Source organism: Brevibacillus sp. RS1.1, from assembly GCF_013284365.1.
Taxonomy (GTDB): Bacteria; Bacillota; Bacilli; order Brevibacillales; family Brevibacillaceae; genus Brevibacillus; species Brevibacillus brevis_D.
Genome location: NZ_JABSVA010000001.1, coordinates 1,210,285 through 1,267,955, shown reverse-complemented (window position 1 = coordinate 1,267,955; position 57,671 = coordinate 1,210,285). Strand labels below are relative to the sequence as shown.

General features: G+C 52.6%; 14 protein-coding genes and 1 pseudogene (2 of these 15 only partly in view). 14 read left to right on the top strand and 1 reads right to left on the bottom strand.

What is annotated here, in order from left to right; all coding sequences use genetic code 11:
• From HP570_RS05435 to HP570_RS05415, 5 genes are all read left to right on the top strand, one after another.
• Positions 1 to 118 carry the final stretch of a hypothetical protein gene (locus HP570_RS05435; protein ID WP_173625104.1) on the top strand. 416 nt of this gene lie to the left of the window's left edge, so only the last 118 of its 534 coding nucleotides appear in the window; its start codon lies beyond the left edge, outside the window; its stop codon occupies positions 116 to 118.
• A gap of 89 nt (positions 119 to 207) precedes the next feature.
• Complete coding sequence (gene tpx, locus HP570_RS05430; protein WP_015892342.1) at positions 208 to 729, top strand: thiol peroxidase; 522 nt, start codon at positions 208 to 210, stop codon at positions 727 to 729.
• 176 nt (positions 730 to 905) lie between these two features.
• A complete protein-coding gene (locus HP570_RS05425) occupies positions 906 to 1,535 on the top strand; it encodes a TetR/AcrR family transcriptional regulator (RefSeq protein ID WP_173625103.1) in 630 nt (209 codons plus the stop codon).
• A 7-nt stretch (positions 1,536 to 1,542) separates the two neighbouring features.
• Entirely contained in the window at positions 1,543 to 2,247 is a 705-nt protein-coding gene (locus HP570_RS05420) for an MBL fold metallo-hydrolase (protein WP_173625102.1), read from the top strand.
• A gap of 73 nt (positions 2,248 to 2,320) precedes the next feature.
• The gene (locus HP570_RS05415) at positions 2,321 to 2,803 is read left to right on the top strand and encodes a hypothetical protein (RefSeq protein ID WP_173625101.1); all 483 of its coding nucleotides are present in this window, start codon (positions 2,321 to 2,323) and stop codon (positions 2,801 to 2,803) included.
• Between the two features lie 130 nt (positions 2,804 to 2,933).
• On the opposite strand, the gene loaP is transcribed toward HP570_RS05415, so the two are convergent.
• A complete protein-coding gene (loaP, locus tag HP570_RS05410) occupies positions 2,934 to 3,464 on the bottom strand; it encodes an antiterminator LoaP (RefSeq protein ID WP_173604473.1) in 531 nt (176 codons plus the stop codon).
• A gap of 235 nt (positions 3,465 to 3,699) precedes the next feature.
• Here loaP and HP570_RS05405 point away from each other — a divergent pair, with 235 nt between their 5' ends.
• From HP570_RS05405 to HP570_RS05310, 9 genes and pseudogenes are all read left to right on the top strand, one after another.
• Complete coding sequence (locus HP570_RS05405) at positions 3,700 to 4,479, top strand: 4'-phosphopantetheinyl transferase family protein (protein WP_173625100.1); 780 nt, start codon at positions 3,700 to 3,702, stop codon at positions 4,477 to 4,479.
• A gap of 99 nt (positions 4,480 to 4,578) precedes the next feature.
• Complete coding sequence (locus HP570_RS05400; RefSeq protein ID WP_142497698.1) at positions 4,579 to 5,271, top strand: MBL fold metallo-hydrolase; 693 nt, start codon at positions 4,579 to 4,581, stop codon at positions 5,269 to 5,271.
• Between the two features lie 14 nt (positions 5,272 to 5,285).
• Complete coding sequence (fabD, locus tag HP570_RS05395; protein ID WP_173625099.1) at positions 5,286 to 8,567, top strand: ACP S-malonyltransferase; 3,282 nt, start codon at positions 5,286 to 5,288, stop codon at positions 8,565 to 8,567.
• 17 nt (positions 8,568 to 8,584) lie between these two features.
• The gene (locus tag HP570_RS05390) at positions 8,585 to 13,150 is read left to right on the top strand and encodes a type I polyketide synthase (RefSeq protein ID WP_173625098.1); all 4,566 of its coding nucleotides are present in this window, start codon (positions 8,585 to 8,587) and stop codon (positions 13,148 to 13,150) included.
• 22 nt (positions 13,151 to 13,172) lie between these two features.
• A pseudogene (locus HP570_RS05385) lies at positions 13,173 to 22,880 on the top strand (SDR family NAD(P)-dependent oxidoreductase); the annotation flags it as partial.
• 70 nt (positions 22,881 to 22,950) lie between these two features.
• Complete coding sequence (locus HP570_RS05380; protein WP_173625096.1) at positions 22,951 to 30,858, top strand: SDR family NAD(P)-dependent oxidoreductase; 7,908 nt, start codon at positions 22,951 to 22,953, stop codon at positions 30,856 to 30,858.
• Positions 30,859 to 30,866: 8 nt separating this feature from the next.
• Positions 30,867 to 46,604, top strand: a complete 15,738-nt coding sequence (locus HP570_RS29345; protein ID WP_217364495.1) for an SDR family NAD(P)-dependent oxidoreductase — start codon at positions 30,867 to 30,869, stop codon at positions 46,602 to 46,604.
• Positions 46,605 to 46,628: 24 nt separating this feature from the next.
• Positions 46,629 to 52,154 (top strand): SDR family NAD(P)-dependent oxidoreductase, encoded by a 5,526-nt coding sequence (locus HP570_RS05315; protein WP_173625095.1) that lies wholly within the window; start codon positions 46,629 to 46,631, stop codon positions 52,152 to 52,154.
• 18 nt (positions 52,155 to 52,172) lie between these two features.
• A protein-coding gene (locus HP570_RS05310; protein WP_173625094.1) for an SDR family NAD(P)-dependent oxidoreductase crosses the window boundary here: on the top strand, positions 52,173 to 57,671 show its 5' portion. 7,905 nt of this gene lie beyond the right edge of the window; 5,499 of the gene's 13,404 nt are visible here — the first part of the coding sequence; it begins with the start codon at positions 52,173 to 52,175; its stop codon lies beyond the right edge, outside the window.

The window sequence follows — 57,671 nt, the reverse complement described above, 5'->3', positions numbered from 1 at the left end:
CGCGCTGATGCGCTGTCATGAGCTGAATGCGAAAACGGATTGGGAGTATGAGCATGAAGTGAAGCGAATCGCCGTGGTACAAGCCAAGCGAAGTGGAAAAGTGCAAGTGAATCTGTAATTTCTACTATTGGCATAGTGAAAAAAAGTGAATGATAGGGTATGATAATTGAGGTACATACTGAAAGATTTGGTGAGGAGGAAGAAATCATGACAACTGCTGTTGAGCGTCAAGGCGCATTTGTATTCAAAGGTGGTCCTGTAACACTGCTCGGTCCTGAAATCAAAGTAGGAGATACTGCTCCTAACTTTACTGTAGTAGGTGGCGATCTGTCCCCTGTAACTTTGGAAGACTCCAAGGGCACTGTTCGCATCATCTCCGTAATCCCTTCTATTGACACTGGCGTGTGCGATGCACAAACTCGTCGTTTCAACGAAGAGGCTGCGAAATTGGAAGGCGTTACTGTACTGACTGTTTCCGTTGACCTGCCATTCGCGCAAAACCGCTGGTGCGGTGCTGCTGGAATCGACAAGGTGAAAACAGTATCTGACCACAAAGACCTGAGCTTCGGTACAGCTTATGGCGTAGCGATCAAAGAATTCCGTCTCTTGTCTCGCGCTGTATTCGTAATCGATGCAAACGACAAGGTTGTACACGCTGAGTATGTGGCTGCAGCTGGTGAGCATCCAAACTACGAAGCGGCGATTGCTGCTGCACAAGCTGCGAAGTAAGCATTTTTCATAAGGAAGCTCCCTTTTTGTCCAAGTGACGAAAAGGGGGCTTTTTTTATTTGCAGCAAGTGGAAAAATAATCTTGACGGTTTAGTAACCAGTGGTTATATTATAACCAACGGTTACTAACCAATGGTTATAAAATTTCCCGAAAAGTAAGGAGCTGAATATCACGCATGGCAAGCAAACAAGAAATACGCTCAGAAGAAACGAAACGGGCGATTTTGACGGCGGCAGCAGACCTTTTCGCTACCCGAGGCTTTGATACAGTATCCATCAGAGAAATCGCCAAAGCAGCCGGCTGTTCTCATACAACCCTCTATATTTATTTCAAGGACAAAGAAGCACTGCTTCATCATCTGTCCAAGGAACCTTTGCAAGGCTTGACTCTACAAATGGAAGAAACACTGTCCAAACAAGGAAGAACACCAGAAGAGAATTTGCGTGAAATCAGCAGTCAGTTCATCCACTTTTGCATGCGCAATCGAACGATGTATACCTTGTTCTTCATGATCAAAGCCACTCGGATCGATGTAGCGGAACCGGAAAAAGAATTGCAAACGCTGCGCAATCAATTGTTTGATTTGTTGAGGCAGGCTGTAAGACGATGCTTGCCAAGTGACATTGAGGAAGAAAAAGCGCTTGCCCATGCACGGATTTATTTCTACACGCTGCATGGCATCGTCGGTACGTATACACATTCCGAAGAACCATTGGACAGCTTGATGGAAAGGCTAGCCCCTACATTCGCACTATCCGTAGATGTTTTTCTCGCAGGAAGTCAAAAAATAATGAACAGGGAGTGACGAGAGAATGATTAGAGTAGAGCAAATCTCAGCGAACATTTGGTGTATCAAAGCGTGGTTGTTGATTCCTTTGCGGGTCTGGATTGTCAGGGAGGAGGATGGTGTTACCCTTATCGATGCGGGAATGCCATTTATGACGAAACGGATTCTAACTTTTATCAAGCAGCTGAATGCAGGACCACTCAAACGGATTTTGCTGACGCATGGTCATTCGGATCATGTTGGAGCCGTAAAAAAAATCGCGGCAGCAGAATCCGTACCAGTCTATGCCCATCGAATCGAGATTCCGTATATGGAAGGAAAAGAGCTGTATCCTCGTCGTAAAAAGCTGGAAGTAAACGTCCAGCCTGGCTTGGCTCAGCCTTTGCCAGAGGATGCCGAAGGGAATGTAGCTCCAATTGGTGGACTGCAACCTTATTTGACACCTGGTCATTCTCCGGGGCATGTGGTGTATTATCACGAACAGGATGGAGTGCTTTTGGCTGGAGATTTGTTTACTTCCAAACAAGGCAGATTGCATCGTCCCATGCCGATGTTTACGGCGGATATGGCGCAAGCACTTAAAAGCAGTTTGATCATCCGCCAATTGCGCCCACGCCATTTGGAAGTATGCCATGGTAAACCGATCGAGAATCCGGTAGAACAGCTCGATGATTATTTAAAAGAGGTCTCTACTTCTTTTTCGATTCCAACGAGTGTTTGGCAATCATAGGGCAATGATTGACTAAGCCAAGTCGGATGAAACGAATCCCCTTTTTCTCGCGTCATAGGTTTGAGGTGATTGGATGAAAAAGGTAGGATTACTTGGTCAACTAATTCTAATAGCGACACTGTTACTGACGGGGTGTGGGAACGGATCGTCGGCGCAAGGGACTTCACAGCTTGCGGAACCACCACAGCCAGTCATTGAATGGAGCGGAAAAACAGCAGCGACGGTGCCCGCATCTTCCTGCTGGAGTTATAATAGCGAGTCGGTCTGCAAGGATACGGCAGCACCCCCGGAACTCATCGCAGAGCATAAGCCTGCACCCCTGCAAGTAAAGCCCGGGGCGACGCTTACCGTCACTTTTGCCCAGCAGCCAACTGCAAATACGCTCAAGGTAACACAGTGGAACGGTATCAATGAAGTTGAGCAAGCAGTGGAAAACGGCAATCAGTGGAAGGCACCCGAACAGCCGGGCTGGTATTTGTTCGATGTTCGTGGTCAGTGGACGCAAGGCGATGCAGGTCATGCATTTGTTATCGAAGTGAAAGACAACATCCGATAGACACAACTACAACAAAGAAAACAACTTAACATAAAAAAGAGGCATGGATGCTACTGATCCATGTCTCTTTTTTGCATTCACGAGGCTGCCAGGCAATTGATTCGGCAGCCTTTCTACGCTCTATGAATATTTATTCCAATATTTCAATTCCAACGTCAATCATTCTCTCGTCTCCTAGAAAGTCAATTACAATTTTGGCTCTTTTCTTTCGCCGATTCACTTTCTTTATGATTCCTTCTTTTCCGGCAAGGGGACCTTTCTTGACGGTAATTTTGGAGTCGGTAATCAGTAAGGTTGAATATCCGAGTACCCCGTCTGTGTCCAGCATTTTTAAAATCGGACGGATTTCTGCTTCTTCGATTTCGGACACTTGCAGTAAACCATCTGATCGTTGTCTTATCTGCTTATTATTATTGAGTAATCTGAAAGTTCTAGGGGTTTCTTTAAGGTCGTAGTATGTCTTCGTGTCCATATTCGTTTGGATGAGTAGATAACCCGGAAACATAATTTTTAATGGGTGGGTAATAAGACCCTGTTTTCGTTCAGGAAGCCTTCTTTTCGGTACAACGGCCCTTAATTGGCGAGAAGAGAATTTATCTGAAAGAAATTTGGCGACTCGTTCTTCGTATCCGGTCTCTACATAAAGGGCATACCAATTCATCAATTCCCTCCTCAAAAGTGTGACATAATTCTAGTAAAATTTACAGGATTCGACTTTTGTGGTACAATTAGATTATAATTCACTAAACTATCTTTGTACATAGACCCAGACGGCACGAACTAATCGTTGTTGCGGCACGTTAGTTTGCTTTGGATTCAGAATATTGGATGCTTTTTTTGCTGCTATATAGCCGCGAAATGTCTCGTCATGTCCATTTTTGGGTGGTGGTCATCTTTTGCAGTGGCGTTCGTTCGAGAAATGCATCGTGTTGAATAGGCCCGATCTAACCATGAACGCTGGGCTAAGCTTCGTTCATATCGTCGAGGATAAGGAACCTGGGATAGATCCGCTTATATTCGGCCTCGACGAAATGGAAGAATGTCAAAAATTGGCATTTCATGTCGGAAAAAGAAATTATTTGTTAGGCAGAATAGCTACCAAACGAGCGGCTTCGACAATGATGAGCCGGTCTGATTTAACAAAGATAACCATTAGCCGGGGAGTCTTCGGACAGCCAGTTCTTCATACCGGCAGCCCGGATAAATTAGCGGTCAGCATTTCTCATTGCCAATGCATGGGAGCTGCTATTGTTTTCCCAGAAGGGAGCCCAATGGGAATCGATGTGGAAGCCATCAATCCGTCAAGAAACGAAACAATGGCCAGTCAAATGACAGTGGCGGAGATGGAGAGGGGCGCAACTGTTATTAGGAGCAAAGAATTCTTATTAACGTTGTTGTGGTCCAGCAAAGAGGCGCTGTCAAAGGTGCTTCGTACTGGACTTACCATCCCGTTCGAATTGCTAGAGATCGAAACGATTCAGCCTTACGACGGGTTTTATGTGAGTACGTTCACGCATTTTCCACAGTACAGCGCCAAAACATACCTGACTTGCGGTTACGTCTGGTCAATCGTAGCCCCTCGCAAAAGCGAGTGGCATTTAGATCCCTTGGAAATGCAAAATCATTTTCTGGCATTCGATTGCGGCTGCCGTAAACAAAGTGCAACTATAAAATAAAAACCGTGTTGATAGAAAAAATGATGCTTCGGAAGGATGAGCTCCACTTAGTGGGGCTTTTTGTTTTGGGTTTTGCTCCTGAAGGGAGAGTTAGCTGCAATGAGCGAATCCTATCAGATCCATACCATTTCTACTAGCTATCTCAATGAATTGTCCAATTACAATTATTTAATCGTCGATAAAGCGACAAAGCTGGCTGCTCTTGTAGATCCTTCTTGGGAACTCGATCGAATTTTGACGGTGATCGAGGGGCTGGACGTGAAGCTGCATGCCATTTTGTTAACGCATTCCCATTTTGATCACGTCAATCTTGTGGAATTGCTAAGTGTACGATATGCGCCCAATGTGTACATATCAGCGAAGGAAGCGCGGTATTACGCCTTTTCTGCGCCCCATTTACATACGTTTAACGATCTAGATACCATTTCGCTGGGAAACACCACGATTACCTGTATGCTTACGCCGGGCCATACTGCCGGAAGCGCCTGTTATCTTTTATCCGGTTGTTTGATAACAGGGGATACGCTATTTATCGAAGGCTGCGGCAGATGCGATACAACCGGCGGAAATCCGGATGATATGTTCGATAGCTTGCAAAAAATACGAGACACCGTGCCGATCTACGCCAGAGTCTATCCTGGACATTCATACGGGAAAGAGCCTGGATATCCGCTTTGGTATTTATTGGAGAACAACATCTATTTTCACCTTGTGAATCGCGCGCAATTCATTTCGTTCCGTATGCGTCATGCTCAAGGCTATGGCTTGGATGCGAGAGAGAGACGAAAGTAAAACGGAGGGGACAAATGGAGAAAAAAGTCGTGTTTATGTTCTCGGGTCAAGGCTCCCAATATTATCACATGGGTGAGACGCTCCTGGCTGAGGGAGATGTATTCGAAAAATGGATGACCCGGCTGGATCAAATTGCCGAACCATTAGTTGGCCGATCCATCATGCAACTGCTCTATGACCCTCTACATTCGAAAGCAGAACCTTTCGATAGAACGCTTTTTACTCATCCGGCTCTTTTTATGGTGCAGTACGCCTTGGCACAAGAGATGCTTCATCACGGGATCTTTCCTGATTATGTATTGGGTAGCAGCCTCGGGGAATTTGTCGCGGCCGCTGTCTCCAATATTATAGACCCGGAGCAGGCCCTCATTGCTGTCATCAAACAGGCTCAAATCTTTGAGATGAGTTGTGAAAGCGGGGGGATGCTGGCCGTATTGGATGATCCGCGCACCTTTCGGGACAACCCGCTCTTATATAACAACACCGAGCTGGCAGGAGTTAACTACGATGGGCATTTCGTGATCGCTGGCGGTAATGTGGGCTTGGACGGCATTCATACGCATTTGAGGGATAAGGGCATTGCTTCCGTTCGGCTTCCTGTCTCCTACGCGTTTCATTCGAGGGGAATTGATCCAGCCGAAAACGCGTTTATGAGTCATCTTCGTACTTTATCGTTTCAGAAACCGGCCGTTCCTTTTTTGTCCGGCATGACTGGAGAATTGGTTGAAGCTTTGAGGCACGAATACTTCTGGGATGTGGTTAGGCAGCCGATGAGGTTTCGGGAAGCAGTAACTGCTATGGAGCGGGAACAGCCGGCCGTTTATTTGGATTTGAGCCCTTCAGGGGTGCTCGCAAATTTCACGAAACGTCTCTTTAAGGACGATTCAAGCTCTGAAAGCGCCGGGCTTCTGACGGTATATGGTTTTGACTTTGAGAAAATGAATGAGCTCAAGCAAACGATCGCACGACCAAATGACTCGATTACGGGAGGGAAAGACGAAACCATGATCGCATATCTTTTTCCAGGACAAGGCTCGCAGCACGTTGGCATGGGGGAGGGACTTTTTGATGAATTTCCGGATATGACTGCAAAGGCGGATGCCATTCTTGGTTATTCGGTAAAGGAGCTATGCCTGAACGATCCGAAGCATCAGCTGAGCAACACCGCCTTTACCCAACCGCTTTTATACACCGTCAATGCTCTGATGTATATGAAGAAAAGAAAGGAAACAGGCAGACGTCCCGACTTTGTAGCCGGTCATAGCTTGGGCGAGTATAACGCCCTGTTTGCGGCAGAGGTTTTCGATTTCGAAACCGGACTGCGTCTTGTTAAGAAGCGGGGCGAGCTGATGGCCCTGGCTACAGGCGGAGGAATGGCGGCAGTAATCGGTATGCAGGCGCAAGAGGTTGAAGACATGATTCGCCGGAATGGACACTTGGAAATCGACGTTGCCAATTATAATTCGCCCGTGCAAACCGTCTTGTCGGGGCGTAAAGACCATATAATGGAGGCGCAGCGCATTTTTGAACAGGCAGGGGCAGGGATGTACATTCCGCTTAATGTCAGTGGCGCATTCCATTCCCGGTATATGAATGAAGCGAAGAAAGAATTCGAGCAATTTCTAAATAACTTTATCTTCAGGGAGCCTGTTATCCCTGTCATCGCAAACGTGTCTGCCCGTCCGTATCGGTTCAACGAAATCAAACGCAACTTGACTGAGCAAATTACAAGCTCCGTCAATTGGACAGACACCATTCGCTATTTAATGGGAAAAGAGGTAGAGCTGTTGGAGGAGGTTGGGCCGAAGGATGTGCTTACAAAACTGACGGAGAAGATTCGGCAGTCGAGTTCTCCGTTATTCGTAGAGGAAGAAACGAGCACAAACGAACAAGTGGACGACCTGCCGTTCGTTGACAGGGAATCGGTCTCCATGCCCAGCGCCCGGAAGACGATCACTGCAGCTTCGCTTGGTAGCCCGGCGTTCAAGGAAAGGTATGGTTTGAAATATGCCTATGTTTTGGGCGCGATGTACAAGGGGATTTCCTCGGCTGAAATGGTTGTGAAAGCCGGAAAGGCCGGCATGCTCTGTTTCTTTGGCTCCGGAGGACTAAGGATTACGCAAATCGAGGAAGCGATTCGGGACATTCAGCGCCAGTTACGCGGCGGTGAGCCCTATGGAATGAATTTTCTTCACCATCCGGATAATCAGGCTCTCGAAGAAGCGGTTGCCGATCTTTACTTGAAGTACGGCATAACCGTAATAGAGGCTTCTTCCTTCATTACGATGACTCCCGCGCTCATTAAATATCGGGCGAAGGGACTGACTAGAAGAGCGGACGGAACGGTGGAGATTCGAAACAAAATTATCGCCAAGGTTTCCAGACCCGAGGTCGCATCCAACTTCCTAAGGCCAGCACCGGAGCGGATCATTGAGAGGCTTGTTCAAGAAGGTAAAATCACGCAGGAAGAAGGCCGCTTGCTGCAAATGGTACCAGTTGCCGACGATCTGTGCGTCGAAGCGGATTCGGGCGGACATACCGATCAAGGCAACGCGTATGTGCTCATGCCGACATTGATCAGGCTGCGTGACGATATGGTACGCGAACATGGTTATACGAACGAGATTTCCGTAGGTGCTGCCGGAGGGATCGGAACTCCTGAGGCTGCGGCTGCCGCGATATTGCTAGGAGCGGATTTCCTTGTGACCGGTTCCATTAACCAATGCACGGTGGAGGCTGCGACTAGTGATGCTGCTAAAGACCTTTTGCAGCAGGCGAATGTGCAGGATACCGATTATGCGCCGGCGGGCGATATGTTTGAAATCGGCGCCAAGATACAGGTTTTAAAGAAGGGCCTGTTTTTCCCCGCAAGAGCGAATAAATTGTATGATCTGTACCGGCATTTCAACGCCTTGGAAGAAATAGACGAGCCGACAAGGGAGCGTCTTCAGGATAAGTTTTTCCATCGCTCCTTTGAAGAAATCTATCAGGAAGTTATAGCACACAAATCTCCTGCCGAAATCGAGAAGGCGGAGCGTAATCCGAAGCATAAAATGGCCCTTATATTCAAGTGGTATTTCTCCTATTCGACGCGGTTGGCGATGACGGGCAGCAAGGAACAGAAGGTAGATTACCAGATTCATTGCGGTCCTGCGCTCGGAGCATTCAACCAATGGGTGCTGGGTACGGAGCTGGAGCATTGGAGAAACCGTCATATCGATCAGATTGGAGAGATGCTGCTGAATGAAACGGCAGCCCTGTTGAACCACCGAATTTCCGAATTGGTTGGCAATTGACTGAGAAGGAGAACGTTATGGTTGATATAGCAATCATCGGGATGTCCTGCAGACTACCTGGGGCGCGGAATTATCATGAATACTGGTCCAATCTGATCGAGGGTCGTTCATCCATCCGGGAAATTCCCAAGGAGCGGTGGGACTGGAGAGATTATTGGGGAGATCCGAAAGTTGAATATGCGAAGACCAACAGCAAATGGGGCGGCTTTATTGACGATGTAGACGCTTTTGATGCCGCGTTCTTCGGTATATCGGCCAGAGAGGCGGAGGTGATGGACCCGCAGCAGCGGATGATGCTTGAGCTTGCCTGGTCGTGTCTTGAAGATGCCGGGATCGTCCCGTCAGCGTTATCGGGCAGCAAGACAGGGGTCTATATCGGCGTGTTCAACTTGGATTACAAGGAACTGCAGGAGAGGCCCTCTAGCCTTATTGAAGCTCATTATTCGACGGGAACCGCAGCAGCTGTTATCGCGAATCGCATATCCCATTTTATGAATCTGAGAGGGCCCAGCCTTTCAGTGGACACCTCATGTTCAAGTTCGCTGCAAGCGATTCATTTAGCGGCCCAATCGTTACAGACAGGTGAATGCAGCATGGCTTTGGCGGGTGGCGTCAGTCTGATCCTGACTCCGACCCGCCATATTTCATTTTCCAGAACAGGCATGCTGTCACCTACGGGCTCCTGTAAAACGTTTGATGATAACGCGGATGGCTATGTCCGCAGTGAAGGCGCCGGTCTTATTTTGCTTAAGCCCTTGGCACTGGCGGAAAAAGACGGCGATTTAATCCATGGTGTCATTAAAGGAAGCGCTGTGAATCATGTCGGTAAGACACACACCTTAACTTATCCGAATGCACAGGCGCAGGCTGAAGTCATCGAGGAGGCGTTCCGCAAAGCGGGTCTAACACCGGATCAGGTGAATTATATGGAGGCACACGGCACAGGAACGCCTAAAGGCGATCCGATTGAGTTTCAGGGCCTTACGCTTGCGTTTCAAAAACTCGAAGCAGAGATGGATAAGCCGCTTAGTCATCGTTATTGCGGCATCGGTTCAGCCAAAACAAATATCGGGCATGCCGAATCCGCAGCAGGCATCGCGGGCGTGATTAAAGTGCTGCTTTCTATGAAGCACCGAACACTCCCCGGATTACAAAATTTCAAAACGTTGAACCATCGGGTTGAATTAACCGAGACTCCTTTCTATATGGTGGACCGGCCGCGGGAATGGGAGCCGCTTCTGGATCATAATCAACAGCCGCTTCCGAGAAGAGCCGGCGTAAGCTCGTTCGGCTTCGGTGGTACGAACGGGCATGTGCTGATCGAGGAAGCGCCGCAGAGGCCGTCTCACAAGATGGCACAGCATGGATTGCCGTGCCATCTATTTTGTTTTTCCGCGAAGTCTGAAAAATCGCTCCTTCTATCGCTAGAGACGTTCGTTGCATGGTTGGAAAGCGAAGGAAACGAGTGTGAAGCCGCGGACCTTAGTGCAGCCTTGCTACTGCGCAAGCAGCATTTTGGCATTCGTACCGCTATCGCGGCTCAAAGTGTGGAGGAGCTTAAAGGACGTTTAAAGGAGCTGTTGTCCGACCGGAAAGAAGCACAGCAATTTTTGAAGCAGGAAGCTTCAAAATTAGAAAAGACCAAAACTGCGCTTTTTCAAGAGCTGGCAGGCCTACTGATCCGGGAGCTCCGCGAATGTGTGAATGATACGCAAAAGTATCGGGAGAAAATATCGGCTTTGGCAGAGCTGTACGTAAAGGGCTATGACTTCGATGCATGGGCACTCTTTGAAGGAATGGACCTGAACAGACTTCGACTGCCTACCTATGCTTTTACCAAAGAACGATACTGGATTACGGGCAATGCTTCAGAATCCGCCATTGTGCCGACGTCAGGCAGCGGAGGTGTAGGTGAGCTTCATCCTGTACTGCATCGGAACACATCGGACTTTGCCGGGGTTCGCTACAGTTCGGTTTTCACAGGAGAGGAATTTTTTCTCGCCCATCATGTCGTCGCCGGGAAGCGTGTATTGCCGGGTGTCGTTTACTTGGAAATGGTCCGCGAGGCGGCTGAACAGGCCGGCAGGAAATGGTTAGGCGAACGTAAGCGTATCGTGCTGAATCGGGTGGTGTGGTCGAAGCCTGTTATTGTGACGGATAGCTCCGTTGAGGTTCATGTGTCGCTTTCGGTTCAAAATGACGATAGCTGCAGCTTTCAAGTGTACAGCGTATCCGGTGAATCAGAGCAAGATCGTGTTCTTCATTGCGAAGGTCATGTCTCGTTTCGTTCGGTTGATCCGGCTTTCAGGAAACTGGAAATTCAAGATTTCTTAAACTCCGGGCGAACTCCCGTCCCATCGCTCGTCTGTTATGAACGTATGGGGGGGATGGGGCTTCATTATGGTCCGGCTCATCAAGGAATTGAGCAACTATATCAAATGGACGGCTTTATTGCCGCTAAGCTGTTGCTGCCGGAACCCATTTCCGATACGCGAAATCACTTTATTCTTCATCCGAGCTTGATGGACGCCGCTCTGCAGACGGCGGTTTACGGTTATTCAAATGCCAGACAAACGGCGGTTGGTGAAAGCGGCAAGCCCTTGCTGCCTTTTACGCTGCGGGAGCTCGAAATTATACGTCCGTGCGCTTCTGCTACTTGGGCGATTGTAAGCGAGGAAGAAGCGGAAGACAGCAAAATGACGAAACGTCTCCGTATTGATGTATGCGATGAGGACGGCAGCGTCTGTGTGAGTATCAAGGGCTTCGTCCTAAGGCCGCTGGAGGGCGGGTTCGCCGACGGCGTCTCAGATCCTGCAAAACCAGAGGCGTCAAAGGCGTATGCAGGATTAATGGTGCCGCTATGGGACCCGATCACACCGGCAGCACGTAAAACAGATGTTCCGAACATACGAACCGTAATAGCCGGGGGTTCGGCAGCGAGCCGTGACAAGATATGGCGGGTTATTCCAAATGCGCAGGATGTACAGCTACAGGTGGAGGATGACCTGGAAGTATTGGCACGAAAGCTGGAGAAATGCGGCGAGATCGGCCATTTTGTTTGGATTGCGCCTGACGATTCGATAGAGTCAGCGGAATCGGATGCGATGCTTGCGGCGCAGCATGAAGGCGTGCTGTTCCTGTTTCGGATCATCAAAGTGCTTCTGCTGCTTGGATATGGCGCAAAGCCGTTAAAGTGGAGCGTCATCACATTTCAAACGGTGCAGGTATTCCAGAAGGAAACGATTCGGCCGGCTCATGCAAGCCTGCATGGGCTTATTGGCTCGATGGCCAAGGAATATCCGAACTGGTCAGTTAGCTTTGCCGATTTGGAGGGGGAAGAAGCTTGGTCGATTGAAGAGTTGATCGCATTGCCGCCTGATGAGCGGGGCGACGTGTGGGCATACCGGTCCAAGGAGTGGTACCGGCAGAAAATGATCCCGGCGCAGATCCCCAAACCCGAAGGTACAGCCTATCGGAAGGGAGGGGTCTATGCGGTAATCGGCGGAACCGGCGGAATCGGAGAAGCATGGAGCGAATATATGATTCGCCGGTATCAGGCGAACATCGTCTGGATTGGCCGACGGGAGATTGATTCCGGTATTCAGGAGAAGATCGATCGGCTGTCAAAGCTGGGGCCGTCTCCGTGCTACATCCAAGCAGACGCAAAGGACGGGAAGGCGCTGGAACTGGCGTACGAGAGTATAAAATCCAGCTACGGACGGATCCATGGTGTCATACACTCGGCAATTGTGCTTTTGGATCAAAGTTTGGCGAATATGTCGGAGGAACGGTTCGCAGCGGGATTGACGGCAAAGGTGGACGTGAGCGTAAGGATTGCACAGGTATTCGGAAGGGAACCATTGGATTTCGTCCTGTTCTTCTCTTCCATGAACTCTTTTGCAAAACCCGGAGGTCAGAGCAATTATGCGGCAGGGTGCACCTTCAAAGATGCATTCGCACAGCGTCTGGCGATGGAATGGCCATGCAAAGTGAAGGTCATAAACTGGGGCTACTGGGGGGGCACAGGCATCGTTTCCTCGGAACATTACCGAAAGCGCATGGCACAAGCAGGGGTTGACTCCATCGAGCCGGAAGAAGCGATGGACGCACTGGAGACGCTCCTTGCCGGGCCGTTTGACCAAATGATGCTAATCAAAACAACAAAGTCTTATCCGCTCATTAATATGAAGCATGATGAATGGATTGCAAACTATCCGGAACAGCTCTCGTCCAATATCCAACGGCTGATAACGGAGCGAAAGAGGCGCAGTGCTTCAGAGCAGGAGTATCCTGTAGCAGATTCTTCGTTATCGACCGATGAGACAGCCGATCCTGTGCTGACGTATTTATCCGGTTTAGCCGCAGAATGGCTTCAAGTGGATTTCGGTGAAATGGATGTGGATACTCGGTTGGAGGAATACGGGGTCGATGCGGTCGTTCTTAACGAAATGCTCTTGTCCGTAAATCAGCAGTATCATATCGATTTGCAGCCGGCCGAGCTGTCTGCTCAAGCATCGCTGCGTCAGATCAGTTCATGTGTGCGTGAGGCAATAAGAATCGGCGCTGACAAGAGCGATGCATAACAAAAGAAAGGATGGCCTGCTAATGTCGGGATTTAAGGTTGGAAGTCTGCAAATGAAGTGGAACGATCCGCTTCTTTGCCGGCTACTCTGGGGTCAACTGCAATCGATTGGCATGTTTAGGGAACGAAATACGACAATGGATGCGCTAAAAGCAGCTGCCGGCTTGCGCGGGATATACGATAGATGGCTGGAAGAAAGTGTCGCTGTACTTGCGCGGCACGGTTATCTCGAGGTTAGCGGCGGCAATATCGATGTTTACGATACATCGCTTGTCCAAATCGAGACCATCTGGGCAGAATGGGACCGACAAAAAACGGAGTGGCTCGCCGACCCGAATCTTAAAGCGCAGGTCGTCTTGGCCGAAGCCGTGCTTAAGGCGCTGCCGGAGATTATTACGGGCAAAATTCCTGCAACCGACGTTATATTCCCTCAAGCTTCCATGGCGCTGACGGAGGGGATTTACAAGAACAATCTGGCCGCGGATTACTTCAATGAAGTGATCGCAGACCTCGTGGTCGATTATGTACAAGAACGAAAGCGTCAGGACGCATCGGTGCGCATCCGGATTTTAGAGATCGGCGCCGGTACGGGCGGAACGAGCGCGATGGTCTTTCGCAAGCTGAAACCGTATCAGGCGAATGTTGAGGAATACTGCTACACAGATCTGTCCCGCGCTTTTTTTATGCACGCCGAGAAAGAATACGGGCCTGACAATCCGTATTTGACCTGTCAAATATTCGATCTGGAGAAACCCCTTGCGGAGCAGCGCATAGAGCCGGGAGCCTATGAGCTGGTGATTGCGACGAATGTTCTCCATGCTACAAAGCAGATCAGGCAAACATTGCGCAATGCTAAAGCTGCGCTTAAAAAGAATGGACTGCTTCTTCTCAATGAATTAAATGACAACTCCCTGTTCTCCCATCTTACCTTCGGATTTCTGGAAGGCTGGTGGATGTATGAGGATGCAGAGCTCCGAATACCCGGCTGTCCCGGCTTGTACCCCGAGACATGGAAGCGGGTGCTGGAGGCGGAGGGCTTTCGGCATGTATTTTTCCCTGCTGAAGCCAGACATGAATGGGGGCAGCAAATTGTCATTGCAGAGAGCGACGGTATCGTTCGACAGCTTGAAAAACGTCCGGCCTCTGTCGGTGCTGCAGAGCCTACGAGATCCCGTGCTTTGTCTTCAGAACGCTTGGATCGGATCGAAACGCAGCATGGTTACCCAGCACAGCCTGCCAAGGTAGAAGCGGCGAGCGTTCAGGACATCGACCGACACGCGATATCGGAAATGATTCGAGTGGTTATTCGGGAGAAACTGGCAGAATCGTTGAAGGTGAGTGCCGATATTATCCAAGACGATGAATCGTTTGCCGATTACGGTGTCGACTCCATCCTTGGCATTCATCTGGTGCGTATACTGAACGAGGCGCTAAAGGTGGAGCTGGAAACGACGAGTCTGTTCGACTACTCCTCCGTAGACGAATTGACTGCACACATCCAGTCGACTTATATGGACGTTTTTATACATAAAAATGTGCTTGAACCAAAAGCAGAAGTAGCTAATGTCGCAGCTGGCATCGTCGTAATCGAAACTGCGGAGCAAGAAAAGGAGATTGCTCGTGACCCGATGACAGCGGAGGGCATTGCGATTATCGGGATGAGCGGACGGTTTGCCGGCTCAGAAACGACGGACGAGCTGTGGCAGCATATCGCAAACGGCAATGATTTGGTAGGCCCGATCACCCGCTGGGATCTTTCTTCCCACCTGGCCTGGAGCGGCTCAGATGCTTGCCGCGACGGCAGCTTTTTGGACCAGATCGACCGGTTTGATCCAATGTTCTTTAATATTTCGGGACTGGAAGCATCTTATATGGACCCTCAGCAAAGGCTGTTTCTCGAAGAAGCGTGGAAAACGCTTGAGGATGCGGGCTACGCGGGATCGGCAGCTTCAAGCCGGCAATGCGGGGTCTATGTCGGATGCTGTGGAAGCGATTACCATGAATTATTCGGTAATCAACCCCCGGCTCAATCGTTTTGGGGGAACGCCATATCCGTAATCCCATCCCGTATCGCATACTTTCTTAATTTGCAGGGGCCAGCGGTTACGATTGACACGGCTTGTTCCAGCTCGCTGACGGCTATTCATTTGGCTTGCCAAGCGCTTTGGTCCAATGAGGTCGAAATGGCATTGGCAGGCGGTGTTTTCGTGCAAGCGACGACTCGATTTTATGAAAACGCCATTCGAGCCGGTATGCTCTCGCCGAGTGGCCGCTGCTATACGTTCGATGAACGGGCGGACGGCTTTGTACCCGGCGAAGGGGTTGGTGTCGTGATGCTGAAGCGGCTGAAGGACGCATTGGCAGACGGTGACCATATTTATGGTGTCATCCGGGGCTCCGGAATTAATCAGGATGGGACGACCAACGGGATTACAGCGCCAAGCGCCAAATCCCAGGAACGACTGGAGCGTCAAGTGTATGACCGCTTCCAGCTCGATCCGCAGGGGATCCAATTGATGGAGGCGCATGGAACGGGAACAAGACTGGGCGATCCGATCGAGTTTCAGGCCTTAACGCGTGCGTTCCGGCATTATACGGATAAGGAGCATTATTGCGCTCTTGGTTCGATCAAAACGAATATCGGCCATTCAGTCGGCGCTGCCGGAGTAGCCGGCGTTATGAAAATATTGCTTGCTTTGAAGCATAAGCAGCTGCCGCCGTCACTGCACGCTGAGCGTATCAATTCGAATATCCGCCTGGAAGGCAGTCCGTTTTTCATCAACAAGTCCATTCGGGCTTGGGAGACGGAGCCCGGCACGCCGCGCCGCGCTGCTGTCAGCTCGTTTGGCTTCAGCGGAACGAACGCCCATGTGGTCATTCAGGAGGCGCCACCGCATGTCGGACGCGGTAAGCGGCAGCGCTCTCTCTACTTGATTGTACTGTCGGCTCGAACAGGTGAGCAGCTACGCAGGCAAGCGGAACGGCTCGCTGCATTTTGCAGGCGGGAGAACGGCAGTATATTCATCGGGGATATGAGCTTAACGCTTCTTCTCGGACGGAGACATTTTGCCGACCGGCTCGCCTTCCTGGCTAGGGATACGGAGGAGCTTCTTCTCCGTCTTGAAACTTGGCTGATGAATGGAGAAGGTCCGGGTATCTATGGATCTGATGCCCTTACGAAAGAGCAACGGGAGAAGCCAGATCTGAAACAGTATGGCAATGAATGTATAAACATTTGCGCAGCGGCCGACCAAGATGCCAAGTTTATCGAGAGTCTGACCGCCGTGGCAGACTTATACAGCCAAGGCTATTCCTTGAACTATGAACAATTGTTCGAGGGGTGCAGTTATAACAGAGTGTCTCTTCCGACCTACCCCTTTGCCGATGAGCGGTATTGGGTAAACGAGGGCGAGAGCAGTCCGCGTGCAGGAGCACAGGAAGCCTTGCAATCCTCGGAGGCTTTCCATCCGTTGCTGCATCGGAATGTCTCTACGTTTGCCGAACAACGGTTTACGTTGATCTTTACTGGCAAAGAGTTTTTCTTGGAAGACCATGTGGTGCACGGGCAGCGGGTGCTGCCGGGAGTTGCCTATTTAGAGATGGCAAGGGCCGCCGTTCAGTCTGCCGTAAGTGATGGGGAATACAGCGGGAAGAAGATCCGGCTCAAAAATGTGATATGGGCTAAGCCCATTATGGCAGGGGCTGCAGCCGTTTCGGCCGAAATTACGCTGACACCGTCAACCGACGGCGATATTGCTTTTCGGGTATACGGTCCGGCAGAAGCCGAAACCAAAACCGTCTTATGCAGTGAGGGCTCCATATGCCTGGAGGAGCCAGGTGAGCAGCCGCGTATTCCGATCGACCGGCTGCTGAAGGAATGCGATACTCGTTCGATCAGCCGGACGGAATGCTACGAAACATTTAATAGGATTGGTGTCAATTATGGTCCTTCTCATCAGGTCATGGACATTCTGCTCACCGGACAGGGCAAGGCGCTTGCGAAGCTGGTGCTTCCCGAATCCTTAGCTGCGTCTGTGCAAAGTTTTGCGCTGCACCCGAGCTTGCTGGACGGAGCGCTGCAGGCAGCTTCATGCCTGCTGCTCGGACTCGATACGGAAGTCGGCTACCAACCAGGTACCTCTCCGCCGCTTCCTTTTGCGCTACAGGAGATGGAGCTGCTGAATGAATGCTTGCCTGTTATGTGGGCTTTCGCCCGCTTCAGTAGCGGCAGCGGTCAACACAATCAGCTTCCAAGTCTTGACATCGATCTGCTGGACGAGCAGGGGAATATTTGCGTACGAATGAAGGGGTATTGCGCCAGAGCGATGGAGACGGGTGCTAGGCAAGAGGATGTCCTCTTTATGGTTCCGGAATGGAGGGACAAAGCTCCGCAGCCTGGAATTGCGAATTCGCCAGTAACCGAGCATACCGTGATCCTGTGCGAGCCCTCTCCCATGCTGCAAGCATCGGTGGAAAGCGCGTTTCCCGGTGTCCGTTGCTTGGTGCTGACGGCTGAAGAGGCCGCCATGGAGCAGAGATTCAGCGGATTCGCGCAGAGGATCTTCGAAGAGACCCAGCGCTTACTGCGCCAAGTAACAGGAAGAGGCGTCATACAGATCGTTTATACCCCCGGTAGCGGTCGCGAGCTGCTAGCGGGACTGCGCGGGCTGCTAAAAACGATGCGTCTGGAAAACCCGCATATGTCTGGACATTTGATCGAAATTTCGCAAGACGAAACAGCGTACGCAATCGTGCAAAAGCTTCGCGATAATCTCGATCATCCGGAGGATACGCATATCGGTTATCAAGGTTCCCGCCGTATGGTGATGACACTCAAGAGACGGACTCCTGGGGAGGGAACGAACTCCCGGTTATGGAAGGACGATGGCGTTTATCTCATTACGGGCGGAGCAGGCGGACTGGGTATCATTTTTGCGAAGGAAATCGCCCGAGCCGTACGCAGAGCGACGATCATTCTGACCGGCCGAGCACAGTGCGATCCATATAAGCTGTACGAGATCAAAAATTCAGTTTCGGGAAACGCCGACATTGTATACAAGCAAGCCGATATGACACGGATGGAAGAGGTAAAGCGGCTGGTTCACGCTATCGAGACGGAATACGGCGGTTTGAACGGGGTCCTTCACAGCGCCGGCGTGCATGCGGATAATTATTTACTTCGCAAAAGCAAGGACGAATGGAATACGGTATTGGCTCCTAAGGTTTCGGGGCTCGTCCACCTGGATGAAGTAACGAAGCATATCCCTTTGGATGTATTCGTCATGTTTTCATCTGTGGTTGCTTGGCTCGGTAATCCCGGGCAGGCGGACTATAGCACGGCGAACGCGTTTATGGACGCGTATGCCGCCTTCCGCAGCAGACTTGTCGCGGAGGGCCAAAGAAAAGGCCATACTTGTTCCATTAACTGGCCGTTATGGCAAGAAGGCGGCATGCGGGCAGGCGAGCATGCGGAGCGTGAGCTCGCCAAGGCGATCGGATTGATACCGATGTTCACCGAAGCCGGAATCCGGGCCTTCGATCAGGCGATGTCAATCGGTTCGCCGAACGTGGTCGTCGCGGCCGGAAGCGCTAAACGATTGGAGCAAGCCCTGACAGGGGATATCCAAGTATCGTCGGATGACGTGCAGCAGTACGAATCGGCAACGGACACCCTTTCGACCGAAGTGGAAGAACGCGTCCTCCTAAAAGTGAGGGAGATCGTTTCCTCCGTCATCCGGCTGCCTCTGCATCGGGTGGAAGCGGATGCGCACATGATGACGTTCGGGCTGGATTCCATTATCGTCATGCAATTGACGGGACAGCTCGAGCGTCTATTTGGTTCCTTGCCGAAAACGCTGTTTTTTGAATATCAAAATCTGCGTGACTTGGCGAAGTTTTTCATACAGCGGCATGAATCACGGTGTGCGCAATTATTCGGTGATCGTCCTCAGCCGGAGGTGCTGGAGGAAGATGCGCGTATGCCGGAGCATTCTGCCACGCGGCAAACGGTACTTTTACCAGAGAATGAAAGCGAGGATACCGCTCCTAAGCAGCGTAGTCTTCCCGGTAGCGCTCCCCTTGATATCGCGATAATTGGGGTTGCCGGCAGATATCCGGGTGCGAGAAATATGGATGAGTTTTGGGAGCTGCTGCAAGAGGGCGTCGATTGCGTGACAGAAATTCCGAAGGAACGATGGGATCATACCCCTCATTTCCATCCTGCCAAAGGAACGTCCGGCAAAACAAATGGCAAGTGGGGCGGGTTTCTGGAGGGCGTCGATCAGTTTGACCCGTTGTTTTTTAATATTTCGCCGCGTGAAGCGGAGCTTATGGATCCTCAGGAGCGGCTTTTTTTGCAGTGTGTCTATGAAACAATCGAGGATGCTGGCTACACTCGGGACAGTCTTGTCGGAAGAAAAGGGGACGGTGCCGGTTCCAGTGTAGGGGTATTCGCAGGCGTCATGTACGAGGAGTACCAGCTTTACGGAGTTCAGGAGACGATGAACGGTAATCCGGTCGCGCTGAGCGGAAGTCCGGCGTCGATTGCAAATCGGGTATCTTATGTTTGTAATTTTCACGGTCCGAGCGTTGCTGTTGATACGATGTGCTCGTCCTCGCTGACGGCCATCCATTTTGCATGTCACAGCCTGCAAAGGGGAGAGTGCGATGCAGCCATTGCCGGTGGCGTAAACGTCTCGCTGCATCCGAACAAATATCTGTTGCTTGGCCAAGGCAATTTCCTGTCCACCAAAGGCCGGTGCGAAAGCTTTGGAGCCGACGGAGACGGCTATGTCCCCGGGGAAGGCGTTGGAGCCGTCCTGTTGAAGCCGCTTGCGAAGGCCATCGCCGACGGTGACCAGATTTATGGCGTCATTAAGGGGACATCTATTAATCACGGCGGGAGAACGAACGGTTATTATGTTCCGAATCCGAATGCGCAGGCTTCCGCAATTGCGCGCGCGTTGAAGGAGTCGGGTATAGATGCGAGGTCAATCAGCTATGTAGAGGCCCATGGTACGGGCACATCTCTTGGCGATCCGATTGAAATTGCCGGGCTTTCTAAAGCGTTTGAAGCTTATACCGAGGACAAGCAATATTGTGCGATCGGTTCCGTCAAATCGAATATCGGTCACTGTGAAAGTGCCGCAGGCATAGCGGGCCTGACCAAGGTGCTGCTGCAGCTCAAGAACCAGAAGCTGGTACCGTCGCTGCATGCCGACACGCCCAACCCATTTATCGATTTTGCTACTACACCGTTTCAGGTTCAGCAGGAGCTAGGGGAGTGGGAGCGTCCGGTGATGGTGCTTGACGGGAAAATCGCGGAGCAGCCGAGAATGGCCGGCCTTTCCTCATTCGGAGCAGGCGGTGCGAACGCTCATCTCATCGTTGCCGAGTATATTCCGGATCGTAACGGTGCCGTGCATGCGCCAAAAGCTCAGCGAGAATGCATGATCGTGCTCTCCGCCAGAAGTGAAGACCAATTAAAAGAACGGGCTCGTCGTCTGCTGCAGGTAGTTAATAAAGACCTTGAAAATGACGATTCTTTCCTGATTAACATGTCTTACACACTCCAGGTAGGTCGAGAGGCGATGGAAGAGCGTATGGCCATCGTCGTAAGAACAGTCGAGGAGCTGCGGGCAAAGCTTATCCAATATGTGGATGGGCAGCTAGGAATTCCGGATTTGTACAGAGGATCGGTAAAACAGAACCGGGAAACTGTTGCGCTTATTGCGGCGGACGAAGATATGATGAAAGCGGTCGGGGCCTGGATGACCAAAGGTAAATACGCGAAGTTCCTGGATCTATGGGTAAAAGGGCTGGATATCGACTGGAGCAGTCTCTATGAAGAAGGCGATAAGCCGGAGAGGGTCAGTCTGCCCACCTATCCGTTCGCACAGGAGCGTTACTGGCTGCCGTCAGTATCGTCTACGGATGAACCAGGGGAGTTCCACTCTTTAGACCGACCTACTTCCGAGCCCACTCTTAAGCCTGATGAGAAGGCAAAGGTTATTTCCGCTGAGGAATTTAGATCTCCGCCTGCACATAACGGATTGCTCGTACCTGTGTGGGACCCTGCACCATCACCAGTAAGAAACGCGGCTGATCGGACACCGTATGGTCGCACAGTTATTATTGGCGGGACTGCCGCAAGGGTCGCCCAGATCAGGCGGCATGTGGAGGATGCATCGGATGTGCAGGTTTATGCGGGAGAGAACACGGCGGAATTGGCACGGAAGCTGGAACTGTCCGGTCCGATCGGGCATTTGATCTGGATTGCTCCGGATGATTCGATAGAAATAGCACAATCGGAGGCCATGTTGGAGGCGCAGCGTGAAGGGGTACTGTTCCTGTTTCGGACCATTAAAGCCTTGTTGGCCCTTGGATATGGCATGAAGCCGTTACGGTGGAGCATCATCACGGTTCGAACCGTCCAGGTTTACCGCGGAGAAGTGATTAAGCCTGCCCACGCAAGCCTCCACGGGCTAATCGGCTCAATGGCCAAGGAATATCCGAACTGGTCCGTTTGTCTTGCGGACATGGAGACGGATAACAGCTGGCCGCTCGAGGAACTGTTCGCACTCCCGCCGGATGCGCGGGGCGATGGATGGGCGTATCGGTCCGGGGAATGGTACCGGCAGAGACTGATGCCAGTGCGTATGACCAAGACTACAGCTACCGTATACAAGAAGGGTGGCGTCTATGTAGTCATCGGCGGTACGGGCGGCATCGGAGAAGTGTGGAGCGAGTATATGATTCAGCGTTATCAGGCGAACATCGTTTGGATCGGGCGACGGGGGAAGGATACCGGCATACAGGCCAAGATCGATCGGCTGGCGGAGCTTGGACCGGCTCCACGCTATATCCAAGCGGATGCGACTGACGGGAAGGCGATGGAGCGGGCGTATGATGAAATAAGAAACCGATACGGACGCATCCACGGACTGGTCCACTCGGCCATCGTACTGCTGGATCAAAGCCTGGCGAACATGGAAGAGGAGCGGTTCGTTGCGGGATTGCGTCCGAAGACAGATGTGAGCGTACGAATGGCACAAATATTCGGTCATGAAAAGCTGGACTTTGTCCTGTTCTTTTCATCAATGAACGCGTTTCTAAAGCAGGAGGGGCAGAGCAACTATGCGGCAGGCTGCACGTTCAAGGATGCGTTCGCGCAGCGTCTGGCGACGGAGTGGCCATGCGCCGTGAAGATCATGAACTGGGGCTATTGGGGCAGCACGGGGGCTGTGTCGTCAGAACATTACCGCCGGAGAATGGCGCAAGCAGGCATTGTCTCTATTGAACCGGGCGAGGCGATGGACGCGCTGGAATCGTTGCTTACCGGACCTTTCGATCAGCTTGCCCTGATGAAAACGGCGGCAGGTAATGAAATGTTTGGCCAGCCGATCGCCGATGAGTTGGAAGCTTATCTGGAAGAGGACAGCCTGTCTTTCGAGCATATCGTCAATCATCTTCGTTTGCCCGCGGTTCCGAAGGCTGAAGCTTCGGACTTGCTTAGAGCGGGAGAGTCTGTGGACCGGCTTGGAAATTCCCTGCTACGGGCGGCAGCGAGCATATTGAATGTGCAAGCGGAAGAAATCGAAGCGGACATCCCATTCTATGAGTATGGATTCGACCCTGTTAAGCTGGCCGAATTTTCCCGGTGGATATCCGATCACTATAAGCTTGCTATGACAAGCGATACGCTCCTTCAACAGGCAACGCTTGGACAGTTGGAGGCCTTCCTTGCGGAGCATATCGGATAAACAAATAGATTCGGAAAAAATCGGAGATGGAGGCTTCTGTATGAGGGAAATGGAAGAACTGCTAAGCCGGCTGCTATGGCAGCAGCTTCGAACCATGGGGGAATTTGCGGAAGCCGGTTCTATTACGTCCGCATCAATGGCAGCAGCAGGAATAGACGGTAAATATGAGCGCTGGTTTGAGCACACCCTGGCCGTTCTGACAGAACACGGGTGGCTGAGGATGAAGGATACGGCTTATTTTGCTAACGATCGAAGCACCGGGCTGGAAACCGCATGGAGCGAGTGGAATAACCGCAAACAGGCCTGGCTGGAAGATTCGAGCTTGCGCGCGCGGGTCACCTTGCTTGATGCGGTGCTCCAGCGGCTCCCGGACATCTTAACAGGCAAGCTGCCGGCTACAGATGTCCTTTTTCCTAACTCCTCCATGGAATTGGTTGAAGGTATTTATAAAGACAATGAGATTGCGGATTACTTTAATGAGGGAATGGCTAATGCGGTTGTTGCCTATATCGAAGCAAGTTTGAAACAAAATCCGCATGCGCGGTTTCGATTGCTGGAAATCGGTGCGGGCACAGGCGGGACGAGCGCCATGGTGATCCGTAAGCTTACGCCCTATCAGGACCGGATAGCGGAATATAAGTATACGGACATTTCGCAGGGATTTCTTCGGCATGCCGAAGCCGTCTTTGGAACGAAGGCACCATACTTGACCTGCCAGCTCTATCATGTCGAAAAGCCTTGCGCCGAGCAGCAAATTCAAACAGGCGTCTATGATCTTGTGCTTGCGTCAAATGTGCTTCACGCGACGGCTAATATTCGTTCAACCCTCAGAAACGCCAAGACGCTGCTGAAAAAAAACGGTCTGCTGCTCATCAATGAGATCAGCGGCAATTCGCTGTTTGCCCATTTGACATTCGGGCTGCTGCAAGGCTGGTGGCTATATGAGGATCATATGCTTCGGATCCCGGGCTGTCCAGGTCTCTACCCGGAAACCTGGGGAAGGCTTCTGAGTCAAGAAGGTTTTCAGCACGTGCTGTTCCCTGTTAAGGAAGCTCATGCGCTGGGGCAGCAGATCATTATTGCCCAAAGCGACGGTATCGTTCGCCAAGCGCGAATCAGCGAAGCTGATGCTGCATGGATGGAGGTAGCGACCAGTTCTCCTTCCACTACGGTGAAGAAGATGGAGAAAGACTCTGTCTCTGTACATGAAGCAATGGACGAAGGACAAGTTAAACGCCGTATCCGGAGTATATTAATGGAAAACTTGTCCGAATCGCTAAAGCTCGACAAACAGCGAATCGATATGGATGAATCGTTCTCCGATTACGGTTTGGATTCCATTACCGGGGTTCAATTCGTAAAGCAGATCAACAACGTCTTGGGGACCGCCTTATCCACGACGATTTTGTTCGATTACAGCTCGATCCGGAAATTGACCGATTATTTGTGGAGTGCATTCGGTCCGGTTATTACGGCTCAATGGGCAGAAATAGATGGCAACGTACCTTCCGTGTCCTCTGATAAAGAGGCAGGCCAACGAAAGCCGCCCGTGCAGCAAGAGAAGAAAACCGTTTCCTCCGATGGAACGGACCCGTTGGGAGAGGTCTTTTATAAAGAGCCGATCGCCATCATCGGCATGAGTGGTAAATTTGCCAAATCGGATACACTCGAGGAATTGTGGAAGCACCTGGAGAATGGCGACGACCTCGTGGAGAAGGTAACACGTTGGGACTTGTCTTCTTATATGGAGAACGATTCTTTCTGCAATTTCGGCAGCTTCATCGAAGGCGTCGATCTTTTTGACCCGTTATTTTTTAACATCTCCCCAACGGAAGCTGCCTATATGGACCCACAGCAAAGGCTTTTTCTGGAAGAGGCCTGGAAGGCGATGGAGCATGCCGGTTATGCCGGAAAGGGAATGGATGGACGAGCTTGCGGGATTTATGCCGGATTTAATATGAATTATTACGCCGAGCTGATCGAGGGCAGGCCTCCAGCACAAGCGATGTGGGGGAACGCAGGGTCTGTTATTCCCGCACGTCTATCGTACTATCTCAATCTGCAGGGGCCTGCAGTAACGGTAGATACCGCGTGCTCCAGCTCGCTTGTGGCCATCCATTTGGCTTGTCAGAGCTTGTGGAGCCGGGAGACCGAGGCCGCCATTGCCGGAGGGGTGTTTCTTCAGCCTACGCCAGGCTTCTATATTAGCGCAACCCGGGCTGGAATGCTCTCCGCAGATGGACGATGCTATACATTCGACGACCGTGCCAACGGATTCGTTCCGGGTGAGGGTGTAGGTGTCGTCGTGTTGAAACGGCTGCAGGATGCGCTGAAAGACGGCGATTCCATTTATGGCGTCATTCGCGGTAGCGCCACGAATCAAGACGGGACAACAAATGGGATAACGGCACCAAGCGCGAGGTCTCAGGAAATGCTGCTGGGTCAGGTGTATGATTCATTCGGTCTTAACCCGGCGGACATCCAATTGGTCGAGGCGCATGGGACCGGAACCCGGTTGGGCGATCCGATCGAGTACCAAGCGCTCAGCCGGGCATTTCGTCAGCATACGAGCAAAACCGGATATTGCGCATTAGGTTCGATCAAAACGAATATCGGACATACGACAGCGGCAGCAGGAATTGCGGGCTTGCTGAAAATTTTGCTGGCCATGAAGCATCGGAAGCTGCCTCCTTCGCTGCATTTTCAATCGATAAATGGAAACATCGAGGCATCTGATAGTCCATTTTACATCAATACATCGCTGAAGAATTGGGAGGTTGAGGCAGGGGGGAAACGGCGAGCGGCCATCAGCGCATTCGGATTTAGCGGAACGAACGCCCATATGGTAATCGAGGAAGCTCCGGATATGGCGCCGCCGCGTACGCACAAGCCCGCCTACCTCATTGCACTGTCGGCGCGGACAGCCGGACAACTGCGCAGGCAAGCGGAACAAATGATAGCGTACGTCAAAGGCGAACCGAATGTCGATCTTGGACATGTAAGCTTTACGCTTCTTCTGGGCCGAAAGCACTTTCCGCACAGGCTCTCCTGCCTCGTGCAGAACGCCGGACAATTGGCGGAGCGGTTGACCGCATGGCTGGAGAACGGGCAAGCCGAAGACCTGTTTCAATCCGATCCCGGAGCACAGCTGCCTCTAGAGGAGCTCCCGAGCGATCATTATGGCTATGCCTGTATGGATGCGTGTGCGCGGGAAACCGAGCGAATGAACTATTTGGAACGGATTGCGTCGATTTTGGAGCTGTATACGCAAGGCTATGAGATGTCATTCGACCGTTTATTCGCGGATGGCCGTTATATCAGGCTGGCGCTTCCTGTTTATCCGTTTGCGCGGGAACGTTATTGGGTGCCTGAATCCACCGCAAGGCCAGCTGTCCGGACAAAAACGCCGGAGGGCGCCGATCTGCATCCGCTACTTCACCGAAAAATATCGGCGGTTGAAGGAACAGGCTTTCGCTCCACGTTCACCGGCCACGAGTTTTTTCTGGCGGATCACGTCATAATGGGACGATCGTTATTACCGGGTGTAGCCTTTCTGGAGATGGCCCGAGCCGCTGTCGGGATGGCATTTGGATCAAGCGGCGGAGACTATGAAATCAGGCTGAAGGATCTGTTCTGGACCCGGCCCTATAGTGTGGACGGTCCGCATACGGAGCTTGAAATTCATATGGAAACCGGAGATAACGGTACTATTGACTATGGGATATACGCCACAGCAGCTGACAAGGACGAAGCGGTACGCTGCCACCAAGGCAAAGCCGCGGTCATACCGTTTTCTCGCGTGGAGAATGTAACCCTGGACGCAATCCGGCAGAAGTGCGGCTTGGCGATGCTGGATGCACAGCAGTGTTATACGGCTTTCAGGCAGATCGGCATGCATTACGGTCCGACCTTCCAATGCATCGAACGTCTATATATCGGCGAGGAACAATCGCTGGCCAAGCTTCGGCTGCCGGTTGCCGCCCAGGAAACGGTCAGTCAATACGGGCTTCATCCCGGCATGCTGGATGCAGCGCTTCAAGCGGCGGGTGTCGTAGCTACGGCGGACCTCGCGGACAGAAGCCGCGTTCTTGACCGGATTAAATCGGTCATTCCTTTTGCCCTTAAGGAGCTTCGTGTTTATAAGAGATGTACATCGGACATGTGGGCCCATATAAGACGGAGCGCGAATGCGCCGTTCGATGAACGGACCCGGCAGACCGACATTGATTTGTGCGATGAACAAGGGAACGTTTGTGCACGGCTTATTGGTCTAGCATTCCGGGAGCCCAAATTGGAAGACGTAGCAACCGAACAAGGAAATGAAACACTCTTGTGGGAGCCGGTATGGGTAGAAAAGGAGGCCATCCGTGAAGACGACTCCGAAACGACATCGCGGCATATCGTCTTCCTATGCGAACCAAATGAATCGGTCGTCAACTTCGTACAATCGGAAGCTGGCCGCATGACCCGATATGTGACGCTTAGCGCAGGCCGTGTAGCGGAAATAACGGAGCGTTACGAGACCTACGCCGTTCAAATGATGGAAGAACTCAAATCTATCCATTCGGAAGGCGTTCACGGGGAGACGCTGATCCAGATTGCTTCGTTCAGTTCGGAAAGCGATTGGCTGTTCCGGGGTCTGACCGGATTGCTTCGGACGGCATGTCTGGAGTATTCCGGTTTCATCGGGCAGTACATCGAGCTGGAACAAAATGTTCGAGCGGAGGACTTAATTCGGAAGCTTCTCGAGAACAAGAGCTGCCCGGAAGACTTTATGATTCGTTATCGCAAGGGCGTTCGACAGGTTCAGCATTGGGTTGAACGAGAGGAGATCCCTTCGGCGGCTGACATTCCGTGGAAGCATGAGGGCGTTTATTTCATTACAGGCGGTGCCGGCGGTCTGGGCTATGCACTTGCCCAGGAGATCGCAGGGAAAGTCGCCTCTCCGACGCTTGTGCTTGCCGGGAGAACGCCGGCCAGTGCAGCGATCCATGAGAAGCTTGCCGCGTTAGGAAGCTTAGGTGCACAAGCAGTATACATGCAGATGGACGTATCCGATAAGGAGCAGACCGTTGCCGTCATCCAAGCCGTCAGGTCCAAGTACGGTCGGCTGAATGGAATCATTCATGCCGCAGGCTTGCTGAGAGACAGTCTTCTTATTCATAAAACCAAGACTCAGGTTGCTGATGTTATGGGTGCAAAGGTAAAGGGAGTTGTCCATTTGGATGACGCAACCCAGGAGCTGGAAGTCGACTGGGTGCTTGTATTCTCCGCTGCAGCGGCTGTGCTCGGCAATTACGGACAAGCCGATTACGCTGCGGCGAACGGCTTTATGGATGCCTACGCTGCATATCGAAACGGACAATCATCCGCTGGCGGCCGTAAAGGCAGAATGCTCTCCATTAACTGGCCATTATGGCAGGGTGGCGGGATGCGAGTTACCCGCGAAACCGAGCAGAGCCTAAGAGACAGGATCGGTATGGCTCCCATGAAGGCAATGGACGGTATGCAGGCTTTGTACCGGGCATTTGGCACCGACCGGGATCAACTGCTTTTCATGCATGGTGATCCGGAACGGTTAAGGACCTACATCCGTTTGGTGAACCGTCCTGCCCGTCCAAAGAAACCGAAAGCTCATCATCATGGCGCGGTGCTCCAGGCCGAATTAACGGTATGGGTTAAACAGCAGCTGGCCGGTATTATCGGAATATCTGCAGACGATATTCACTCCGATACGGCATTCGATAAATACGGCATGGATTCCATCATGCAGCTGGATCTGATCCGCGAGCTGGAGAAACTGACCGGAGAGTTGCCCAAAACGCTCCTTTTTGAACATAACACTGTCCGTGAGGCAGCTGCTTATTTGGCCGATCATTATGCGGAACAGATTCGAAAAACATGGCAGGCGGATGTTATAGAGCAGCCTCTAGCCCCGCATATTTCCGTAACGCCGCCCTCTGGACCGATCTCTGTCCGTGAAGCGTTTGTCGATACGCAACAGCAGGATGTGAATTCGAGTGCCTTGAAGCAGGATGGTATCGCCATAATCGGGGTAGCGGGTAGATACCCAAAAGCCAATCAATTGGAGGAGCTGTGGGAGCGGCTCAGGTCGGGAGAGAACTGCATCACGGAAGCGCCTGCTGACCGATGGTGCCAAACGTTGCTTCGGGGGTCGTCGGTCAAAGAAACCGAACAGAAGGCCCCGTATTACGGCGGGTTTTTAGATGCAGTCGATCGCTTCGACCATCGGTTGTTCGAAATGGATGCCGAAGAAGCCCGGGATCTTCCTCCGGAAGCACGGCTCTTCCTCGAGACGGTCTGGGAAACGTTCGAGAGCGCAGGATATTCCAAATCGGCGATACAGCATTGGCAGAACCGGGAGCAGGTCGGTATCGGCGTGTTTGCTGGAACGATGTACAGCCAATATGGCTGGCAGATGCCATCGTTGGAGCAGGCGGCGCTTCATTCGAATCGGACCGATTGGCAGATCGCAAACCGGACATCGCATTTCTTCAACCTGACAGGTCCTAGCTTAACAGTGAATACCGCCTGCAGCAGTTCGCTTACCGCGATACATCTCGCTTGCGAAAGCCTAAGGCAAAACGGGTGTTCCATGGCTGTTGCCGGCGGAGTTAACCTGACGCTTGACGTGTCCAAATACGAGGCGCTGGAGCAGGTCAATTTTCTCGCGACTGGCGGCAAAAGTAAATCGTTCGGCGACGGTGACGGTTATGTTCCCGGAGAAGGCGTCGGGGCAGTGCTACTCAAACCGCTTTCGCTGGCTGAACGTGACGGAGACCAGATCCTCGGGGTCATCACGTATAGTGGCGTTAATCATGGCGGCGGCCGGCAAAAATATAGCGTCCCCGATCCGAAGCAGCAGGCACAGCTCATGGAATCGGCAATCAAGCGTTCGGGGGTCGATCCCGAATCGATTACCTACGTCGAGTGCGCGGCTAACGGTTCGCCGCTGGGCGATTCCATCGAGGTCGCGGCTTTACGCAGCGCTTTCTCGCGATTTACCGGCAAGCAGCAATATTGTGCCATCGGCTCGGTCAAATCTAACATCGGGCATCTTGAAGCGGCTTCTGGCATCTCGCAGCTCAGTAAAGTGCTGTTGCAATTGAAATACCGGATGCTCGTTCCATCGATTCATGCTGACGTACGCAATCCGAATCTTAAATTGGAAGGCACGCCTTTTTACTTGCAGGAGAAATTCGAGCCCTGGGAGCAGAAGGTTGACCCGTCAAATGGGAACCTGCTCCCACGCAGGAGTATGATCAATTCGTTTGGTGCTGGCGGTTCATATGCCGTGCTTATAGTTGAAGAGTATATCGGTCCGCACATCCGGACAAAAACTGGGGCGGATGCGGCTATTGACCCTCCGTCAGAGTATCTGGCCGTTTGGTCGGCCAAAACCGAATATAGCTTACGAAGCTATACGGATCGTATGCTACGACTGCTAAGAAAGGAACGCAATCTCTCGGCAGAAGCGCTTTCGGACTCGCTGATTCGGATTAGCCACGATTTGGAATACCGTTTGGCTATCATTTATCGTTCTGTTGACGATCTGCGACTGAAGCTGGAAGCGTTGAGGGCAGGGGAAGAAGTGCGTGACCCGGATATATTCATCTCGCCAAATTGCAGGCTGGATAAATCGGTACATGCGGTAAACACGAAACGGCAGGACCATGCTGGGGAGCTGTACCGGATTGCCCTTCAATGGGTTCAAGGACGATCCGTGGATTTGGAAAGCCTAATGCATCACCCTGCAGCGGGAAAAGTGAATCTTCCCCATTACGCATTCGATTATGGAACGGATGATGGCGAAGCCTCCGTCCATGGAAGCGGGGAAACCCTGCTGCGTGTGATTTTGGAGAGAGTTTCGCGCGGCGAAATGTCCAAAAGCGAGGCTATGCAGTACTTTTTCGATATCGAGGTGTAAGGATGGACATGAAAAAGGAAGAATTGGAACGTCTTCTTGAACGGGTACAAAACGGCAATCTGGAGGTCGAGCAGGCGCTTCAGGAAGTCCGGGAAGCCCAGCGGCTTGCGAGCCAGATTCCGCAACGGCCTGCTCTCGAAGGGGCCAACCGCCGGTGGACGAGAACCTATCATTACGATGAGGCGCTTCTGCGTGACCACAAAGTCGGCGGCCAACCGGTTATCATAGGCGTCGCTCATGCTTCAATGGCCATGGATGCTTATTTTGCCCTCTATGAGAGGGAACGCTACGGCCGAATACGGAATCTTTCCTTCATCAGCCCTATAAAAGTCGATCCTGCGCAGCCGGTGATCGTCGAGATGAAGCTCGAGAAGGACAGCTATGAAGCCGCGGGCTTCGAGACCGTGTATGGGGACCTCTCCTCCGAGGACAGACGGCTCACCGCTAAAGGCGAGCTTGTTGTAGGGCCGGTAAGCAACCGGGTTTTGGATCTGGCCGAGCTACAGGCATCAGCCGAACTGTACGAGCAGCTGGATCGGATCTATGAGATCAATCGAACCGTTGAATTAGGGCCAAGCTTCAGAACCATTCAGCGTGTATACAAAGGACAGGACTATATCCTTGTCCAGGCTGAACTGACCGGTGAATCGGCTTCCGAGGAATCCGAATCGAGTATTCATCCTCTGCTTTTGAACAGTGCGTTTCTCTCGGTCGTCCCCCTTTTGAATAAGGCGACCGGTTGGGACGGTTATTTGCCGTTTGCAGTCAAGGATGTGCTCTTCCATAAAACTGAACGATTGCACCAATGCTGGATCCATATCCATCATTTGAAAGAATCGGACGAAATGATCGTCTTCGATGCAGAGCTGATTGAAAACTCCGGCATAGTGGCGGCGGAGCTGACGGAATGCTCGATCAAGCGTCTCCGTCTGTCAGCAATCCCACGTGAAGAGACTGCGACGAATGATTCCGCTGATGGCGGAATCGAGGCTCTGGAAGAGTGCATCATCGGCTATTTGGTGCGTCAGGTGGAGACGGTCACCGATGGCCAGTTAAAGTCTTTCAGCATTACGGCGAATTTAATGGAGCTTGGTCTAAACTCCGCCCAGCTTATTGCACTTACCGGCGTTATTGGACAGGAAATCGGCTCCGAGCTCTATCCGACCTTATTCTTCGAGTACCCAAGCATTGAGGAGCTTGCGTCCTATTTTGGCAAGGAGCATAGGGAGGCCTTCCAGAAGCTGCTGGGAACGACATCTGCACCGATTGCGGAAGCAAAGTCAAAGACTCATTCGTCGACCTCCGACCAGATCGTAGAAAACGAAGTTGACTATGAAGATATCGCAATCATTGGGATGGACGCATTATTTGCAGAATCGTCCGATATCGAAATGTTTTGGGAAAATATCGTATCCCGGAAGGATCTGATCAAAGAGATTCCGCCCGACCATTGGGATTTCCGTCCTTGGTTCGACGAAGACCGCCAGGCCAAGGATAAGACGTATTGCAAATGGGGCAGCTTTATCGATGACGTCGATAAGTTCGATGCGGAATTTTTTAACATATCGCCAAGAGAAGCCGAATGGATGGATCCACAAATCCGTCTGCTGCTGCAAAGCGTCTACGCAACCGCGGAGGATGCAGGTGTTGTGAAGCAATTAGCGGGAAGCAGCACGGGAGTATTTGTCGGGGTGTGTGTTCATGATTACGCGGACCGAATCGCGGAATTGAATCTCCCCGTCGATCCTCATATGGGGACAGGCAATGCGCAGACCGTCGTCGCCAATCGGGTATCGTTTATCTTTGATTTGAAAGGCCCGAGCATGGCGATAGATACAGCGTGTTCCTCGTCTTTATTCGCTTTACATACGGCTTGCCGTTCCTTGCAAAACGGGGAGTGTAAGATGGCCTTTGTCGGCGGCGTCAATCTGCTGTTGTCGTCCTGGCACTACCGGTATTTCAGTAGTATCGGCGCTTTATCTCCTACTGGGCGCTGCCATACGTTCGATGCAGCCGCCGACGGGTATGTACCAGGAGAGGCGATCGCCAGCATGCTGCTTAAACCGCTGTCGCAAGCGAAGAAAGACGGCAACCGCATCTACGCCGTCATAAAAGGTTCAGCGGCGTTGCATGGAGGACATACTCCGTCCCTAACGGCACCAAGTATCGAAGGCGAGGAACATGTCATTGCGAAAGCTTGGGAGGACGCGGGGATTGAGCCGGAATCGATCGGTTATATCGAAGCGCATGGCACCGGTACGGCACTCGGGGACCCGATCGAAATAAGCAGCTTGAAGAAAGCGTTTGAGCGTTTCACCGACAAGAAGCAGTTCTGCGCGGTCGGTTCCGTGAAGTCGAATATCGGCCACACGGAAGGTGCTGCCGGAATCGCTGGCGTCATCAAAGTCATCCAACAGATGAGGCATCGGCAAATACCGGCAATGCCAAAGCTTAATCAAATAAACCCTTACATCCAACTGGAAGACTCGGCGCTTTACATAAACCGAGAGAATCAATACTGGGACACAAGGGACGGACTTCCGAGACGGGCGGGTGTCAGCTCCTTCGGCTTTTCGGGCTCCTATGCCCATGTCGTCATCGAAGAATATGTGGAAGAAGCATCAGCCGCTCTGGAAATAGGAACTCCTTATGCGCTGATATGGTCGGCCAAAAATGAAGAACGGCTGCGTGAGCAGGTTCGCCAGTTCGTCGAGTGGATGAGCAAATCGAAAAATAGCGAAGCGGAATTGGCGCAGATTGCTTATACACTGCAGACCGGCAGGGATGAGCATGAAGAACGGTTGGCCGTTGCTGTTGAATCGATGGAGGAGCTTCACTATAAGCTCTCCGCTTATTTGGATGGCCGCGAAGGAATTCCACTGCTGTACAAGGGAAGTGTTGGGTCCGGCAGCAGGGGAAGCAAGCTCGAAATACTCGAGCACGAGGAAATATCGAAGGTTCTTGAACGGTGGGTTCAGGGTGGTGTCTATGATTGGAATCGCCGATACGATGCGCTAAAGCCTCGTCCGATCACGCTCCCGACGTATCCGTTCGCCAAGGAGAGATACTGGATCCCGGATATGAGAAGCACCCAAACGGCAGCGGGTGCTGATCCGCTTCATCCACTGCTGCACCGCAATACGTCGGATTTCACCGTACAGCGCTTCAGCTCGCGGTTTGAAGGAACTGAATTTTATTTGGAAGACCACCGGGTTGAAGGTAGGCGCATTCTTCCGGGAGTCGCTTATTTGGAGATGGCCCGAGCAGCGGCTGTCCTATCCATCGGCAAGTCGCTGCCGGAGGTATCCGTCCGATTGCAACAGGTAGTATGGGCGCAGCCGATCCATGTAGGCCATGAACCTGTACATGCGCATATCACCTTGAAGCCAAGTGACAACGGGGCAATTGATTATCGGATTTATACCGGGGCACCGGAGGAACTAGCTGGGGAGAACGTGCACAGTCAAGGAACCGTGCTGGTTGTAGAAGCGGCTGAGCCGCCCGTTTTAGATTACCATGAGATTCGGAAGCAATGCTCGCGACGACAGTTATCGAGTGGGCAATGCTACGAAGCGTTCGAGGGAATGGGCATTCATTACGGTCCCTCGCATCGCTCGGTATCCGTGATTTATATCGGCGACGGGCAGTTGCTTGCGCAGTTGTCGATGCCTTCATTGATTGTGGAAACAAGGGATGACTTTGTGCTGCACCCTAGCATGATGGATGGCGCCTTGCAGGCTTGCATCGGTTTGGCTGCAGTAGAATACGGGCAACCACTGCTTGCGCTGCCGTTTGCGTTGACGTCACTTGAGGTGTTCCGCGGATGCACGCCATCGATGTGGGCTTATATCCGGAGCGTCACAGAGGAAGGCAATGGTAAGGATCGGGATCTCACATTCGATATCGACTTATGTGATGACCAAGGCCGCGTCTGTATTCGGATGACAGGTCTTGTAACTCGGGCGTTGATCGCAAAACGAGAACTTGCGCTTCAGGCATGTTCCTCTGAAAGCCGCACGGCCGTTCAGCTGCGGCCGGTTTTGATGAAAGCTGCGGCTTCCATTTTAGGCGTGAAGGAAGACGAGATTGATCCGGACGCCGAGATGGAGGAATACGGTATGGACCCGATCAAGCTGAATGAATGGGCTCATCAGCTGTTCGAAGCTTGTCAGCTTGAATTACGGCCATCCGAATTGCCCGCGTTTAAGACGATGACGATCAATACAATAGCGGAGTATCTTAGCGGATCCGGAGGAGTATCGCGAATTTTGGGTGGCGATGAAGAGACGGCGCAGGATAAAGCCAACGTGTCGGAAGCAATCGATCGAATAAACGATATGAACCGCACACTGTGTCGGATGCTTTGGGCTTATTTTTGCGAAACAGGATGGGTGGCCTCTTTATCAGCCTTCGGAGGTTACATACCCCCGGAAACGGAATTGCTGAGCTCCTATCGGAGATGGTTTCAAGAAAGCGTCGCAATGCTGGTCCGGAGCGGCTATTTAATGCCGGAGGCAGACGGCGTTTACGCCCCAGCTCAAGATCCGGTAACTCTCGGGCAAGCCTGGGCGGAATGGGAAGCGAACAAGAACAAATGGCTGGGCCATGACGATGTCTCTGCACAAGCTTCCCTTGTGCAGGCGACGATGCACGCGCTTTCCGAGATTCTCTCCGATGGCGTTAGGCCGACGGATGTCATGTTCCCAGGTTCGTCCGCTGCGCTGGTGGAGGGCATTTATAAAAATAACCGCGTAGCCGACTTTTATAACGACCTGCTCGCGGATACGGCGGCGGATTACGTGCGTGAACGGATTGCGCTTGATCCGAATGCGGAAATACGGATTTTGGAAATTGGCGCTGGAAGCGGCGGAACGAGCGAGGCGGTGCTTCGGAGGTTGAAGCCTTATGAAGCGCATATCATCGATTTTAGCTACACGGATGTATCCAAATCATTCTTGCTCCATGCGGAACAGAAGTATGGCAAAGAATATCCGTACCTTTCCTTCCATTTATTCGATGTCGAACAAGCGTTGGAAGGGCAGGGAATTGCGAAGGGCAGCTTCGATATCGTGATTGCGGCTAATGTGCTTCATGCGACCCGCAATATGAAAAAGACGCTGCATCATGTCAAATCCGCACTGCGCGCAAACGGACTGCTTCTGTTAAACGAGCTTACCGGCAACACGGTGTTCAATCATGTGACATTCGGTCTGCTGGAGGGCTGGTGGCGTTATGAAGATCCGGAGCTTCGAATTCCGGGATGTCCGGGCCTGCATGTGCCGGTCTGGCAGTCCCTGCTTGCCCGGACAGGCTTTCACGGGATCATGATTCCTTCTGATGGTCGACTTTCATGGGACCAGCATATTATCGCCGCGTTGAGCGACGGCATATTAGATCAACCTAAGCGGCTTGCGACCGGAGAACGGCACGAGCGGCTTCATGACCTAACCAATACGGACCGAAGCGGTGAACATATGGAAGAACAGTGGATGGAAGATTATGTCAAGAAGACGATACGGGAATATGTCGCGCAAGCCTTGAAAATGGACGAGAAGCGTATTCAGGATGAGAAAAGCTTCTCCGAATACGGCGTAGATTCCATCGTGGCAGTCAGTCTCGTGAACAGCCTGAATCATCACTTCGGCCTTATTCTCAAGACAACGGTGCTGTTTGATTACAATAACGTGAAGCGGTTATGTGCGTTTTTGATCAAGGAGCATACGGATCAAATAACCGTTCTTCTCAAGCGGAGTGAACCAGCTGCCGACAGAGAGGAAGAGGGCGCACGAGCCCTAGGGGCATCGGCAAAGCAGCCCGTCCAAAACGGCCTTCGCATGCCTGCGTTGAGCAATCGCTTTCTATCGCAACCGGCAGGATCCCTGGCGCCTGCAGTCAGTGAGCGTCAGAGCGCTCCCCTTCCTGCGGAAGAGCAGACGTATCACCATGTCGTGATCGAGCGGCCCGGGGGCGTTGATTCGCTGCGGATTGCACAATCCGGCGTCCCAGAGATGAGTTCCGATGAGGTTCGCATCGCCGTCCGTGCCTTTGCGCTGAATTTCGGCGATCTTCTCTGCTTGAAGGGTCTATACCCAACCATGCCGGCATACCCGTTCACACCGGGCTTTGAGGCAAGTGGGGTTGTTGTAGCCTCCGGTGCCGACGTTTCGACCGTTCGCACGGGCGATGAAGTGATTGTGGCGCTTGGAGCTTCTTTCGGCGGACATTCCACCATGATCACCTGCCGGGAAGACCAGTTGTTCAAGAAGCCGGATTACCTCACGTTTGAGCAGGCTTGCACCATTCCGGCAGCCGCCATGACGATGATCAACGCTTTCCGCAAAGCGGATCTCAAGAAAGGCGAGAAAATTCTCATCCATACCGCGGCAAGCGGAACAGGACTTATCGCAGTACAGCTTGCGCGTCATTATGGTGCGGAAATATATGTTACAGCCGGGTCCAACCGTAAGCTTGAGTTTTTGGAAACGTTCGGTGTGAACTATAGGATCAATCACAGGGAGACCGATTTCGAGAAAGAGATCGACAGGCTAACCGGCGGTAATGGAATCGATGTCATTATCAATACGCTTCCCGGGGACGCCATTCAGAAAGGAATCAACTGTCTGGCGCCGGGAGGCCGTTATATCGAGCTGGCGATGACGGCACTCAAAACCGCGAAGACGATCGATTTATCAGCGCTGGATGAGAATCAGACCTTTTACAGCATCAATTCAAGAAAGCTTGCTAACGAGAATCCAGCCGAGCTACGCGGTTATGTCGAGGAGATGCTTGCGCTTGTCGAAGCAGGAACGATAAGCCCTGTCATTGATGGGGTTATCCCGTTTGAACGGGTGGCGGATGCTTACCGGTCTATTGAGGATCGGACGGCCATCGGAAAGCTCGTCGTTACGGTTACAGAGCCTTATCGATATCAAGAAACGGCGACTTTAGTCAAGCGATTGGGCAATGCGGAACTACCAAGAGCACCGCACAGCGGGGAACAAGGCCGGGATCCGGAGCCCATTGCCGTGATCGGGATGAGCGGCAGGTTTGCCAAGTCGGAAACGCTGGAGGAATTTTGGGCCAATCTGGCAAACGGGACGGATTTGATCGAGGAGGCAAGCCGCTGGGATCTTAGCCCATACAAGGCAGGGAAAAACAGTTTCTGTTCGAAAGGTAGCTATGTCGATGCGATCGACCGTTTCGACCCCGTTTTCTTTAACATTTCGGGTTACGAAGCGAATTATATGGATCCTCAACAGCGTTTATTCCTAGAGGAAGCGTGGAAAGCGCTTGAAGATGCCGGTTATGCCGGAGCGGGAATGGATGGGCGAAAATGCGGCGTGTTTGTCGGCAGCAGCGGAAGCGACTATGCCCGACTGATGGGCAAGGAGGCGCCGGCACCTGCGTTTTGGGGCAATGCCAGTTCGGTCATTCCTGCACGAATCGCCTATTATCTTAACTTGCACGGACCGGCGGTAACCATCGACACCGCGTGCTCCAGCTCGCTTGTCGCTGTCCACATGGCCTGCCAGAGCTTAAGGTCCGGGGAAACGGAATTGGCGCTGGCCGGCGGTGTTTTTATTCAGTCGACACCAAGCTTTTATGAGAGCGCCAATCAAGCGGGTATGCTGTCCGCGTCGGGACGGTGCCACACTTTCGATGAACGGGCAGATGGCTTTGTACCCGGTGAAGGTGTGGGAACTGTCGTTCTGAAGCGGCTCCGTGACGCACAGGCAGACGGTGATAACATCTATGGCGTCATCATAGGCACAGGCATAAATCAGGACGGTACAACGAACGGTCTTACGGCTCCAAGCGCGTTATCCCAGGAGCGTCTCGAACGGGATGTTTACGATTCATTTGACATTGATCCAGAAAGTATACAGCTGGTCGAAGCACACGGAACCGGCACGCGATTGGGCGATCCGATCGAATATCAAGCTCTGACGAATGCGTTTCGCCATTATACGGAGCGACGGGAGTACTGCGCCATCGGCTCCGTCAAGACCAATATGGGCCATGCTGCAGCCGCTGCGGGTATTGCCGGCTTGCTCAAGGTACTGCTGGCGCTCAAATATAAGCAGCTGCCGCCGTCCTTGCATTTTAGAAACGGCAACCCCGGCATTGACTTTAAAGAAAGTCCGTTTTATGTCAATACCGAGCTGAGGAGTTGGGAGGCCGAGGCTGGAAGCAGGCGCCGCGCAGCCGTCAGCTCGTTCGGGTTCAGCGGGACGAACGCGCATCTTGTTGTTGAAGAAGCCCCTGCAATCGAGCGTAAGTCCGTCAAACGACAGGGCTATCTGATCGTCTTGTCGGCTTGTACGCAGGAGCAGCTGCGCCGACAAGCGGAACAGCTTCTGGATTACAGTTTAGCCAACGCTGGCGCTGATTGCGGCAGCATAAGCTTTACGCTGCTTACAGGCCGGAAACACTTCCATCACAGACTGGCGCTTGTCGTCCGTGATACCCGTGAATTAGCGTCCTTGCTGTCTTCGTGGATCGGCAGTGAGGCCACGCCGCGGATATTCCAGTCCGAGCTAGACGCCAATGGAGCGCGGCAGCAGCTTGCTTTGAAACGGTATGGAAACCAGTGCATTCGCGAGTTGCAACATGCGGACGGCGCTGCAGACTATATGGAACGTTTGTCATCGATAGCCGAGCTTTACGTACAAGGTTACGAGCTTGATTATCACGAGCTGTTCGCGAACGGAAGGGATTTCAAAATTCCGCTGCCTACCTATCCTTTTGCCGATGAACGGTATTGGGTGCCGGAAGTCAAACTGCATGCGGATGCGCAGACGGAAAGTGATGCGACAAAGCAAGCCGTACTCCACCCATTGGTACAAAGAAATACATCAGATTTCCAGAGCATGAAATACAGCTCGACCTTTACAGGTGAGGAATTCTTCATCAGGGATCACGTCGTGAACGGCGAACCGGTTATGCCCGGTGTCGCCTATTTGGAGATGGCTCAAGCCGCGATTCGGATGATGGCAGGCGGCGAGCGGGAGAGCAGTTTCGGGATCCGTCTGAAACGAGTCGTTTGGGCACGGCCTATGATTGTGGCTGCCAAGCCTCTGGACGTTCGGATCGGGATGAAGCGGGAACAAAACGGAGACGTCAGCTACCGGGTTACGAGCCAGATCGAGGAAGAGAGCGTTCTCCATTGTCAAGGGGCAGGAGAATTCTTCGAGATGCGGGAACGACCTGTGGTGTTGCTTGAAGCGTTGAAAACTACGCTGACGCAGAAGCAGTCCGTTCAGAGCTGCTACGAGGCATTTGAACGAATGGGTATTCAATACGGTTCCGGGCAAAGTGGATTGGACGAGGTTTACACAGGGCCGGAGGGCGTACTCGCCAAGCTCTTGCTCCCGGCGAGCGTCCAGAGCACGAAGGATCGTTACACGATGCACCCAAGCATGATGGACTCCGCCTTGCAAGCGGCGGTTGTCTTTATGGACAGGACGGAAGAGAACAAGATGAAGCTCCCGTTTGCAATCGATGAGCTTGAGCTGTTTGACCGCTGCGCAACGGTTATGTGGGCTTGGCTGCGGCCAACAAGCGGCGAGGCTGCAGACGGCCACATTCATAAGCTTGATATCGATCTGTGTGATGAACAAGGGAACGTATGCGTGGCCATAAAGGGATTTTCGTCCCGTTTAACGGATCGGAACGCGACGGATAACGCGATTTCGTCGAACACGGCTTATGCTTTCGGGAAGTCTGACCAGAACTTGTCGGATCTACTGACTTACGTCTGGGACGAGGCGGAAGTAGAAACAAGTGGCGTCCAGCCGCCGAATCGGACCGTAATCATTGCGGAGGACGAAAGCGCGGCCGTTCGTGAAAATCAGCATGAGTGGCCGGCAGCGCCGAGCATCATCCTGAAGGCTTCAGATACGATCGAGGAGATGGCCCACAAGCTAAGGGCGTGCGGCGAATTCGAGCATCTGTTGTGGATTGCGGGACGGGAACCGGTTGGAGTTGCCGCTTCGGATGCTCCCATCGAAGAACAGGAAAAGGGCGTCCTTCATGTGTTTCGCCTCGTCAAGGCCTTATTGGCGCTGGGTTATGGGAGCAAGCGTATTGCCTTGAGCTTCATCACCCAGCAAGCCGTTTCGGTCCAACGCGATGACGCCGTGCGTTCTTCCGCTGCCAGCGTACACGGATTGGCCGGTGCGATCGCCAAGGAATATCCGCTATGGGCGATACGGGTTGTCGATTTGGAAGATGGGGGCAGCCTTTCGTTTGATCAATTGTTCCGTCTGCCAGCCGACCCGGAAGGTCACGTATGGGCCTGTCGGGATAACCGATGGTATCGTCAACGAATACTTCCGGTGGCCACAGCCATACCGAAGCAAAGCCTTTACCGTCAAGGCGGCGTTTATGTCGTCATCGGCGGTGCCGGCGGGATCGGCGAGGCGTGGACTGAATATATAATCCGCCAATATAGAGGACGAGTTGTTTGGATTGGCCGAAAATCGCTGGATGAAACCATTCAGCATAAGATTGATCGACTGGGTGCGGCTTATGGGATAGAGCCGTGGTATATTTCGGCCGATGCCAAAGACAAACAGTCTTTGCAGCGGTCCGTCGACGAAGTGAAGTCACGCTATGGCGCAATCCATGGCGTCATCCATTCCGCTATCGTCCTGCTGGATCAAAGCTTAGCAAACATGGATGAAGCACGCTTCCGCGCGGCGCTGTCGGCGAAAGTGGATATCAGCGCTCGGATGGCACAAGTATTCGCGACTGAGCAGCTTGATTTTATGCTGTTCTTTTCTTCCATTAATTCGTATACCAAACCGGCTGGTCAAAGTAATTATGCTTCCGGCTGCACCTTCAAGGATGCTTTTGCCCACCGGCTTGGCAAGGAGCTGCCCTTCCCGGTCAAGGTGATGAATTGGGGTTATTGGGGAAGCGTAGGCGTCGTTGCCTCGGAGGAGTACCGGAAGAAAATGGCGTCGCTTGGCGTCGCTTCCATTGAACCGGACGAGGCAATGGCAGCGTTGGAATTGCTGCTTGGAGGACCATTGGACCAACTGGTGATGCTGAAGATGACAAAGCCGGTACCGCTTGCAGGATTGCTGCATGATGAACGTCTAGTTATGCAGGCTGACCGCAGCTCCCTGCTTCCAGGAATTCGAAACCGATTGCAGGAAGCAGATGATTCGCGGCTTGGGCGTATACAATCCGATATGGGGCACCCCATGGCGTTGCTGGACGCAGCCATTTGCAAATTGATGTGGGCGATCTACAGAGAACGCGGCTGGCTTAGCAGTGTGGAAGATGGTGCGTCCGGGATGCTGCCGGCCTACTACAAATGGCATCAAGAAACCATAGCCGCCTTCGAACGGGCTGGTTATGTTCGGCGAGAGGACGGCACGGTGCGCATATTGGACACACGCCCTCTGGACCTGGATGGAGAGTGGCGTCAATGGTACCAGACGAGAAGCAAATGGAAGAGCAACGACAATATGAATACACAAGCCGAGTTGGCAGAAAAAACGTTGCACGCCCTCCAGCGCATTTTGGTCGGAGAATTACCGGCAACGGATGTTATTTTCCCGAACGGTTCCTTCGGATTGGTGGAGTCTGTTTACAAAAACAATCTGATGGCTGATTTTTTCAATGAAGCGCTTGCGGATACGGCGGCGGCTTATGTGCAGGAACGTATGGCGCTGGACAAGTCGTCCAAGATACGGATCCTGGAGATCGGAGCGGGTACGGGAGGGACGAGTGCGGTTGTACTCAAGCGGCTAGAACCGTATCAAACCCACATGGCCGACTACCTTTACACGGATTTATCCAAGGCGTTTCTGATTCACGGAAAGCAGACGTATGGGGCTCAGGCTCCTTACTTATCCTGCAAAATGGTCGATATTGAACGTCCGCTTGCCGAGCAAGGGATTGAAGAAGGAAGCTTCGATCTTGTCATAGCAACGAATGTGCTCCATGCCACTGCACGGATAAGCCGTACGTTGCGTCATGCAAAGGCAGCCCTTCGCCCTGGCGGGTTATTGCTGATTAACGAGATCCACACAAACCGCCTGTTCATGCACGTGACTTTCGGGTTACTGGAAGGCTGGTGGCTGCATGAGGATGCCGAAGTACGCATTCCCGGCAGTCCGGTGCTAACTACGGAAATGTGGCAGCGGCTTTTGACGGAGGAAGGTTTCCGGAGCATCTTCTATCCGGCACGGAAAGGTCATTTTCTAGGCGCCGCTGTTATTGCAGCGGAGAGCGACGGCGTATACCGACAGTACTTGAGCGGTAACGAGAGCGTCCCGTCGGATTTCCAGGAGCAGGAGCCGCTCCTGATCAGTCCGTCCACAAGCGGAACAAACGGCACAGACGGTGCCGGTGACGTTTCCGACCGGGCGCTTGGTTCGTTTATCCAAACGGTTATTCGAACAGCGGTGGCGGATGCTCTGCAAATCGATGCAGGCCGAATCCAGGACGATCGGAGCTTCTCGGATTACGGCGTCGATTCCATCATTGCGGTCAACCTCATTAACATCATGAATGAGCACTGTGGGACGCAGCTGCAGACGACGATCATTTTTGACTATAACAGCGTCGAGCGGCTATCCGATTGGCTGCTTCGCGAGCATCGGCAGGAACTGCTGAGCAAGTACCGGCAGTTGGATAAAAACGCAGTCCAATCCCCGCCGCAGGTTATGGCTGAAGAACGGGCTCCGGCGTCTGGGGAATCAGAGGACGGGTATCGAGCCGCCGAAGATGTAGTTACCTTCGAGCTGGCGGAAAAGAATCAGAAGCCGCGGGTACGCCATCATATAGTCGTTGAACGCCCCGGCGGTATCGACGAGCTTCAATTAAAACAATCGGCAGTGCCGTCGCTGACGGAGCATGATGTGCTGGTTGAGGTACGCGCCTTTTCATTGAACTTCGGCGATCTACTTTGCGCCAAAGGTCTGTATCCAGTGATGCCGCCTTTTCCTTTTACGCCTGGCTTTGAGGCAAGTGGTGTTGTCATCGATACAGGGAAAGCGGTGACCTCCGTCCGGCGTGGTGATCAAGTGGTTGTGATCGGAGGGGAGAATATAGGCGCGCAATCGACCTACATCGTATGCTCGGAGCAGTCGCTTCTTCCAAAGCCGGACTTTCTGTCCTTCGAAGAAGCTTGTTCGCTGCCGGCAGTCGGTCTTACGATGATGGACGCCTTTCGCAAAACGGCAGTCAAACCCGGCGACAAGGTGCTTGTTCAGACGGCGGCGGGAGGAATCGGTTTGATGGCCGTACAGCTAGCCCGCCATTACGGCGCGGAAATTTACGCTACCGCAGGCTCCAAGGAAAAATTGGACTATCTTGCGGGTATCGGTGTTTCAAAGCTCATCAATTACAGAGAAGACGATTTTGAGCAGGAGCTCAAGAGGCTTACGGACGGGCAAGGGGTACAGATCGTTGTGAACACACTGTCCGGGGACGCGATGTCGAAAGGATTCCGGTGTTTGGCGCCGGGAGGCCGGTATATTGAGCTCGCCTTAACCGCGCTGAAGTCCGCGCGAAGCATCGACTTGTCGCTGTTGAACGAGAACAGGGCGTTCCATTCCGTTGACTTAAGAGCGTTGTCAGCCGAACAACCGGCTGCGATACAAGCTTATTGGGATGAGTTGACAGCTCTGATTAGGCAAGGGGTCATACGGCCGACAATCGGCGGCGTTTACGCTCTCTCTGATTTTAAAGAAGCCTATCGTCAGTTGGAGAACCGGAAAAATATCGGCAAGATTGTGGTGCGTATACCTGGAGGCGATTACCTGTCCGAACCCGAAGGCGGTTCTTCTGCTATGGAGAATGCAAACATGCCACAGGTTCCAACGCCTTTAGAACCGGTGGCCATTGTCGGGATAAGCGGCCGTTTTGCTCGTTCGGATTCGGTAAAGGAGCTATGGTCACATCTTGAGGCAGGGACCGATCTGGTAGAAGAAGTGACGCGCTGGGAACTCCGTAGGAGCGGCTCGGATCCGGAAGGGGTCAAAAGCTGCCGACATGGAAGCTTTCTAAGCTCAATTGATTGCTTCGATCCGCTTTTCTTTAACATCACTGGCGTGGAAGCCGATTACATGGATCCTCAACAGCGCATTTTTCTCGAGGAATCGTGGAAAGCGCTGGAGGATGCTGGATATGCGGGACCGGGAGAGCATACGCGACGATGCGGCGTCTATGTCGGAAGCTGCGGCAGCGATTACGCGAGATTGTTTGGAGACGAAGCGCCGGCTCAGGCGTTCTGGGGTAATGCAGGATCCGTCATACCTGCACGGATCGCTTATTACCTGAACCTGCAGGGGCCTGCGGTAACAGTGGATACAGCGTGCTCCAGTTCGCTGGTTGCGATTCATCTGGCCTGTCAAAGCCTGTGGACAAGGGAAACGGACATGGCACTCGCGGGCGGCGTATTCATCCAATCAACGCCTGAATTTTATACCGTCTCCAATCGTGCTGGTATGCTTTCTCCTACCGGCCGATGCCATGCTTTTGACGAAAGGGCCGACGGCTTCGTGCCGGGAGAAGGCGCCGGTGCGGTTGTTCTCAAACGTTTGAAGGATGCGCTTGCCGACGGCGATCATATTTATGGCGTGATCCGCGGCAGCGGCATCAATCAAGACGGCACGACAAACGGCATTACGGCACCAAGTGCGAATTCACAGGAGCGCTTACTGCGGCATGTGTATGATAGCTTCGGCATCAATCCGCGCCATATTCAGTTGGTGGAGGCGCATGGAACGGGAACGAAGCTGGGAGATCCGATCGAGTTTCAGGCCCTGACCCGGGCATTCAGACATTATACGGACGATAACCGCTATTGCGCGGTCGGTTCGATTAAATCGAATCTCGGCCATCCGGCTGCTGCCGCAGGCATTGCGGGCTTTTTGAAAATTATTCTGTCATTGCGTCACAAAAAACTGCCACCTTCACTCCATTTTGAAAAGGGCAACACAAGCATTGCTTTCGAAAATAGTCCCTTTTACGTCAATACGGAGCTTAGGGATTGGACACTTGGCGAGGGAACGAAACGAATGGCGGCCATTAGCTCATTCGGATTCAGTGGAACGAATGCGCATCTTGTTCTTGAGGAAGCTCCTCAGCCGGTTCGCAGACGGGAGGCGAGGTCCGCATACTTGTTCGTGCTGTCGGGAAGGACCGCGGTACAGCTGCGCCAACAGGTTGAAAGGCTTGCTGCGCACTGCAGACACTCCCCGCAGTTGGACTGCGCCGCGGTCAGCTTTACGCTGCTGGCAGGACGTAAGCAATTGAAGCACCGGCTTGCATGCGTCGCCGCCTCGCAGCATGAGCTACTCGAACGGCTTGGCGAATGGTTGGATAATGGCCATGCGCAAGACGTTGTCCAAGCAGAGCTGCAGCCTGTCGGGGTGCGGGATGAAGAAGAGCGGCGAATCGACGAAGTCAATCAGAGCATCCAGGCATACCGAGATAATGTCGACGGCCTGGCACGAGAGCATCTGCTGGCTTGTGCCGAGCTGTTTGTTCACGGTTATCCGCTGGAGTTACGCAAGCTGTTTCTGGAAGGGGAGCAGCAGCGGATTCCATTGCCGACATACCCCTTTGCCAATGAAAGCCATTGGGTAAAGAAAGCGGAGCAACGGGAAGAGGCAAAGACGGATGAAGACGGCTTCAGTGATCTACTAGATCAGTTTCTCGACGAAACCATAACGTTGGAGACCGCCGTCCAGAAAGCGGAACGAATCCTATCATCTTTGTCTTAGCAGGCTTCTAACCGGGAGGTCAATATGAGAGATTTCTTGCAAGAAGTGTTGAGTGGAGTCAAAGAGGGCCGTCTGTCCAAGCCAGAGGCCCTTCGAATGTTGAACAAGTATAAGCAGAGCGCCCCATCCGAAGCAAATGATGATTACGGCGTGCTGCTTTTTCGGCCGTCCGAAGAGGAAATTGCAAAGTTTCCAGCGGACTCCCCTGGGGTCAATCAAGACCGATTGATCATATTTGGCGAGTCGATCGAGGTCCGCGCAGATAAATTAAATTGCATGACAGGCAAAGCCGAATGGCTTGTTCTTGAATTCTCAGAGCAGCCGATCGAGCAGAGGTATGAGGCTTATACACTCCAAATCGTCGACCGCCTCCAGCGCCTTCTGCATAATCACACCGGCCGGGAAACGCTTGTGCAGCTTTTCATCGCAAATAAAGAGGAGTCGCCATGGCTTGTCGGATTATACAGCTTACTGTTAACCGCACGTGCAGAAAATCCGAAGCTCACGGTAGAATGTCTGGAATGGTCGGAAAATGGTAAGGGAGATATTGCCGGTGCGTTCGAGGCAGGTGCTTGGGGGGGCGGCAGCACAAGTGCTGTCCAATCCCGGCACGGTCGCTGCTACCGTTCCGCGTGGAAGAAGGAGACGATCCTGCAGGAGCAGGAGCGAATGCCATGGAAAGACCGCGGCATCTATTTAATAACAGGCGGAGCGGGCGCACTCGGCCTGTTATTTGCTGAGGAAATCGCAAGGCAGGTGAGCCTGCCTGTTCTTATACTAATCGGAAGATCGGCAACGCTGGATGACGAAGCATCCGGCCGAATCGAACGGATGGCGGCTCTTGGCGCTAAGGTTGAATATAGGCAGGTTGATCTATGCGAAGAACGTCAAGTTGCTGCATTGATCGATGCAATTCGACTTCAATATGGCGGCTTGAATGGGATTCTACATGTGGCAGGTATCATCCGCGATGAATATTTGTACCGCAAAACGCGTGATCAGGTTATCGAGGTGCTCAGTCCGAAGGTGAAGGGACTCGTCTATTTGGACCGGTCTAGCAAGGATATCAAGCTGGACGTGTTTGCTGTCTTCTCATCCGTAGCGGGTGTATATGGCAATGTTGGCCAAGCAGACTATGCGGCGGCGAACGGCTTTATGGATGCTTATACCGTATGGAGACAACAGACGGATCGCAACAGGTCAGGAATGATCGCAATCAACTGGCCGCTCTGGAGATCGAACGGGATGCAGCTCGAATCCGGAGCTGAGGAAGCATTGGAACGTGAGACCGGGATGGCGGCGATGCCGGGAACGATCGGCATCCGTGCATTCTACGCTTCGCTTGCAAGCGGAGGGAGCCGGGTCATGGTACTCTACGGTGCTGGTGATAAGCTAACCCGTTTTGTAGAAAATGACCGAAGCCGCTCTTCGACCGAGATTGTCGAAGGCGTCAAGCTGGATCCAAACTTGGACAAGCGGACCCTGAAACGACTGATTCATTTGTTCTCGGGCTATACAAGGCTCAATCCGGACAGCATTGATCCGGATGAACCGTTGGAAACGTATGGCATTGATTCGATTATGATTACCGAGTTGAACCGCAATCTCGCGAATGAATTCGGTGAGCTTTCTAAAACGCTCTTTTACGAATTCAGGACACTAAGAGGCGTAGCCGATTATTTGAGCGCAACGTATCCGCATCAATGTCTCAATTGGATTGGACTGGCCGAGAAAGATACACAGGAGAAAAATAACGCGGCAGCAGCCTCGTCCTCGGGTGTGACGCCCCGGTTGTCACCGATCGGTGAAAGTGATCAAACGGTCAGCAGATTGGCCGACATTGTCAGCAAGAGTGGTCAGCCGGCAGAGAAGGAGCCGATCGCGATTATCGGGATGAGCGGCAGATATCCGCAGGCCGAAGATTTGGACGCGTTCTGGCGAAATCTTGCCGCAGGCATGGACTGCATAACCGAAATTCCCGGGGATCGTTGGCCGGTCGAAGGTTTCTATGAGTCCAATTCGGAGATTGCGGTCGCCGAGGGGAAAAGCTATAGCAAGTGGGGCGGATTTCTGGAGCATGCAACATGCTTTGATCCGCTCTTCTTTAAAATATCGCCGCTGGAGGCGTCCTGCATGGACCCTCAGGAACGGCTCTTTCTCGAAAGCTGCTGGCATGCGCTTGAGGATGCGGGCTGCACGAGAGAGCATCTGGCTTCGCAGTACGGCGGCCGAGTCGGCGTTTTCGCCGGAATAACGAAGACAGGGTTTAACCTATACGGGCCTGTGTTTAAAAAACAGGGAGAGCGCATGCTTCCCTTTACGTCTTTTAGCTCCGTGGCCAATCGAGTTTCGTACTTGTTTGACTTCAATGGTCCTAGCATGCCGATCGATACGATGTGTTCCTCTTCGTTAACCGCTATTCATGAAGCTTGCGAGCATATTTTGCGCGGGGAATGCGAATTGGCAATGGCTGGAGGCGTCAACCTATATCTTCATCCGTCTAATTATATCGAGCTTAGCGCCCATGGGATGCTGTCCACCGACGGCAAATGCAGAAGCTTCGGCAGCGGCGGCAACGGCTTCGTTCCGGGAGAAGGGGTAGGTGTTTTACTGCTGAAACGGCTGTCGCAAGCCATTGCGGACGGTGACCGGATTCATGCCGTGATCAGAGCCACCAGCGTGAATCATGGCGGCAAAACAAATGGCTACACCGTTCCAAATCCGAATGCCCAGGGACAGCTGATCCGGCAAGCGCTCGACAAAGCTGGCATTCACAGCAGAACGGTAAGCTATATCGAAGCGCACGGTACGGGCACCAAGCTGGGCGATCCGATCGAAATTACCGGGCTGACGCAAGCGTTCCGCCAAGATACGCAGGATAACCAATATTGCGCGATCGGTTCGGTCAAATCGAATATCGGTCATCTTGAGGCGGCGGCCGGTGTGGCCGGCGTAACGAAAATCGTGCTGCAAATGAAGCATCGGAAGCTCGTACCGAGCTTGCATGCGCGTACGCTAAACCAAAATATTCCGATGAAAAACACGCCTTTTATGGTCCAGCAGGATCTGACGGATTGGGATAGACCCGTCGTTCGTCTGAACGGCAGAGAGGAAGAGTATCCGAGAATTGCGGGCATTTCTTCCTTTGGCGCAGGCGGCGCCAATGCGCATATTGTGCTCGAGGAGTATATTCCGCCTGTAAGTGAAGTCCAAAAAGAAACATCCGCTAGTGAAGAGGTGCTTATTCTGCTGTCGGCCCCGAACGAGCAGCGGCTGCGTATTCAGGCGGAGAGACTGCTTTCGGCTTTGGACAGCGGATCATTGGCGGATGCGGAATTGGCGGAGATCGCATATACGCTTCAAATCGGCCGCGAGGCGATGGATGAAAGGCTTGCTTTTACAGCGGCTTCGATGGGAGAGTTGTCCCTTCGCTTACGAAGTTTTTTGAGCAAGACGTCGGATGACGGATCGATATACCGAGGCCATGCGAAATCAGATAAGGATCAGTTGGCCTCGATTGGAGCGGATGACGATCTTGCAAGCCGTGTAAATCGGTGGATCGAGCTCCGGAATGTTGACAGGCTTGGGGCATTATGGGTGAAGGGTCTGAAGGTAGACTGGAGCCGGATGTATGAGAACAAGCCAACTAGGCGAGTGAGTTTGCCGGGTTATCCTTTTGAACGCAAAACGTACTGGCTACCGGGCAGCGGCAAGCGGAACGAAGCTGAAGCTAGTCCAGACTTGGCAGCTGAGAAGCAGCGCTTTATCCGCGATCCGGAGAACCGTCCAGAAGCGTTTGAACATGTTTTGCTTACACCTGTTTGGGAGCCTGTGACTGTTGAATCCAGGCCTGCGTACCCCGGAGCGAACAGCCGAAGCGTTGTGATCATCGGAGGAACGGCTGAAAGCCGGGAGGCTCTCTTGGTTCATTATCCGAACGCCTTTACAGTCAACGTAGGCGAAGAGGATGATATCGAGCAAATCGCTATGGTGCTGGCACGATTCGGCGCTATCGATCATTTATTTTGGCTTGCGCCGCCTTCCGAATTTTTGCTTCATGACGATTCACTCCTTGCTAAGCAGGAGGTTGGTGTCCTTTTGCTATTCCGCTTGATCAAGGCGCTGCTACACGCCGGATATGGCGGGAAAAGGCTGAGTGTCGATTTCCTCACCTTCCAAACCCAGCGGGCATACACGGGAGACAGGATTAATCCCGTTCATGCGAGTGTGCATGGACTAATAGGTGCGCTTGCAAAGGAATATCCCAATTGGCAGATTCGTTTACTGGATTTGGAGCCCGGCTGGGAGACTTCAATTGAAACGCTGTCGACACTTCCTCCCGATGCGGAAGGAAACACGTGGTGCTTAAGGGGGCGGGAATGGCTATGTCAAAGGCTGGCTCCCGTGAATATCGCCTCTGGCATACAGCACAACGGTTACCGGAAAGGCGGCGTCTATGTCGTTATTGGCGGGGCCGGAGGTATTGGTGAAGTCTGGACGGCGTACATGATCCGCCGCTATCAGGCACAGATCGTCTGGCTTGGACGCCGCAGGCAGGATGAGTCGATCAGCGCATCAATCGAACGGGTGTCCACTACGGGGCCAAAGCCATTCTATATAGAGGCGGACGCAACGGATGCCCAAGCACTGGATCATGCTTATCAGGTCATCAAAGCACGTTTCGGCGCCATTCATGGTGTCGTTCATGCTGCAATCGTCCTGCGTGACCAAAGCCTCGCTAATATGCAGGAGGACGACTTCCGGGCAGGGCTTGGAGCAAAGATTGACGTCAGTGTACGGCTCGCGCAAATATTCCGAAGAGAGCCGCTTGATTTTGTTTTGTTTTTCTCAGGCATGATGTCCTTCGCTAGAAGGGCCGGTCAAAGCAATTATGCAGCAGGCTGCACGTTTAAGGATGCCTTCGCTATCCGTTTGGCCTGTGACTGGCCGTGTGCGGTGAAGATAATGAATTGGGGCTACTGGGGAAGTGCGGGCATTGTCGCTTCGGACGAATACCAGGCAAGGATGGCGCATGACGGCATCGGTTCGATAACGCCTTCGGATGCGATGGAGGCGTTGGAGACGCTGCTTGCAAGTCCGATCGAGCAGATGGCATTTATTAAAGCTTCGAAGAGTGTCCTGGAAGCAGGCTTTGCTTCGGAAAGGCGAATAGACGTCATGTTCGACACTCCGGGCTTCAGTGGCGATTACAGGTCAATGGTGGAGCTGCCTGCACTTCCTGATCTCATTGCTGGTATGAACATAGAACGAGGCCAACCGGTTGGGCCGTCCGGTCAAGCCGACCTGATTTTGCATGAATTGATCGGGGAAGCGTCCCGTTTGCTGGAAGTCCATCCCGACGAAATCGACCCGAACGCTGAGTTTGCGGAATACGGATTGGATACGGTCCAGCTGGCCGAGCTTTTAAGCAAGCTTAACAGACGCTTCATGGTGGAAGTGGAAATGCAGGCTTTTACAGATTGGACGACGTTGAACCAGATGGCACAAGCTGTGTCCCGTTTTGTCGGACGATCGGAAATCACGTCATAAGAAAGGGGCCTGTTCGTCTTGGATCAATTAAACGCGTTAACCTATAAATTGCTGTGGGGGCAGCTGTGGGAACTCGGACAGTTTACACAGATGCCGTTTGACCTGGACGCTCTGAAGGCCAAGGTGCATTCGCGCTACGGAAGCTGGCTTGAAGAGAGTCTGACACAGCTAACCGAACAGGGGTATATCGGGCTGCCACAAGGACAGGGCCTTGCGAAAGCATCTCCTCCTGTTCATCTGAACGAGGTGTGGGAAGAGTGGGCGGCCGCCAAGAAGGAATGGCTGGGCAATCCCAATTTACATGCCCAAGTCAACCTGTTGGAAACCGCGCTTCGGGCGCTTCCGGCGATATTGACCGGCCGGACCGCCGCCACTGACGTTCTGTTTCCAAATGGCTCGATGAAGCTTGTCGAAGGCATCTATAAAAATAATCCGGTATCGGATTATTTTAACGAGGTGTTGGCCAATACAGCGGCCGCATATGTAAAAAGTCTGGATCAAGGGCAACAGATGCGCATTCTTGAGCTGGGAGCGGGAACGGGCGGTACGAGCGAGATGGTCTTCCGCAAGCTGGAGCCTTTTCGGGAACAGATCGCGGAGTACGTTTACAGCGACTTATCGAAAGCATTTCTGATCCATGCCCAAGAACAATACGGACCAGCAGTTCCCTATTTAAGCTGCCGGATCGTGAACGTTGAAGAGCCCTTGGCGGAACAGGGGATTTTGCCCGGCACTTTCGATATGGTCGTCGCGTCAAACGTGCTGCATGCGACAAAAAATATTCGGCTTACGCTACGCAACGTTAAATCTGCACTGAAAAAAAATGGTTTATTGCTGCTAAATGAGATGAGCCACAACACACTCTTCGCTCACCTGACATTCGGTCTTCTGGATGGCTGGTGGCTCTATGAGGACGACTGGCTGCGCATTCCGGGTTCGCCCGCCTTAACTTCGGAGAACTGGACGAAAGTTTTGGAGCAGGAGGGGTTCCAGTCGGTGTATTTCCCAGCGCAGGCAGCTCGTAGCTTGGGACAGCAGATTATCGCTTGCCAGAGCGATGGTGTTGTCCGAAAATCCGGTACATCATCAGCAAAACAAACCGGGTCGAATATGGATACCGCTGCGGCGACGATTATCTCCACAACGGCAGATGATACCGGAAAAGTGGAACCGAAAGCGGATTGGACTCCTCAGGACAATGACAGATACATGCAAGCTGTCAAGCTCATGCTTAGAAAGCACATCTCGACAGCGCTTAAGGTTGACCGCGATCAGATCGCTCCGAACCATGCTTTTGCCGATTACGGGCTGGATTCCATTACGGGCGTTCACTTAATCCAATTGGTTAATGGGGAGCTTGGACTGGAACTGCCGACGACCGTTCTGTTTACATACAGCTCGATTAACCAGTTTACTGGCTATTTGCTGGCTGAGCATGGCGAAGCCGTTTCCAGGGTCTTCGGAGCTGCGGACCGCATAGCGCCGCAGACGGCTGTTAGGCCGAACTCTGCAGGCGAAAGCTTACGGGAGGCAGACTGCGAAACGAACGAAGTGGAAACGCCCGCTGCGTTCCAGAAAGCGGATGCACCAGCCCGAGGTCTGGCTAATAAGGAGCCGATTGCCATCATCGGCATGAGCGGAAGGTTTGCCAAATCCCGTCATTTTGAAGAATTATGGGAGCATTTGGCCAGTGGAACGGATTTGGTCGGGGAAATCACGCGATGGAAACAGTCGGACTCCAATATCGTTCGCTTTGGTAGCTTACTTGACGATTATGACCAGTTCGACCCGTACTTTTTTCATATTTCGGCAACGGAAGCGGTTTACATGGACCCTCAGCAGCGGTTGTTTCTGGAGGAGTCCTGGAAAGCGCTGGAGGACGCCGGCTATGCCGGATCGGCAATGGAAGGCCGCCGGTGCGGCGTTTATGTGGGGTACAATATCGGCGATTATATGCAGCTGATCGGCGACAATCCTCCGGCGCAGGCGATGTGGGGAAATGCCGGTTCTATCGTAGCTGCTCGAATTTCGTATTATTTGAATCTGAAAGGCCCGGCGATAGCAGTTGATACCGCCTGCTCCAGCTCACTCGTATCTGTTCATCTTGCATGTCAGGGACTGTGGGCGCGGGAGACAGATATGAGCTTGGCCGGGGGGGTGTTCATTCAGTCTACCCCGGCTTTCCACGACAGTGCACAGCGAGCAGGCATGCTGTCTGCTTCCGGGCGCTGTTATACGTTTGATGAACGGGCGGACGGTTTTGTGCCAGGTGAGGGTGTCGGTGCGGTTGTACTCAAACGGTTAAGCGATGCAGTTGCTGACGGCGACCATATCTACGGTGTCATTGCTGGATCGGGCATGAACCAGGACGGCACGACCAACGGGATTACGGCTCCGAGCGGTGCTGCACAGGAAGAGCTCGAGCGCGAAGTGTATGAACAATTCGGCATCGATCCGGGGCGCATTCAACTGGTAGAAGCACACGGTACCGGTACTAAGCTTGGCGACCCCATCGAGCATGAGGCGTTAACGAGCGCATTTAGACATTACACAGCCAAAACGGAATACTGTGCGATTGGATCTATCAAGACAACGATCGGCCATACGATTGCTGCAGCGGGCATCGCGGGGTTGATCAAGCTGATGTTGTCATTGAAATATAAAAAGCTTCCGCCATCCCTTCATTATCAGAAGGGCAATGCGAATATCCGAATGGAAGGAAGCCCCTTCTACGTTAATACCCACCTCAAGGAATGGCCTGCTGAGCCGGGTGAAAGCCGGTTCGCGGCGATCAGTTCATTCGGCTTCAGCGGGACGAATGTGCACATGGTCCTTCAGGAAGCGCCGTCGATCAATCGTCAGCCAAGGTCAACGCGCAGTCATCTGCTGGTACTGTCGGCGCAGTCCGACGCGCAGCTGCGTCAGCAGGCGGAGCAACTTATCGCTTACTGTGGCAAGCATCCCGAAGCGGATATTGGGGATATGAGCTATACGCTGCTGATCGGACGTAAGCATTTGCCACATCGGCTGGCCTGTATCATTGAGGATGTGACTGCCCTTGTCGCTGTGCTGAACCGCTGGCTCCTTGAGGGGAGCGCGCCGGGTCTCTTTGCGTCGGTCGTGCACGAATGGGAACGGCAGGAGGATGCGATCAAGAAGAATGAGGGTCTGGCGTACATCATGGAATGGCGTAATTCGGAGCGCGATAAGCCGGAGATGTTAGAAAGGATTGCCGGCTTGTATCAGCAAGGCTATGAGCTGGCGTATGAAAAGCTGTTTACAGCCAGTCAATACAGACGGATTTCATTGCCGGTGTATCCGTTTGCACGGGAGAGATTTTGGGTGCCGCTTAGCGGAGTAAGTGAGTCGGTGAAGCAGGATGAACGGCAGCAATCGGAAGTTCTTCATCCGCTGGTGCACCGCAATACGTCGACGCTTACGGAGCAGCGGTACAGCTCCGTTTTCACGGGCGATGAGCCCTTCTTCTCGGACCATGTGCTAAACGGCCAGAAGATTTTTCCCGGCTCTGCTTACTTAGAAATGGCTCATGCAGCTGTACGGCTTGCTACTGAATCGGCTACTGAAGACGGACGAATCCTGCAGCTGAAGCATGTTGGATGGGTACAACCCCTTATTGCGTGGGATGAACCGGTTGTTCTTCACATCGCACTCGCTTCCGGAGAGAATGAGGAAATTACGTTCGAGGTATACAGCTTGTCGGGGGATAAAGACAGGGAAGAAGCGGTTGTTCATTTTCAAGGTTCGGGAAGGTGGATGGCCGCTACGCAGGAGGAGCGGCTGAATGTGCAGGAGGCGCAAGCGGCATGCCGCCATACGGTTTCGTCGGAAGCATGCTACGAGGCGTTTGCACAAATCGGCTTTCATTACGGCATCACCCACAAAGGCATCGAGCAGCTTCATATTGGAGAACAGGCTGCGCTGGCAAAGCTGTCGATGCCTGCTAATCGAGGGTGCGTGGAGCCTTTTACGATGCATCCCGGTCTGCTGGATGCCGCACTTCAATCGATGGCTGGTCTTGTAGTCGGAGAAAATGACGTAAGCCCATTGGACGGCAGTCTTCGTTTAAGCCCGCTTCTGCCCTTCGCTATTGAAACGCTCGATATCGTACATGCCATGGATGCCGAGATGTGGGCGTATTTGCGATTCAGTCACGACTCGGGGATGCGTGGCGGCATTAAGAAGATTGACATCGATTTGGTTGACGCTCAGGGCCGTTTATGCGTACGGATCAAAGGGTATGCTGCCCGCCCGGTTCAAGCAAACGCACACTCCGACGAGGGGGTATTATTGTTCGAGCCGATATGGGAAACGGCGGAGGACTCTATAGGTTCAAACGAAGCTGTGCACCGATATGAGCGTCGAGTTGTCGTCGCTACTGAAGACTGCGCCTTCGCTCTGGAGGAAATCGAAGGACAGGAGGATGACGTTCGGTGCATCGCGCTGCAGACCGAACATCAGGATAAGATCGACCAGCGTTACCATGCTTATGCAGAACAGCTGCTCGGTATCGTACAGGAAGTGTTGCAGGATAAGCGCCCAACTATTATACAGCTTCTTATCTGCCATACCGATCAACAGCAACTGGCTGCGGGGTTGTCGGGAATGCTCAAAACAGCGGCCATGGAAGAGCCGAGAATAGCCGGCCAGCTGATCGAGCTTGAAACTCAGTCGAGTGAGCTGCACCTCGCCCAATTACTAGCGGCGTACGCAAAGCACCCAGAATTGCAGCACATCCGATTGAATAGGGAGCAGCAGAGCACTCTGCGCTGGCGCGAGATGCGTACGGTTCTGGAGCCGTCTACAGTCGTTCCTTGGAAGGATGGCGGTGTTTACCTCATAACCGGGGGAACAGGCGGGCTTGGCGTGCTGTTTGCGGAAGAAATTGCGCGAAGGACCAGCGGCGCTGCCGTGATCCTTGCGGGACGATCAGCACTGGACCAAAACAAGCGTGAACGGATAGAGCAATTAACCAATCGAGGGTTGACGGTGGAATACAGGCAAACGGATGTCGGTAGCCCGGAGGCGGTGGAAACGCTGATCCAAGAGATTTGCCGCAAATACGGTACATTGAACGGGATCCTGCACGGCGCCGGTGTTATTCAAGATGCGTATTTGAAGAAGAAGTCCGCTGCTGAACTTCAGCAGGTGCTTCGGCCAAAAGTATCCGGAACGGTCCATCTGGATGATGCGACTCGTCATATTCCGTTGGATTTCTTCCTGCTTTTCTCGGCTTTAGCAGGTGTAATAGGTAATCCCGCTCAGGCTGATTATGCGGCCGCCAACGCCTTTCTGAATCGTTTTGCTGCCTACCGTAACGAGTTAGCGGAAGCCGGACAACGGCATGGCCACACATTGTCGATTTGTTGGCCGCTGTGGCAAGAAGGCGGCATGCAGGTTCATGCCGAGGCGGCGAAGCTGTTGAAGCAAAAGAGCGGCATGCGGGCAATGGCAAGCAGCACGGGCATTCAAGCATTTTACATGGCTTTGGCTGCTGGA

Excerpts from the sequence above, each read along its gene's own strand:
- tpx (WP_015892342.1), top strand. The coding sequence starts at position 208 with ATGACAACTGCTGTTGAGCGTCAAGGCGCATTTGTATTCAAAGGTGGT.
- HP570_RS05390 (WP_173625098.1), top strand. The coding sequence starts at position 8,585 with ATGGTTGATATAGCAATCATCGGGATGTCCTGCAGACTACCTGGGGCG.
- HP570_RS05420 (WP_173625102.1), top strand. The coding sequence starts at position 1,543 with ATGATTAGAGTAGAGCAAATCTCAGCGAACATTTGGTGTATCAAAGCG.
- HP570_RS05415 (WP_173625101.1), top strand. The coding sequence starts at position 2,321 with ATGAAAAAGGTAGGATTACTTGGTCAACTAATTCTAATAGCGACACTG.
- HP570_RS05425 (WP_173625103.1), top strand. The coding sequence starts at position 906 with ATGGCAAGCAAACAAGAAATACGCTCAGAAGAAACGAAACGGGCGATT.
- HP570_RS05315 (WP_173625095.1), top strand. The coding sequence starts at position 46,629 with ATGAGAGATTTCTTGCAAGAAGTGTTGAGTGGAGTCAAAGAGGGCCGT.
- HP570_RS05400 (WP_142497698.1), top strand. The coding sequence starts at position 4,579 with ATGAGCGAATCCTATCAGATCCATACCATTTCTACTAGCTATCTCAAT.
- fabD (WP_173625099.1), top strand. The coding sequence starts at position 5,286 with ATGGAGAAAAAAGTCGTGTTTATGTTCTCGGGTCAAGGCTCCCAATAT.
- HP570_RS05380 (WP_173625096.1), top strand. The coding sequence starts at position 22,951 with ATGAGGGAAATGGAAGAACTGCTAAGCCGGCTGCTATGGCAGCAGCTT.
- HP570_RS29345 (WP_217364495.1), top strand. The coding sequence starts at position 30,867 with ATGAAAAAGGAAGAATTGGAACGTCTTCTTGAACGGGTACAAAACGGC.
- loaP (WP_173604473.1), bottom strand. The coding sequence starts at position 3,464 with ATGAATTGGTATGCCCTTTATGTAGAGACCGGATACGAAGAACGAGTC.